The organism is Nocardia sp. NPDC004654, assembly GCF_040609595.1.
Lineage (GTDB): Bacteria > Actinomycetota > Actinomycetes > Mycobacteriales > Mycobacteriaceae > Nocardia.
This window is the reverse complement of sequence record NZ_JBEXKI010000003.1, coordinates 301,545-359,215: the sequence shown is the minus strand read 5'-3', so window position 1 is coordinate 359,215 and position 57,671 is coordinate 301,545. Positions and strand designations below refer to the sequence as shown.

The 57,671-nt window shown below is 68.8% G+C and carries 50 protein-coding genes (1 of these 50 only partly in view); 36 read left to right on the top strand and 14 right to left on the bottom strand.

Annotated elements, in window-relative coordinates:
* Both ABZV58_RS11870 and ABZV58_RS11865 read left to right on the top strand, forming a co-directional pair.
* Positions 1-4,040, top strand: partial view of a sigma factor-like helix-turn-helix DNA-binding protein gene (locus tag ABZV58_RS11870; protein ID WP_355000133.1) — the final stretch only. The gene continues 37,039 nt to the left of window position 1, outside the view; 4,040 of the gene's 41,079 nt are visible here — the last part of the coding sequence; its start codon lies off the left edge, out of view; its stop codon occupies positions 4,038-4,040.
* A complete protein-coding gene (locus tag ABZV58_RS11865) occupies positions 4,040-4,702 on the top strand; it encodes a hypothetical protein (protein ID WP_355000132.1) in 663 nt (220 codons plus the stop codon). Before ABZV58_RS11870 ends, ABZV58_RS11865 begins: the two co-directional genes overlap by 1 nt.
* A 73-nt stretch (positions 4,703-4,775) precedes the next feature.
* Here ABZV58_RS11865 and ABZV58_RS11860 read toward each other — a convergent pair whose 3' ends face one another.
* Entirely contained in the window at positions 4,776-4,946 is a 171-nt protein-coding gene (locus tag ABZV58_RS11860) for a hypothetical protein (RefSeq protein ID WP_253810640.1), read from the bottom strand.
* A 242-nt stretch (positions 4,947-5,188) separates the two neighbouring features.
* Here ABZV58_RS11860 and ABZV58_RS11855 point away from each other — a divergent pair, with 242 nt between their 5' ends.
* The 11 genes from ABZV58_RS11855 to ABZV58_RS11805 all read left to right on the top strand — a co-directional run bounded on the left by ABZV58_RS11855 (position 5,189) and on the right by ABZV58_RS11805 (position 13,328).
* The gene (locus ABZV58_RS11855) at positions 5,189-7,153 is read left to right on the top strand and encodes a hypothetical protein (protein WP_355000131.1); all 1,965 of its coding nucleotides are present in this window, start codon (positions 5,189-5,191) and stop codon (positions 7,151-7,153) included.
* On the top strand, positions 7,150-7,938 hold the full coding sequence (locus ABZV58_RS11850; RefSeq protein ID WP_355000130.1) for an ESX secretion-associated protein EspG: 789 nt from the start codon (positions 7,150-7,152) through the stop codon (positions 7,936-7,938). The genes ABZV58_RS11855 and ABZV58_RS11850 overlap by 4 nt, the downstream gene beginning before the upstream one ends.
* A gap of 50 nt (positions 7,939-7,988) precedes the next feature.
* Positions 7,989-8,303, top strand: a complete 315-nt coding sequence (locus ABZV58_RS11845) for a hypothetical protein (protein ID WP_355000129.1) — start codon at positions 7,989-7,991, stop codon at positions 8,301-8,303.
* A gap of 78 nt (positions 8,304-8,381) precedes the next feature.
* A complete protein-coding gene (locus tag ABZV58_RS11840) occupies positions 8,382-8,693 on the top strand; it encodes a YbaB/EbfC family nucleoid-associated protein (protein ID WP_355000128.1) in 312 nt (103 codons plus the stop codon).
* A gap of 124 nt (positions 8,694-8,817) precedes the next feature.
* Positions 8,818-9,159, top strand: a complete 342-nt coding sequence (locus ABZV58_RS11835; protein ID WP_355000127.1) for a type VII secretion target — start codon at positions 8,818-8,820, stop codon at positions 9,157-9,159.
* On the top strand, positions 9,159-10,520 hold the full coding sequence (locus ABZV58_RS11830; protein ID WP_355000126.1) for a hypothetical protein: 1,362 nt from the start codon (positions 9,159-9,161) through the stop codon (positions 10,518-10,520). Before ABZV58_RS11835 ends, ABZV58_RS11830 begins: the two co-directional genes overlap by 1 nt.
* A 12-nt stretch (positions 10,521-10,532) precedes the next feature.
* Positions 10,533-10,829, top strand: coding sequence for a PE domain-containing protein (locus ABZV58_RS11825; RefSeq protein WP_067785091.1), 297 nt, complete (start codon positions 10,533-10,535; stop codon positions 10,827-10,829).
* Between the two features lie 16 nt (positions 10,830-10,845).
* The gene (locus ABZV58_RS11820; RefSeq protein ID WP_355000125.1) at positions 10,846-11,823 is read left to right on the top strand and encodes a PPE domain-containing protein; all 978 of its coding nucleotides are present in this window, start codon (positions 10,846-10,848) and stop codon (positions 11,821-11,823) included.
* A 5-nt stretch (positions 11,824-11,828) separates the two neighbouring features.
* The gene (locus tag ABZV58_RS11815; protein ID WP_355000124.1) at positions 11,829-12,608 is read left to right on the top strand and encodes an ESX secretion-associated protein EspG; all 780 of its coding nucleotides are present in this window, start codon (positions 11,829-11,831) and stop codon (positions 12,606-12,608) included.
* 89 nt (positions 12,609-12,697) lie between these two features.
* Positions 12,698-12,997, top strand: a complete 300-nt coding sequence (locus ABZV58_RS11810) for a WXG100 family type VII secretion target (protein WP_355000123.1) — start codon at positions 12,698-12,700, stop codon at positions 12,995-12,997.
* Positions 12,998-13,025: 28 nt separating this feature from the next.
* Complete coding sequence (locus ABZV58_RS11805) at positions 13,026-13,328, top strand: hypothetical protein (protein WP_355000122.1); 303 nt, start codon at positions 13,026-13,028, stop codon at positions 13,326-13,328.
* Positions 13,329-13,393: 65 nt separating this feature from the next.
* Here ABZV58_RS11805 and eccE (ABZV58_RS11800) read toward each other — a convergent pair whose 3' ends face one another.
* Positions 13,394-15,169, bottom strand: a complete 1,776-nt coding sequence (eccE, locus tag ABZV58_RS11800) for a type VII secretion protein EccE (RefSeq protein WP_355000121.1) — start codon at positions 15,167-15,169, stop codon at positions 13,394-13,396.
* 179 nt (positions 15,170-15,348) lie between these two features.
* Between eccE (ABZV58_RS11800) and eccB (ABZV58_RS11795) the strand changes: the two genes are divergently transcribed.
* Positions 15,349-16,794, top strand: coding sequence for a type VII secretion protein EccB (gene eccB, locus ABZV58_RS11795; protein ID WP_355000120.1), 1,446 nt, complete (start codon positions 15,349-15,351; stop codon positions 16,792-16,794).
* A 59-nt stretch (positions 16,795-16,853) separates the two neighbouring features.
* Here the strand turns inward: eccB (ABZV58_RS11795) and eccA are convergent, their stop codons facing one another.
* Positions 16,854-18,671 (bottom strand): type VII secretion AAA-ATPase EccA, encoded by a 1,818-nt coding sequence (eccA, locus tag ABZV58_RS11790; RefSeq protein WP_355000119.1) that lies wholly within the window; start codon positions 18,669-18,671, stop codon positions 16,854-16,856.
* A 224-nt stretch (positions 18,672-18,895) separates the two neighbouring features.
* Between eccA and eccD (ABZV58_RS11785) the strand changes: the two genes are divergently transcribed.
* From eccD (ABZV58_RS11785) to eccCa, 3 genes are read left to right on the top strand one after another with little or no spacing between them, the layout of a single operon-like run.
* Positions 18,896-20,374: a type VII secretion integral membrane protein EccD gene (gene eccD, locus ABZV58_RS11785; protein WP_355000118.1), complete on the top strand. Its 1,479-nt coding sequence runs from the start codon at positions 18,896-18,898 to the stop codon at positions 20,372-20,374.
* 1 nt (position 20,375) lies between these two features.
* Entirely contained in the window at positions 20,376-21,800 is a 1,425-nt protein-coding gene (gene mycP / locus ABZV58_RS11780; protein ID WP_355000117.1) for a type VII secretion-associated serine protease mycosin, read from the top strand.
* A gap of 3 nt (positions 21,801-21,803) precedes the next feature.
* Positions 21,804-25,916, top strand: coding sequence for a type VII secretion protein EccCa (eccCa, locus tag ABZV58_RS11775; protein ID WP_355000116.1), 4,113 nt, complete (start codon positions 21,804-21,806; stop codon positions 25,914-25,916).
* Positions 25,917-25,950: 34 nt separating this feature from the next.
* Here the strand turns inward: eccCa and ABZV58_RS11770 are convergent, their stop codons facing one another.
* Together ABZV58_RS11770 and ABZV58_RS11765 are read right to left on the bottom strand one after the other, a co-directional pair.
* Complete coding sequence (locus ABZV58_RS11770) at positions 25,951-26,580, bottom strand: GNAT family N-acetyltransferase (protein WP_355000115.1); 630 nt, start codon at positions 26,578-26,580, stop codon at positions 25,951-25,953.
* Positions 26,577-27,386, bottom strand: a complete 810-nt coding sequence (locus tag ABZV58_RS11765; RefSeq protein ID WP_355000114.1) for a GntR family transcriptional regulator — start codon at positions 27,384-27,386, stop codon at positions 26,577-26,579. The genes ABZV58_RS11770 and ABZV58_RS11765 overlap by 4 nt, the downstream gene beginning before the upstream one ends.
* Positions 27,387-27,682: 296 nt before the next feature.
* On the opposite strand from ABZV58_RS11765, the gene ABZV58_RS11760 reads away from it, so the two are divergent.
* The gene (locus ABZV58_RS11760) at positions 27,683-28,060 is read left to right on the top strand and encodes a DUF4254 domain-containing protein (RefSeq protein WP_355000113.1); all 378 of its coding nucleotides are present in this window, start codon (positions 27,683-27,685) and stop codon (positions 28,058-28,060) included.
* Positions 28,061-28,181: 121 nt separating this feature from the next.
* Here ABZV58_RS11760 and ABZV58_RS11755 read toward each other — a convergent pair whose 3' ends face one another.
* The gene (locus ABZV58_RS11755) at positions 28,182-29,540 is read right to left on the bottom strand and encodes an AAA family ATPase (protein ID WP_355000541.1); all 1,359 of its coding nucleotides are present in this window, start codon (positions 29,538-29,540) and stop codon (positions 28,182-28,184) included.
* Positions 29,541-32,134: 2,594 nt separating this feature from the next.
* Between ABZV58_RS11755 and infA the strand changes: the two genes are divergently transcribed.
* The 8 genes from infA to truA all read left to right on the top strand — a co-directional run bounded on the left by infA (position 32,135) and on the right by truA (position 37,018).
* Complete coding sequence (gene infA, locus ABZV58_RS11750; protein ID WP_003418601.1) at positions 32,135-32,356, top strand: translation initiation factor IF-1; 222 nt, start codon at positions 32,135-32,137, stop codon at positions 32,354-32,356.
* A gap of 151 nt (positions 32,357-32,507) precedes the next feature.
* Positions 32,508-32,621 (top strand): 50S ribosomal protein L36, encoded by a 114-nt coding sequence (gene rpmJ / locus ABZV58_RS11745; protein WP_011207363.1) that lies wholly within the window; start codon positions 32,508-32,510, stop codon positions 32,619-32,621.
* A gap of 202 nt (positions 32,622-32,823) precedes the next feature.
* Positions 32,824-33,195: a 30S ribosomal protein S13 gene (rpsM, locus tag ABZV58_RS11740; RefSeq protein WP_043687550.1), complete on the top strand. Its 372-nt coding sequence runs from the start codon at positions 32,824-32,826 to the stop codon at positions 33,193-33,195.
* A gap of 9 nt (positions 33,196-33,204) precedes the next feature.
* A complete protein-coding gene (rpsK, locus tag ABZV58_RS11735; RefSeq protein WP_014981768.1) occupies positions 33,205-33,618 on the top strand; it encodes a 30S ribosomal protein S11 in 414 nt (137 codons plus the stop codon).
* A gap of 22 nt (positions 33,619-33,640) precedes the next feature.
* The gene (rpsD, locus tag ABZV58_RS11730; RefSeq protein ID WP_067785061.1) at positions 33,641-34,246 is read left to right on the top strand and encodes a 30S ribosomal protein S4; all 606 of its coding nucleotides are present in this window, start codon (positions 33,641-33,643) and stop codon (positions 34,244-34,246) included.
* Positions 34,247-34,346: 100 nt separating this feature from the next.
* Complete coding sequence (locus ABZV58_RS11725) at positions 34,347-35,405, top strand: DNA-directed RNA polymerase subunit alpha (protein ID WP_067785162.1); 1,059 nt, start codon at positions 34,347-34,349, stop codon at positions 35,403-35,405.
* 49 nt (positions 35,406-35,454) lie between these two features.
* A complete protein-coding gene (rplQ, locus tag ABZV58_RS11720) occupies positions 35,455-35,997 on the top strand; it encodes a 50S ribosomal protein L17 (protein WP_355000112.1) in 543 nt (180 codons plus the stop codon).
* A gap of 208 nt (positions 35,998-36,205) precedes the next feature.
* Positions 36,206-37,018: a tRNA pseudouridine(38-40) synthase TruA gene (gene truA, locus ABZV58_RS11715; RefSeq protein ID WP_355000540.1), complete on the top strand. Its 813-nt coding sequence runs from the start codon at positions 36,206-36,208 to the stop codon at positions 37,016-37,018.
* 48 nt (positions 37,019-37,066) lie between these two features.
* On the opposite strand, the gene ABZV58_RS11710 is transcribed toward truA, so the two are convergent.
* The gene (locus ABZV58_RS11710; protein WP_355000539.1) at positions 37,067-37,507 is read right to left on the bottom strand and encodes an Hsp20/alpha crystallin family protein; all 441 of its coding nucleotides are present in this window, start codon (positions 37,505-37,507) and stop codon (positions 37,067-37,069) included.
* Positions 37,508-37,792: 285 nt separating this feature from the next.
* On the opposite strand from ABZV58_RS11710, the gene ABZV58_RS11705 reads away from it, so the two are divergent.
* From ABZV58_RS11705 to ABZV58_RS11685, 5 genes are all read left to right on the top strand, one after another.
* Complete coding sequence (locus tag ABZV58_RS11705) at positions 37,793-38,620, top strand: LLM class F420-dependent oxidoreductase (RefSeq protein ID WP_355000111.1); 828 nt, start codon at positions 37,793-37,795, stop codon at positions 38,618-38,620.
* A 133-nt stretch (positions 38,621-38,753) separates the two neighbouring features.
* On the top strand, positions 38,754-40,127 hold the full coding sequence (locus ABZV58_RS11700) for an MFS transporter (RefSeq protein ID WP_355000110.1): 1,374 nt from the start codon (positions 38,754-38,756) through the stop codon (positions 40,125-40,127).
* Between the two features lie 46 nt (positions 40,128-40,173).
* Positions 40,174-40,833, top strand: a complete 660-nt coding sequence (locus tag ABZV58_RS11695) for a response regulator transcription factor (protein WP_355000538.1) — start codon at positions 40,174-40,176, stop codon at positions 40,831-40,833.
* A gap of 19 nt (positions 40,834-40,852) precedes the next feature.
* Positions 40,853-42,286: a HAMP domain-containing sensor histidine kinase gene (locus ABZV58_RS11690; RefSeq protein ID WP_355000109.1), complete on the top strand. Its 1,434-nt coding sequence runs from the start codon at positions 40,853-40,855 to the stop codon at positions 42,284-42,286.
* Positions 42,283-43,200, top strand: a complete 918-nt coding sequence (locus ABZV58_RS11685; RefSeq protein ID WP_355000108.1) for a TAXI family TRAP transporter solute-binding subunit — start codon at positions 42,283-42,285, stop codon at positions 43,198-43,200. Before ABZV58_RS11690 ends, ABZV58_RS11685 begins: the two co-directional genes overlap by 4 nt.
* 7 nt (positions 43,201-43,207) lie before the next feature.
* On the opposite strand, the gene ABZV58_RS11680 is transcribed toward ABZV58_RS11685, so the two are convergent.
* Together ABZV58_RS11680 and ABZV58_RS11675 are read right to left on the bottom strand one after the other, a co-directional pair.
* A complete protein-coding gene (locus tag ABZV58_RS11680) occupies positions 43,208-43,543 on the bottom strand; it encodes a metal-sensitive transcriptional regulator (protein ID WP_067785038.1) in 336 nt (111 codons plus the stop codon).
* 72 nt (positions 43,544-43,615) lie between these two features.
* Positions 43,616-44,557 carry a DMT family transporter gene (locus ABZV58_RS11675; protein ID WP_355000107.1) on the bottom strand — a complete coding sequence of 314 codons (942 nt, stop codon included), beginning with the start codon at positions 44,555-44,557 and terminating at the stop codon, positions 43,616-43,618.
* 118 nt (positions 44,558-44,675) lie between these two features.
* Between ABZV58_RS11675 and ABZV58_RS11670 the strand changes: the two genes are divergently transcribed.
* On the top strand, positions 44,676-45,485 hold the full coding sequence (locus tag ABZV58_RS11670) for an S-methyl-5'-thioadenosine phosphorylase (protein WP_355000106.1): 810 nt from the start codon (positions 44,676-44,678) through the stop codon (positions 45,483-45,485).
* 73 nt (positions 45,486-45,558) lie between these two features.
* Positions 45,559-46,590 (top strand): NAD-dependent epimerase/dehydratase family protein, encoded by a 1,032-nt coding sequence (locus tag ABZV58_RS11665; RefSeq protein ID WP_355000105.1) that lies wholly within the window; start codon positions 45,559-45,561, stop codon positions 46,588-46,590.
* Positions 46,591-46,796: 206 nt separating this feature from the next.
* On the opposite strand, the gene ABZV58_RS11660 is transcribed toward ABZV58_RS11665, so the two are convergent.
* Positions 46,797-47,639, bottom strand: coding sequence for an NAD(P)H-binding protein (locus tag ABZV58_RS11660; RefSeq protein WP_355000104.1), 843 nt, complete (start codon positions 47,637-47,639; stop codon positions 46,797-46,799).
* Between the two features lie 122 nt (positions 47,640-47,761).
* On the opposite strand from ABZV58_RS11660, the gene ABZV58_RS11655 reads away from it, so the two are divergent.
* The gene (locus ABZV58_RS11655; protein ID WP_355000103.1) at positions 47,762-48,364 is read left to right on the top strand and encodes an NAD(P)H-dependent oxidoreductase; all 603 of its coding nucleotides are present in this window, start codon (positions 47,762-47,764) and stop codon (positions 48,362-48,364) included.
* Positions 48,365-48,374: 10 nt separating this feature from the next.
* Here the strand turns inward: ABZV58_RS11655 and eccE (ABZV58_RS11650) are convergent, their stop codons facing one another.
* Positions 48,375-50,018, bottom strand: coding sequence for a type VII secretion protein EccE (gene eccE, locus ABZV58_RS11650; RefSeq protein ID WP_355000102.1), 1,644 nt, complete (start codon positions 50,016-50,018; stop codon positions 48,375-48,377).
* Between the two features lie 113 nt (positions 50,019-50,131).
* Between eccE (ABZV58_RS11650) and eccB (ABZV58_RS11645) the strand changes: the two genes are divergently transcribed.
* Positions 50,132-51,613, top strand: coding sequence for a type VII secretion protein EccB (eccB, locus tag ABZV58_RS11645; protein WP_355000101.1), 1,482 nt, complete (start codon positions 50,132-50,134; stop codon positions 51,611-51,613).
* 12 nt (positions 51,614-51,625) lie between these two features.
* Here the strand turns inward: eccB (ABZV58_RS11645) and ABZV58_RS11640 are convergent, their stop codons facing one another.
* A complete protein-coding gene (locus ABZV58_RS11640; RefSeq protein ID WP_355000100.1) occupies positions 51,626-52,405 on the bottom strand; it encodes an ion channel in 780 nt (259 codons plus the stop codon).
* 349 nt (positions 52,406-52,754) lie between these two features.
* Between ABZV58_RS11640 and ABZV58_RS11635 the strand changes: the two genes are divergently transcribed.
* Entirely contained in the window at positions 52,755-54,410 is a 1,656-nt protein-coding gene (locus tag ABZV58_RS11635; RefSeq protein ID WP_355000099.1) for an enoyl-CoA hydratase-related protein, read from the top strand.
* 37 nt (positions 54,411-54,447) lie between these two features.
* Here the strand turns inward: ABZV58_RS11635 and mycP (ABZV58_RS11630) are convergent, their stop codons facing one another.
* Both mycP (ABZV58_RS11630) and eccD (ABZV58_RS11625) read right to left on the bottom strand, forming a co-directional pair.
* Entirely contained in the window at positions 54,448-55,857 is a 1,410-nt protein-coding gene (mycP, locus tag ABZV58_RS11630; protein ID WP_355000098.1) for a type VII secretion-associated serine protease mycosin, read from the bottom strand.
* Positions 55,854-57,320, bottom strand: a complete 1,467-nt coding sequence (gene eccD, locus ABZV58_RS11625; RefSeq protein WP_355000097.1) for a type VII secretion integral membrane protein EccD — start codon at positions 57,318-57,320, stop codon at positions 55,854-55,856. Before eccD (ABZV58_RS11625) ends, mycP (ABZV58_RS11630) begins: the two co-directional genes overlap by 4 nt.
* Positions 57,321-57,671 lie beyond the last annotated feature (351 nt).

Genomic DNA, 57,671 nt, shown 5'->3' with positions numbered 1-57,671 from the left:
GGGTCGCGCCGCCGAATCACGCCGGTCATCCCGCGGATGTGCTGTCCAAGTGGTTCCAGGGGATGACCGGCACCAGCCCTGACCAGTTGGCCGAGCGTATCGCCCAGCTGCTGCTGGACGGGTCGGCCCGGATCGCGCCGCTCGCCCCGGCCGCGCTCGTCGAGCTGCACACCCCGAAGCCGGAGATCGACAGCACACCCACCGCGGCTGGGGAACCGCGGGCCGAGAGCGAGAGCCGCTCGGCGGAATCCGCGAGCCCGGCGGCGAAGCGGGGCTTCCTGCGGCGTTTCGCCGAGCGAATCCGCCGTCCGGGTGCCCCGACCGCCGGTCCGGAGACGAGCGGCCGGATACCCGGCCAGCGCGCGGCCTCGGACACTTCGGATGGCGGGACGGGCTTCTACCTGCCCGAAGCCGGTGCGCCGCTGCCGAATCCACGCCCTGCTGAGGACTGCGTCCGGCAAACCATGCGCACCGGCCGCGCGGTCGGGCTGGATGTCACCGTGCCCACCGAGGCGAAACTATCCGGTCGGACCGCGCTCGAGGTCGAGGAGCAGTACGCGCACGGCCGGATGCGACCCGCCGATTCCCGGGACGCGATCGCCGCGCGCCTGACCGACCGGGACGACCCGGCCACCGCGATGCTGGTGGTCGAGGAGTACTCGATCGGCGGCATGAATGTCGCGCACCTGACCCTGTGGCGGCTGGTCGACGGGCAGGTCATGGTCAGCGATCCCAATATCGACGACGGCGCGTGGCGCGAGTACGTGCCCGGCAAGGTCACGCCCGGGTCCCGCAAGGTCTCCGCAATCGCCTACGGCGCCAATGGAAAAGCGCTGCTGCCGAGCACCGAGCACGCCGCCGATACGGAGGCCCACCCCGATGCGCTGATCACCCATCGCGATCTCACCCCGCGGGAGGTCGAAGTGCTGGATCTGGTGGCGGCGGGCCTGACCAACAAGCAGATCGCGGAGCGGTTGACGCTCGCGGACTACACGGTGCACAGCCACCTGACCAGCATCGCCATCAAGCTCGGCACCGGCGACCGGGCCGCGATGGCGGCGATCGGCGTGCGCGGCGGCATCCTGCCGTTCTCGGATCCGGATGTCGACATGAAGCTCGAGGGCGGGCTGCACCCGGACGCGCTGGACGACGTCCAGCTCGAGGTCCTGGCTCTGGTCGCGGACGGCTGGTCGAACAAGGAGGCCGGGCTGGCCATGGGCACCACCGAGTCCGTGGTGAAGAACCACCTGGTCCGGATCGGCCGCGTGCTGGGCATCAGCAGCCGGGCTGGCATGGTGGCGACCGCGCTGCGGGCGGGCATCCTCCCCATGGACGCCGAGTTCGCCCTCCGGCCGCAGTCCGGCGAGGGGCGTACCGCGTTGAGCCCACGGGAGACCGAGGTGTACACGCTGCGTACCGCGGGGCGGTCGAACACCGAGATCGCCGCGGCGCTGGAGATTTCCGAGCACACCGTAGCGACCTATCTGGCCCGGATCGCGCACAAGCTCGGGGTCGGCGAGGTGGCCGGGTCGGTCGCGGGAGCCGAGACGATCACCGCGATTCCCACACCTGGCACCTCCACTCCGCCCAGGTCGGTCACGCCCGCGGTGCCGCACGAGCCGACCATGATCGACACAAGCCCCGCCGTCACGGAGCCGCTCGACCAGGCGCCGACCATGATCGGCATCGAGCAGCCGCGCGGCGCCGAGTCCGAGGTATCCACGAACCAGCAGGTGTCGGGGCCGTCCGCCGAGGCGAGCGAATCGAGTCTCGGTGGGCGGAATCCGGCGACGCCGACGCAGATCGTGCCCACCGCCGAGGGGCCGGAGTATCTCGGTGACGATCCGTCGCTGCCGGAAGCGGTCGTGCCGGGCCGGGAGGTCGAGGGGCCGGAGTATCTCGGTGACGATCCGTCGCTGCCGGAAGCGGTCGTACCGGGCCGGGAGGTCGAGGGTCCGGAGGTTTCCGAGTCCCATGACGACGGGCCGGAATACCTCCAGCCGTCGCAACCGCAGACCGTTGCCCTACCGGACGGCTTCGGCGAAACCATCGAGGGCGTAGGCAACTTCGACGGGAACGGCCGCACCGTCGACGACGGCCTGCTGACCACCACGGTGGCCCGGCAGGCGGTGCAGAACATGCTCCGGGCGATCATGCCCCCCGAGACCGGCTGGCACCGCGACGGTCACTTCATGCTGCCCGACGGCCGCACCGTCCACGTGCAGGTCGACAGCACCATCGGCGACGAGGTCGGAAGCTTCCAGCTGCGTCCCGGCGGCGCCGCGTTCGACATCATCCTGTCCGACCGGCTGCGCACCCGGGACGTGCCGCGTGCCGTCGCGTACATGCTCACCCGCATCCGGCAGCTGACCGACCCCGAATTCCAGCACCCCGGTCCGCGCTTCGCGGAACTGAAAGTGCTCGCCACCCAGCTGGATCAGTCGATCTTCGACCCCGCCCGCAGCAAGCTGACCCCCGAGATCCGGGCCGACTTCGACGACCTGATCGCGCACCTGGGCATGGACGCGGATTCGGTCGGTCCGGCGGCGCAAGCGCTTGCCGCCCACGATCCGGAGCTCGCGCGCCGGATCGGGCTGGAATACGGTGGCGCCGTCGCCTCCCGGCCCGTCTTCGGCAAGACACTGACCGACCCCGCGTTCCAGGAGGCCGCGCTCACCCACCTCGGCCAGCTGGCGCGCTTCCTGACCGGCGAGCACGCCTCCGAAGTGCTGATGGCGGAGGGGCTTTCGCTCAATGCCCGGATGCGCGAGGAGCAGTGCCGCCGCCTGTTCGAGCCGATCTTCGCCAACCGCGACGTCAGCACCATCCGCAAACAGCTCGAAGCGGCCGAACTGTTCAGCGCCGACGACCTGGTCGCCGCCCTGGCTCCGATCAAACGCGCCTTCAACGATCCGATGCCGCCGGGTTGGCGGGCGGCCGCACTGGACGCCGCGATCACCGAGGTGCAGCACACCCCGGGCCACATGCAGCAGATCAATCAGGCCATCGACTTCGACCGGATGCGCCAGGCGGCCCGCGCCTACACCCAGATGCCCGACCGGGTCGGCGGCCTGCTCGATCGGTCCACCGGTCAGGTGTACTTCCCGACCACCGCCGTTCATCCGGGCGGGCAGACCATGTCCATGCTCGACTTCTTCCACGCCATGGACCGAGCCAACCGGGGTGCCGAAATGGCAGGCTTGGACATCGAATACGTCGTGGTGATCCATGACGAGGCCAACGGCCGGTCCTCGATCGACGTGCTCTCGCGTCCGCGCGCGCAGTATCGACTGCCCGCCGAGCAGAGCCATCCAGTGCGGTTCGTGCCGCGCCCGTCGGTGCCCGCGGCGGTCGAGGGCGGCCATACCGTGGATGTGGGTGTCGGGCGCGGCGGGTTCGCCGTCGAATTGACGCCCGCGCAGGACACCTCCGGTCGCGGCCTGATCCTGCAAACCGAACTCCCCATGGATTACGCCGACGCCGGCCAGCGCCGCCGCAACCTCGGCATCCTCGACGCCGGTCCGCTGACCCGCCCGGGATCGCTCATGGTGTGGGCCGACTTCCTGCTGCACGGCGCGGTGCTCAATATCGGCGGCAACGGTGGCGTGGCGCGCTACTACATCAACAACGTCAGCGCCCACTACGGTGACACCGACTACGACACCCTGGCCCGGCAATTGCCGCACACCCTGGTGCCCGGCGCGCACATCGAGATCCAGTGGGACATGAAGTCGGAACTGGTGGAAGGTGGCGAACCCGGCGACCGCGGGCATATCCAGGGCGACAAGCTCATGCTCGCCATCAGCCGCGTGCTGCCGCCCTCGGCCGCGGCCGCCTTCGAGGTGATCGAGCACACCGAGTTCGCGGGCGACGGCAGCGACGAATACCTGTTCACCATCGACACCGGCGCCAGCAATGTGCTCAACCCGGACGCCATGGCCAAGTATTCGCCGCCGCAGCCCACCGACCGTATGGTGATCGTGTACAAGCCCGCCGGTTACCGTCCGGCAACGGCTGATCGCGAAGGTGGTGCGCGGTAATGGCGGAGATCGAGGGCGTGCGCGAGTGGCTGGACCGCTCCGCCGAGTTCCTCCGCGGCCAGATGCGCTGGTTCGGCGCCCAGCTCGTGCCCGGGTCGGCGCCGTACGTGGTCGTCCCGAAACATCCCAGCCAGGTGGACTGGGCCGATCCGCCCCGCCACCGGTTCGAGGCCCTGGCCAACCTGTCCGGCCCGCCGGATCCGTCCCGTGCCGACCGCGCCGCCCAGGTGCTGCACACCGCGGGCTGGGCCGTGCACGTCCAGCGTGATCCGCAGGCCCCGACCGTGGTCGTCGTCCGCGGCGATCGCGAGGGCTACTGTTTGCAAGCCCGCATCGAGGACGGCTACGGCGGCATCGTCCTGCTCGGCGAAACTCCCAACATCCAGCTCTACCAGCCGGATCCACCCGCCGCCCGTCCCGCCCCGGCCGTCACCCAGGACACCGTCAGCGACGGCGCCGTCCTCTGCTACGAATGCGACGGCCAGGGCCTGTGCCCCACCTGCCACGGCACCGGCTGGACCAAGGCGCCCACCGCCACCGGCCGCCACCGCTGCCGCACCTGCCAGGGATCACGCGCGTGCCCGATCTGCGGGGGAGCGGGCGAACTCCGCATCACCGAGTTGTCCGACGACGACCGCATCCACTACCCGCACATTCCCTGACCGTTTCCCCGCGCCGCGGGACCGGAGGCGATCGTCGACTACCCGGCTGTCCAACCGAGCCGTAGCCGCGGACTCAGCCGAATCGCGTGGACAACCGGTAATGCCCTGCGGCGACAAGGACTTCCAGTGCGGCACGCCGAGAAGGGCAGGAGCGCGGGCACGAACGGTGCACCTGCATGAGCCGGTGGGCGTGCGCCACATCGTCCTCGCGGATGATCGCGGTGCAGTTCGATTCGTCGGACATGCTCTCCACCTCCGAAAAGGGTCTTCCCCCTGATGGTTGCGCGTCTACCGTCCGACGGACAGGCGCGGATCGTTTCCTTACCGTTCCTTAGGACGATCGATGCGCGTAACCGTGATCGGATAGCTGTAGCGGGGAGAGAATGGCCGAAGGCGGCCGTGCGTGTCACCATGGTCATGTCGTACAGCGTCGATGAGTGATTGATCTTCCCGACTCGGTCGGCGAAGAGGTGGGAGCAGAGACCGTTGGCTGGTGGCAAAAACCCGTGGGAGGTCTATCAGCAGCAAGCTGCCGCGGGGACGATCGACATCGGTGAGTCGGCGGCGAAGCAGGCGGCCGAATTCGTCGCCGACACTTTGACGATGATGCGGATCGCGAAGACGGCCATCGATGACCGCATCCTCAATTTCAAGGGATTCGGAAACCTCCCCTCGGGAGATGGTCTGGCGCAGCGCTTCTACGCGGCGGCGCGCGACCTCGACGATCGTCTCGCGGAAGACGAGAAGATCTTGCGCGGCATGGGCGAGTTGTTCACGATCGCGGGCAAGGTCTACGAGAACACCGACGTCGACGCCGCCGCTCGGTTCGAAAGACTGCGCAACGATCGGTTCGGCAACTGGGAGAACACCGCGTGGGACTTCCCTGGTGTGCCGCTGGCGAACGAAGGAAGACTTCCCGGCTGGGCCCGCAATCTGACCGTGAACCACAGCAACCCCGACAACGTCGAGCACCCCGAGGCCGCCCCGGAGGGCGGCAGGCTCCCGACGCCGGACCTTCAGGGCGCCAAAGGGGGCGAGTCGATTCCGGTCTCCCTCATCCAGAAGCCGCAAGACGACGCGAAGAAGGGCGCACCCTGGTCCGAGTCCGCGCCCGTCGAGAACGCTTACGCGATCGAGTACAACACCTATCGCAACCTGGGCGCCGCGATCGGCGCGCACAACCAGGAGATTCTGGACGCGGCGGCGGTGTGGAACTGGATCGGTGATCGCCTGCACACCGCGTTCACCGATCTCGCGACTCGGCTTCAGACGCTGCGCACCTCCGGGGCGTGGGAAGGCGACGGGCCGAAAGCGTCGGAGAACGCGGTCAAGACCTACGAGCAGAACGTCATCGCGCTGCGGGACGTGGTGACCTCCATCGGAAACAATCTCGAATGGACTTCGGGGTGGTTGTGGACGGTGAAACTCCATATGCCGTGGGAGGCCCAGAGCTGGGGCGGCAGCATCGATGGAACTTCCAGCGTGGGCTATATCCACGCTCGTGATGTGGAGTTGCCGCTGGCGCGAAAGGGATTCAACAACTTCTACGTTCCGGGCGTGCAGACCGCCAGCACCGGAATTCCGCCCATTCCGGCGCCGGCCCAAGAACTGGTCACCACAGCGGCCGCGGGACCCGGGCCCGGCCCTGGCAACCAGAGCACGCCCGGTCCGGGCCCGCTGGCCAATCCCGGCCCCGGACCCGGCCCCGGTCGGCAGGTGCCCGGTCCCGGTCCCGGTAAGAACAACGACGCGCTCCAGCGGGAGTTGGCGCGTCGGCAGCTGGAGGCACAGCGTCGTGCGGACCAAGCCGCCGAAAGCCAGCGCAAGGCGAACGAGAAGTTCCAGCAGGAGCAACGGGAACTCGCCAGGAAGGCGGCTACGGAGCAGCTCGCGAACCAGCGTGAGCGGGAGGCCGCCGCACGCAGGCAGCAGCAACAACAAGCGATGACGCAGGCGGCGTCGGCCGGGCAGGATGCGTTGCAGAAGGCGATGTCCGCCGGGCAGGAGGCCGCGCAGCAAGCCATGTCGGCCGCCCAGCAGGCCGCTCAGCAGGCCGCCGCCGGTTTGCAGTCCGGCTTGGGCGGTCTGCCGTCGTCGCTGGAGGCCGCGCGCGCTGCCGCGGCGAAGGCCCTCGGCGCAGGCCCGGGCGGCGGAGCGGGCGGCGGACTCGGATCCCCCGGCGTCGCAAGGGCGTTGGGTGAGGCGTCGAAACTCTTCCCGCGCGCGAACATGGCCACGGGCGCCGCGTCGGGGCTCGCCGCCGCGGCGCGCGCGGGCGCGTCGCCGATGGGTATGCCGGGTTCACCCGGCGCCGCGGGCGCGGCGGGTCGCCCCGGCGGTAACGAGGGCGGGCAGAACCACAAGCGGCCGAGCTACCTCGAATCGGCCGAGCATCTGGACGAGGCGTTGGGCGACGCCCCGAGGGTGGTCAAACCGGTGGTCGAGCGGTGAGCCGCGTCTGGAAATTCACCGATCTCGAATTCTTCGTCCTCTGGAGACGGGTCGACAAAGAAGACGACCTGCCTTCTCCGTTGGTCTTCACGAGCCGGACCGCGGGCCACGACGATTTCGTTCGGGAGTGCAAACGGACCGAGGAAGAACTGGCCACGCGGCTCGACAGCCGGGCGATGACCGAGGTGCTGGACACCCTGGCGTTCCCCGACATTCGTATCGTCGTCGACGGCTGGGGCGCGCAGAATTTCGAAGATCCGAAGGGGTGCGTGCGCCTGGTCGCCGGTCGCAAAGGCGAGGTCGGCTACGTGGTCAAACAGTTGCCAGGTGAAACGATTTGGCACAGCGCTGGTTTCGTCGTATCCGAATGCGACGCGGTCGATTTGGCGAAGGCGGTCGTCGACGAGATACCGCCGCTGGAAGCCGGCAAGCTCACCGGCATCGTGCTGCCCGCCGACAAAAACCAAGAGGTGGAACACCACTACGGTGCGTCGTTGGTGGAGGACTCCTTCGACGATTCCATCGGCTACCGGTACCAGCAGTTCATCGAGGCGCCCGCGACCACGGCCGGAACCATCGCCATCGTCCAGGGGCGCTCCCGCTTCGGCCCGCGCGGCATCACTCGCCACGAAATCCAGTGGCGCGACCTCGTCGACGACGGCCGCTACGCGATCACCGACGATCTCCCGCCGCGCGCCGTCGGCGCCGACGCCGCACGTCTCACCGCGATGATCAACACTCGGATCGCCGCGGTCATCGGAGCCATCAAGGACGAGCGGCTGTAGGCGCCGGACCTTCGACTTACACTGACCACCGACGACGAGGGGTTGATGCGATGTCCACGGCGGCGAACATCAGTGGCACGATTTCGGTGCGGACCACCGAACAGGGCTTGCCGCTGGGTATTTCGGTGGAAGCGGATGAGCTGCGCCGGGATCCGGCCGAGCTGGCGAATCAGATCATGCGGTTGTGCAGGCAGGCGGCGAACCGCGCCGGGCTGGCGCGGCGCGAGGAGTTGCAGGCGGCGGGGTTGACCAATCAGCAGCTCGCGCTGACCGGGCTGCCGAAGCCGGAGGACGTAGCCGCGCAGGAGTGGGTCGAGGAAGAAGAGTACGACGAAGAGCCGCAGAGCTGGTTGAGGGAAGCGTGACATGAGCGAACGCAGAGAGCGAATCATGTGCCAGTGTGCGGTACGCATGCCGGAGCCGAGCGCCAGCGAGGCGGAGGCATGAGTACCAATCCGGTGATGGACGAGATCGAGGCGCGGGCGCAGCGGGCGCTGAATCGGTTGCGCGATCTCGGCGACGAGATGGCGAAGGTGCGCGCGCGGGAGTCGTCGGAGGACGGTGCGGTCACCGTCGAGGTCGACGGCAGTGGAGCCTTGCGGGACTTGCGATTCACCAGTGCGGTGTCGCGAATGTCACCCGGTGAATTCGAGCAGGCGGTGGTTTCCACCGCCCATCGCGCGGCGGCCGAAGCCATGGCGAGGATGGGTGAGCTCATCACCGAGTTCAATGAGGAATCCGCAGCTCAGGTCTAGTGCGGCACCAAAAATTTACTCTCCCTTAAGACGTTCCATACGAATATTTACTGCGCGACTCATACTGTCATCCGGTACATTTGGCCTGGACGTTCCAATCATATTCGCGCAGAGGGTGTTTCCGATGCCTCACGGTTTTGACATCAATCCCTGGCCTCATGTGGCCGCCGAACCTGACGCGATTCGGGCCTACGCGGACACGGCCGCGGCGATGGCCGCCAGCGTGGCGAGCGCCGGTTCGGTGAACCAGGCGGCCACCATGGCCGCGGCCATCCCGGTGTTCGGTTTGATCGGCCAGGATTTCCTCGCCTCCTTCGCGGTGGCGCAGGCCAATCACCTCACCTCGGTCGCCGAGCTGGCCTACGTGCACGGCATGACGGCGCTGACCTGCCAGCAGGCGGCCGCCGAATACCAAGTGACGGACGGGCTTTCGGGCTCCGACATCGACGCGGTCGGTAGAGCCTGATGTCGGAGCTGGTCGATCAGTCGGTATTGGACATGCTGCGCCAGAGCGCGGTGGGTCCGATGTTGGACCGGCCGGTGAACGATGTCCTGAAGGACATGGGCCTGCCGCAGCTGCCCGAAATCCCGCCGCTGCCAACGATTCCGGGCCTGCCGCCGCTGCCGGTGATCGACCTGTCCCTGCTGGCCAAGCCGCTTACCGATCTGGCCGCCACCTTCGGCACCGGCCAATTCCCCGCTCCCGCACCGGCAGCCGCGCCCGCGGCCAATGGTGATCCGGCCGCACAGCCCGCCGCGAATGCCGCGGCCGCGCCCGTCGTCGATCCGACCGAGGTGCTGTCTCAGGTCTCCAGCGTCGTCTCGACGGTGGTGCAGCTGGGCAGCACGGCGCTCACGATGGCGATGCAGCTGTGGCAGAGTCAGGCTGCGGCCGCCGCCGAGGAAAAAGGCAAAGAGGCGCAGAAGGACGGCGGTAAGATCGCCACCCAGGCCGCGCAGGAGTCGGCAGGCGTCGCCTCCGCCGCGACCTCGGTCGGCATCGGCGCCGCGATGATGGCGGCCATCATCGCCAAGTACATGGCACAGCTCGCGGCCTCCGCGGCGTTCCTCGCGACCCCGGGTGGCCAGGCCTTCCTGGTCGCCTCCACCATCGAGACGATGGCCGAGGCGACGGCGACGGTGGCGAAGACGCGCGCCGAAATGACCGTGCACAGCGCGGAGATGACGGCCACGGGTCAGAAGGTGCCGGTCACCAATGCCCCCAAGGGCATGGACCAGATGCAGATGCTGAGCATGCTGATGCAGATGATCCCCACGCTGACCACCGCGGTGAAGTCCGGCATGGATTCGGCTGTCTCGCTGCACAAGACATTGAACCCCGCCACCAACCCGGCGCTGGAAAAGGACAAGGCCGAGCAGGCGGAGTTGGACAAGGGCGCCATGTCCGGTGCGGGCGGTGGTCTCGGTGGTCTCGGCGGTTTCGGTGGTGGCGGCGGTGCGGTAGCCGCCGCGGCGCGCCAGCTCGGCCCCTGGGTCGACGGCCGCGCGGTCGGCAACCTGGGCGCGGCAGGCGCGAACGGCGTCGGCAGCCCGGCCTCGGCGATGCAGGCGGGCGCCAGCTCGGCCGCCCGCGGCAGCAGCACCACGGCGACCAGCTCGCCGGGCGGCATGATGCCGATGTCGCCGATGGCGGCCGCGGGCATGGGCCGCGGTGCGGAGGACGCCGCGAGCTTGCGCAACGAACTGGTGTCCGCCTCGCACGGCAACGAGGTGGTGGGTGATATCGAAGGCGTCTCGCTGCCGGTGGTCGGCGCGGCCAACGCCGACGGGCTCAACGAACCGCCGGACCAGGCACTCACCCTCTGATAGGAGGACGTCATGGAATTCGATCGCGCCGGGGCAATCAAGTCCGCCACCGCACTCGACGCCCTCGCGGACCGGCTGGAAGCCGATCTGAAGGCCAACACGCCCGCCTTGGCCGTGGAAGCCGCTGGGCTGGACGAAGTTTCACAGCGCGCCGCGCAGACCCTGCGCGGTGTGGCCGCCTCCTACGACGAAGCCGCGACCGCCGGCGTTCTCGAACTACGCAAACTGGCCGCCGCGCTGCGCTCGCAGTCGCAGTCGCTAGTGGTGATGGATACCGAGAACGCCGCTGGTCTCGGGGCGTCGGCCTGACGCGAGGCGGGGGACTATGGTCGAACCGCCGATCCCTGGTTTCACCGGCGTGGTCTGGGAAGCCAGGCCCACGGAGAAACTCGCCCAGGATCTGACCACCGGCCGCGGCGCGGTGCCGATGGCCGAAGCGGCCCAGGCCTGGACTCGCCTGGGCGTGAGTTTCGGTGCCGCCGTGCTCGAATACGACCAGATCGTCAAGGCCATCGGCGAATCGTGGCGTTCGGAGACGAGTCCGGAGATCCTGGACCGGATCACCAAACTGCGGGAGTGGCTGCTGGAGGCGGCCGGTTCCGCGGCTCAGAACGCCACAAAGACCGGCTCGCAAGCGGTGGCCTACGAGGTGGCGCGGCTGGCCATGCCGCACGTCGCCGAGATCGCCGCCCTGGAAGAGGCGAAGAAGTCGGTGGAGGCGATCGGCGCCGGCCTGGGTGCGCCCCTGGTGGGCGCGGCCGCCGATATCGACGCCGAACAGGATCTGGCCAAGGTCAACGCGGCCCGGGTCATGCGCGTCTACGAGGAGGCGACCAAGCCGCTGGAGACGCCGTGGACGCAGACCGCGCCACCGGTCATCGCCAATAGCGCCGCGCTGGAAGCCGAGCGGGCCGCATCCGAGGTTCGGCCCACGGCCATGCCCGCGACCGCCTTGCCTGCTGCTTCGTTCGCCGCGGCGTTCGCCAGGGCCACACCGCCGCCGCGGGCGAAGACGGCGTTCACCACGCAGGCCGTGGCCGCCGTGACCGCCGAGCCGACCCCGCTGCCCGTGGAGACGGCTCCGGTTGCGGGAGATTCGTCGTCGGCGAGCCGCATGGGCGCCCCGGCCGCGATGGCGCCCGCCGCGGCCATGCAGGACGACGACCGTGCTCCGCGGGCCGGCGCCGCCTCCGCGCAGCCGGACAAGCCGTTCGAGGTCGAAGGCGGATTCGCCGCTGCCCCAGCGGTGCTCGGCGCCGCCGCCGAACCCGCACCGAAGGCCACGGCACCGGGGGCGGCATGACGACGATGACCAACGATGGACTCCTTGCGGTGTCCGACCTGCTCGGCGTGCAGACGCTGCCGCTGGTGCTGGGGGTCGGACCGCAGCAGGATTCGGTCGATGCCTGGCAGGCCGCGCGCGACCAAGCGATCGCCGACCTGCGCGCGGCCGGGTTGGTCGACACCTACGACGATGTCGCCGCCGACCTGACCGACGCGCTGTTCGTCTTGGCCAACCCGGAGCGTGAACTCGCGGCCCGGATCTACACCGAGTCGGGCACCCGTCAGGTCTGTGTGGCACGCAAGGGAGTTCAGCACGCGCTGGCAACGCGTATCGGCGACACCTTCGACGTGGGCCCCATCTGGTGCGACGGCGGCGGGCAAGCGCTGGCCCGGCCGGTGCTCGAAGCGCTGGGCCGCGCCCCGGCCGCCGATATCCCGAGCATCAGCGCCCCGGTCGACGAACTGCGCGAAAGCCTGGACGAGGCAACCAGATCCAGCGATTACTCCGATATCTTCTACGCCCACGGCGTGGCCGAACGCGATGCCATCGAGTTCGGATTGGCCATGTCCAGCTGCCACGCGCACGCCGAGATCGTCGCCTACGCATACGACGACGGCGTCACCACCAGAACGTCCGGAGCGGTAGCGGTTTACGACACCTCGCGTGGTCGGATCGCCGCCAGCCCCGGCGCTGCGCCGGACCTACGGGTCTGGTCGACCTTCGCCCCGGGAACCGATCACCGGATCGCACAGGCGATCTCGGCACTGATCGAAACCTTGCCCGGAGGAAGGTGGATGCCCTAGTCAACGCATCGGAACTCACGAACCGACCGAATTACCGCGGCGCCTGCGCAGCGGAACACGAAATACCCACCGACATGAAGAGGTGAACGATGTCCGGACAGACCAGCTATACCGCGGATCAGGCAGCCCAGGTAGTCGACGAGTACTACCAGGCTGTCGAAGGCATCCGTAAGACCATCCAGGCGGTGCAGGAATCCTTTGACGCGGCCCGCGCGGGCTGGGAAGGTGACGCCGCGGTGGCCGGCCAGAGGGCTTCCGAGGCCTGGCAGGCCGAGGCCACCGAGATCAACGGCAAGATCGATGCGCTGAACCAGACGATCCAAGAGGGCAACACCACCCTCGCGGACGTCGACCCGACCAACGTCGACGCCCTGACCAACCTGATCTGACGCACTTTCCGGGAAAGGAGTACCCGCCATGAAGTACACCAAGGCGGTCCACGATCAGCTGATCCGCGAAATGGACCAGTACTACAAGGATCTCGACGGCTACAAGGACGCCTTCGTCGCCGCCCGCGACAAGCTGATCAACGTCGCGTGGGAGGAGAACGAGGCGCTGGAGTCGTTCAAGGCCAAGGCCGACGAACTGCTCGGCGTCGGCAGCAAGGACGGCCAGGGCCTCAGCGACACCCACCTCAAGATCCAGAAGCTGCGTGACGCCATCGACGGCGCGTTCAACAACGCGTTCGCCGCTGACAAGAAGGTCTACAACTCCTTCTGATCCGGGTTCGGGACGAAAAGCCCCGGTCACCCTCGCGCGGGTGGCCGGGGCTTTCCGGTGCTCGGCTATCTGGCGAGGGCCAAAGCCGTGTGCAGGTATTGCATTTCGTCCGGTGTCGCCACCATGTGCACGCGGGTGGTCACACCTGCCGTGCGCACGGTGACGAGGTTGGCGGTCTCCGGGTCCTCGGCGAGGGTGACGTCGGGGTCGAAGTGGTCCTCCATGGTTGCCGGGGCGTTGCGCAGCAGCACGGTGGTGGCGTCGGAGTGGTGTCCCGTCGGCGGAATGCCGTCGTAGACGACAACAGTGGCGAACCGGTGCGCGCTGGCTTGCTGCCCGGCCGCGGACCAGGCCGCGACGGTCAGGGACTGGGGCACACCCACGTCGGCTGCCATCTGCCGCCACGCGTCGTGCCGGTTGGTGTGCACCACGACGGAGGCGCCGAGCGCGATGGCGCGCAGGATCATCTGCTGGGCGACCAGCAGCGATCCGATCACCTCCACGCGCCGCACCTGATGCCCGACCAAGGGCAGGGCAACGGCCTGTCCGGAGGTGTCGGCGCCGATCAGCTGACCGCAGCCTGCGATCGGCATCGGCAGTGCGAGCAGTGAATCCGGCTTGCCCAGATAGGTTTCCGGGCTGAACCGACGGCCGCGCCGGGCGATCGGCAGCGGGTACAGCAGCGCGCGGAACTGCTTGCCCGGCAGGGGGACCAGGCCCTCGGCCTTGACCACGGCGGGCTTGTCCCGGGTATCGAAGCGCACCACCGCGGTCACTTCGATACCCGCGGCGCCGGGCGCGGCGGCCTGGTCGCGCGGTGACCGTGCCGGTGCGCGCTGAAGACGCATGGTGACGGTGGTCGCCAGCGTCGGCGTGGACCACACCGCCGCGAATCCGCGCGGCCCCAGCGCCTCCGGCGCCATCCGGTAGGTGGTGTAGTGGATGCCGTCGCGTTCCACGCTGTGCGCGGTCTCGGTGAACTCCTCCAGCGGCGTGTGCCTGGTGAGCTGGTTGACCGCCGCGGTGATCTCGGCGGCTGACAGCACCACCGTGGAGATGCCGTGGGCGGCAAGTCGATTCGCCACCCGCTGGGTCGCCACGATGGCCGTGCGCAGCGTGCCGGTGGCCCCGCCCCCGCGCCGCGCCACCGCGGGGGCATTGCCCAGCGGGTCCAGCCGCAGCACCACCCACACCGTGCGGTGCGCCACCGCGGGCAGCGGGCCCAGGATCTGCTCGTAGAGGTGCGAGACCCGGCCGGGCCCCGAGGTGCGGGCGCCGGTGCTGATCACATCGATGGAGGCCAGCTCGATGTCGAACTGGTTGAGGCAGTGCGCGAGCTCGGGCAGCGGCATCATGTCGTCGGAGATCAGCGACTGCGGGCTCAGCAGCGTCACCGTGCGCGGATGCGCCTCCACGCGCAGCATGATGAGTAATCGCGAGCCGTCCCAGCGCATTCCGTAGGCGCCGCCCTCGGGTAGCGGTACGTCGAACGGCGCCTGATCCGCGGTTGCCGAACGATTGCGGAACACGCGCCAACGGAAGGTGATTTCCTCGTCCAGCCAACCTGCCAACGACTTGCGGCGCGGCCGTGGTGTCAGCCCCAGCAGGAGCACGCCGGCACATACTCCGGCCGCGATCCACACCGAGGCATCGAAGATCACCGCGACCAGCGAGGCCGCGACAGCGACGAGCGCCACCGGAATCACCCAGCGTAGCGGCAGAATTCGAAACAACCAGAAGTACGGGGAGTGCAGGGGAGTGGGGGCAGGCTCGGCCGACGGGGCAGGTGAACTCTGCTGCGCGGTGTCGCGATTTTCGCCGTCGGCTGTGGTGGAACCCATGCGGACATAATGGACCGAAATTGTTCGGCTTCGCTACCGGGAAGGCAGGCGGCAGGGTGGGTAGGTACTGGGGGATGGCAGTCGGCGGAGCTTGCGTAGCCGACGGGGCGGGTAGGTACTGTAAGCGTGCCGGGTGAAATGCTCGGTCCGCTGTACCCGCGTCAGTTCGGAGGCGTTTCGTGCCCGCACAGTTGACTACCAAGGCGCAAGTCAACGGATACCGGTTTCTGCTGAAAAGGTACGAGCACGCGCTGATTCGGCGCGATATCCGGATGCTGCACGATCCGATGCGCTCACAGTTCCGCTCGCTGGTCGTCGGCGCGGTGCTCGGCATCCTGGTGGTCGCCGGTGCGGCGATCCTGGCGTTCCTGCGCCCGGTGGGCTCGATCGGCGATGCGACCATCGTGATGGGCAAGGAGACCGGCGCGCTCTACGTGATCATCGACGGCACGCTGCATCCGGCGCTGAACCTGGCTTCCGCCCGCCTGATCGCTGCCAGCGACGAAAAGCCCACTTCCGTCAAGGAATCCAAGCTGACGCTGCCGCGCGGACCGATGGTGGGCATTCCCGGCGTTCCGGCCACCCTGCCCGGGGCTGCCTCGCCGGACTCCGTCTGGAGCCTGTGCGATGCGGTGGAACTGTCCGCGGCAGGCAGCGCCGCCCGCTCCGCAGGCGCCAAGTCCACGGTCATCGCAGGCGCGCTCGACTCGAGCGAGCCGAACACCGCCCGCCCGCTGCGCGACAACGAGGCGCTGCTGGTGACCCGCGGCGGCAAGACCTTTCTGATGTTCGACGGCAAACGCGCCGAGGTGGATCCGAACGATTCGGTGATCTCGCGCTCGCTGGGCATGCAGGCGTACAACCCGCGTCCGGTCAGCGCGGGCATGCTAAATTCCGCCACTCAAGTCCCCGCGATCGTCCCGCCGAAGATCGATCGGCTCGGCGAACCCGGCCCCGGTCGCTTGCAGGGCGTGCCGATCGGCGGCGTGATCCGAGTGCAGCGGGTCGACTCCGAGGAGCTGTACGTGGTGCTCGCCGATGGCGTGCAGCGGCTGACGCCGTTCTCCGCCGAGGTCATCCGCAACGCGAACTCCCAGGAGATGAACGAGATCATCTCGGTGCCGCCGGACCGGGTGGTGGGAGTCCCTTTGGTGAGCCCACTGCCGGTGGACAAGTTCCCAGGGGCGGTCCCGACCATCCTCACTCCCGAGGAGAACAAGGTCAGCTGTATGCAGTGGACCAAGAAGGCCTCCGATCCGGCTGCCACGATCACGCTGCTCGCCGGACGTGAACTGCCGCTGCCGAAGTCGGCCAAGGTCGTGGACCTGGCCACCGGGGACGGCACCGGCGACCGCATCGACCATGCCTACATCCCGCCGAACTCGGGGGAGTACCTCCAGACGACCGGCATGTCGCCGGACAGTGTCCGCATGGGCAGCCTGTTCTACATCTCCGACAACGGGATTCGCTACGGCATCCCGGATCAGGAGACGGCCACCCTGCTCGGCCTTGCCGACAAGCCGCGGCCCGCACCGTGGCCGATCATCGGCCAGCTGGTACCCGGGCCGACGCTCTCGCGTGAGGAAGCGCTCGTCAGCTACGACATCCTGCCGACCACCAACTGACCTGCCCCGCACAGCAGTACGGCTCCGCGGACTCGCGGCCGTACTGCTGCTTCCGGATATCAGCGCAGCGTGGAAAGGACGTTGTCCAGCGCGTTCCGCATATCGTCCGCTTCGATCCGCATCAGCACCGATTCGTCCACGGCGCTGAGATCCAGGTTGATGTCGTTGGCCAGCCGGAACTCGCGCTCCTCCTCGGCCGCCTCGATCACATTGCGGATGAACCGGCCGTTACCGGCCATGTCGATGCCACGCCGGAGCTCTCCGCTCTGATCCGTGGCCTCCTTGCGGTAGAGCTCACCGCAGGCGGCGACCAGCAGCGCCTGTGCCTCGTCGGCCAGTTCCGAATCCCGTTTCCGCGCAATGAAACGCCCGATGTCGCCGAGCTCCTCCGGCGAGTAGGAATCGAACTTCACCCGCTTGGCGAAGCGGGACGCCAGACCGTCGTTGGAGGCCAGGAATCGGTCGATCTCGCCGTCGTATCCGGCGATGATCACCACCAGTCGATCGCGGTCGTTCTCCATTCGCGCGAGCAGCGTGTCGACGGCTTCGCGACCGAACGCGTCACCGCCGGACAGGCCGGTTTGAATCAGTGTGTAGGCCTCGTCGATGAAGAGCACACCGTCCATCGCGCTATCGATCAACTTGTTCGTCTTGATCGCGGTACTGCCCAAATGCTGCCCGACGAAATCGGAACGTTTGGCTTCGATCAACTTGTCGGTCTTGAGAATTCCTAAGCCACAGTAAATTTTTGCCACCACGCGGGCAACGGTGGTCTTACCGGTACCCGGCGGTCCGGTGAATGCCAAATGCTGGCCACGGGATCCGCTCGCCATTCCTTTTTCGGCGCGGATCCGCGCTAGCTGAGCGGTTGCCTGCAACTTCGCAACCTGCATTTTCACGCCGGCGAGACCGATCTGCTCGTCGAGTTCGGCGCGCGCCTTCTCCAGGATCAGCTTGGCCTTGTCGTCGCGCTCCTCCTGGCCCATCTGTTCCAGCGTCGGCGCCGAGGCCGGATCCCACTTGTTGGTGCGCGCGTCGATGACCTCCTTGGTGGTCACCGTGATCCGGTACTTGCGGTCGCGCATGGCCATGGTGTTGGCCTCGAAACTCGGTGCCTCGGAGAACACCTTCTCGAACAGCGCCTGCGCCTTCTCCTCCTCGCCGGTCTCGCGCAGGGCGAGTCCGCGGCAGAAGCGGGCGGTGGTCGCCGCGGCCGGAATCGGGCCCTGCTCAGCGGCTTCCATACGGCGGATCGCCTCGCCGAACAAACCCAGCTGGGCACAGGCGGTGCCGACCATGACGTGGGCGCCCGCGGCCAGGTAGGGATCCTCCCAGTCCGCCGAACCGGCCAGCACGGTCATCACATCGGGCCAGCGCTGCGTGGTGAAGTGCAGCACGCCGCGGACGTAGGCGCAGATCCGGTCGTCGATCTCGCGGTCCGACGAGGAGACCTGTGCGGCTCGGTGTTTGGCCAGTTCGTCGAGGACCTTCTCGGCTTCGTCGTAGTCGCCCTCGGTGATCAGTTGCGCGGCCTGCGCGAGCCAGATCTCGGTATAGCTGGCCAGCGGGTAGTCGATGTACTGACCGACGGTGAAGCGGCCCGCCAGCACCCGCGGTTGCAGGCCGAGCCTGCGCTGCTCCCGGAAGAGCGTCGAGGTGCTGGTCTTGAAGAGGTTGAAGATCACCTCACGGGTGTGCTCGCCGGCGGCCGCGCGTCCGAGCCAAGCGTCGCACATACCGGGATCCCATTCGGTGGCGCGCTGGAAGGCCAGCTGAGCGTATTCCAGATCGCGGGCAGATTCCTGTCCGTCGATCACAATGCCCAAGGACAAGACACCAGCGTCGAACGCGCGTTGTGCCTGGCGGTTGCCGGTCATATGGGTTTGCCCCTAAAAACGAACGGAGATGCTGTTCCTCGCTAAGCATAGCCACCGGAGGGTGGAAAGCCGACGGAGTCTGCGGGGGTGGAGAGAGCACCGGGGGTTGGAAAGCCGACGGAGTCGGCGGGGTCGGAAGGGCACTGCGAGGTAGGGACTTCTCCGTTAAGTTGAGTAGGTTGCATGGCGTTGACGTGTGTTCTAGGTAGGGAGTCATCCGAGCTGTGACCGATCCGTCTAGCAGCGCTGTGGCTGCCGTAGGTCCGGAGTTGTGCCGCGTCTCGGTGATCGGCGGCAATACGCAGTTGGACTTGGGTTTGCCTGCCACAGTTCCGATCGCGGCGTTTATCACCGATGTGGTGGAGCTGATCGAATCGCGCAATCCCGATCTCACCGAGCACGAGGACGGGGCACCGCTGCAAACGCAGCATTGGACGCTGGCCAGGATCGGCCGCGACCCCATCCCGGCGAACCAATCGCTCACCGAGGCCGAGGTTTTCGATGGTGAGTTGCTCGTTTTGCGCTCGGTGACCGCCAAGGAGCCGCCGGCGCTGTTCGACGACGTGATCGACGCCGTCGCCAAGCTGACCGCGACCTCGTTCCGGCACTGGTCGCCGCTGTCGGCGCGCTGGCTCGGTCTGTCCATGGGCCTACTCGCGGTGCTGGCCGGGAGCTACCTGCTCGCGGTGGCCAAGCTCGACGGCGCCGGTGCCGCAGTGGGTTTCATCGGCCTCGGCGCCGGACTGATCGCTGCTGGCGCGGCCGTGCTGGTCGCCCGCCGGTATCAGGCCGAGGCGACCTTGCCGGTGATCATGCTGTCGCTGTACGCGCTGCTGCTGATCTTCGCGGGCACCGCGCTGTTCGTGCCCAACGCCTTCGGCAGTCCGCACGCGATGTTCGCCTGTGTCGCGACGCTGACCGCCGCCGCCGTCCTCTACAGCCTGACCCGGGTCGGGGCGACCATGTTCACCACGGTCATCACCCTCGCCCTGTTCGGCGGCGTGGCCGCGATGGTGCGGATGGTCTGGGATCCCGCGCTGTCCAAGATCGCCGCGGGTGTGCTGGTCGGTGCGCTCGTCGTGATCACCCTGGTGCCGCGCCTTGCCGTGGCCGCCGCACGGCTGCCGGTGCCGCCGGTGCCGACCGCGGGTGCCGCCATCGACCCCGCCGACCACGAACCCCGTCCCACCGTCAAGGACATCGGCGCCATCGGCGCCACCGCCCTACCCTCGGCCGCCGGCCTCGAGCATCGAGCCCGCGCGGCCAACGAATACCAGTCCGGCATGATCATCGGCTGCACCGTCGCCGCCGCGATCGGCGTGGTGCTGGCCGCGGATCCGCTCGGCGCGGCCCGCTGGCAGGGCATCACCCTCGGCGTGGTGGTCTCGATCATCCTGTGCTTGCGCGGGCGCGCCTTCGCCGACCTGGTGCAGGCATGCACACTGATCGCCGGTGGCGCTATCGCGTTGATCGCGCTCGGCGTCGGCGCCGCGCTCGGCGAGGAGGACTGGCTGCTGCCGATCGGCGGCATGCTGCTCGTGGTGGCCGCGGCCGCGGTGGCCTTCGGTGTGATCGGGCCGCACACCGAGATGTCGCCACCCATGCGCCGCACCGGTGAGATTTTCGAATACCTCTTGATCTGCACCATCATTCCGCTGGTGCTGTGGATCATGGAGATCTACTCGGCCGCCCGGAACATCTGACATGGCACCGCTCCTACGGCGGCTGCTGCGGGCGGTGACCGTGGCGGCGGTGCTCGCGCTCGCCACCGGAACACCCACGCCCGCAGTGGCGATCGCGCCGCCGAAGATCGACGACGGCGCACTCGGCGCGGTGCTCGGCCTTGCCGCCAGCGCCAGACCGCCGGACGAGACCGAACAGGCCAAGGTTTGCGCCGAACCCATCCTCCAGGGCGAGGCGCCCCGCGATCCGCCACTGGCGCAGCGGATCCTCGGTTTGGCCGAGGCGTGGCAGTTCAGTCGCGGCGCGGGTCAGAAGGTCGCCGTCATCGATACCGGCGTGAACCGGCACTGGCGCCTGCCCGCGCTCCAGGCCGGCGGCGACTTCGTCTCCACCACCGACGGCACCGTCGACTGCGACGGACACGGCACCTTCGTGGCCGGGATCATCGCCGCTCAGCCCAGCCTGGAGGACGGATTCGCCGGTGTCGCACCGGAAGCCGAGATCCTGGCCATCCGCCAGCTCAGCTCGGCCTACGAGGCCAAGGACCGCAATCGCCGGGAGGAGCCGGGCGTCATCACGCGCGAAGGCTACGGCACGGTCAACACCCTGGCCGCCGGTATCGTCCGCGCGGTCGACATGGGCGCCACGGTGATCAACATCTCCGAGGTGGCGTGCATGGCCGCGAACGCCAGTGCCGCCGACGGCGCCTTGGGCGCCGCCGTGAAATACGCCTACGACCGCAATGTGGTCGTCGTCGCCGCAGCTGGAAACATCATGCAGGGCACTGCCTGTGAGAAGCAGAACGACCGCTCGGGCTGGTCGGCGGTGGGCACCGTGGTCACTCCGGCCTGGTTCACGCCCTATGTGCTGTCGGTCGCCTCGGTGGATCCCGAGGGCGCGGTCTCGCCGTTCTCGCTGCACGGTCCGTGGGTCGGCGTCGCCGCGCCGGGGCGCGAAATCGTCTCCCTGGACAGCAAGCCCGGTGGCGCCGGGCTGGTCAACGCCACCCAGACCAATGAGGGCTACTCCACCATCGACGGCACCAGCTTCTCCAGCGCCTACGTCTCCGGACTCGCCGCGCTGGTCCGGTCGCGCTTCCCGGAAATGAGCGCCGCCGAGGTGATCGATCGGATCAAGCTGACCGCGCAGGCGCCGGACAACGGACGCAACGACAAGGTCGGGCACGGCCTGATCGATCCACTGGCCGCACTCACCGCGCAACTGCCGCAGAAGCCGGTCACCGTGGGCTCCGATATACCGCGCAAGATCGCCGGGCCGTCCCCGCCGCCGTACGTCGACCCGGCCCCGCGCCTGGTCGCCACGATCGGCTCGATCACGCTGCTCGCCCTGCTCGGGCTCGGCTACGCCGCCTCGATCCCGTTCCGGCGGGGTAAGCAGGTGAGTGTGGATCCGGGTGCGGAGCAACGAACCCGAGAGGGGTTGTAGGACATGGCAACCGAAGGTTTCGTGCGCCGCCCGCGGATCGCGCCGCCGCGTCCGCCGGGCGGTGAGGTCGCGTTGTCCGCGCCGCCGGAACTGGATCGTCCCGTCGTCGGCAATCTGCTGATGAAGCTGATGCCGGTGGTCATGGTGGTCGCCGTGGTCGGCATGATCGCGATGATGGTCATGATGGGCCGCAACCTGCTGGCCAACCCGTTCATGATGATGTTCCCGATCATGATGCTGATGTCGATGTTCGGCATGATGGCGGGCATGCGCGGCGGCGGCGGGCCGAAGAAGGCCGCCGAGCTCAACGAGGAGCGCAAGGACTACTTCCGCTACCTCGATCAGGTCCGCAAGGATGTGCGCAAGACCGGTAACCAGCAGCTGGCGGCGCTGCGGTGGAGTCATCCCGAACCGAGCGACCTGCAATCGGTGGTCGGCAGCCGCAGGATGTGGGAACGCAGGCCCAACGACCCGGATTTCGGGCACGTGCGGGTCGGCGTGGGCAGCCACCGCCTGGCCACCAAGCTGGCCCGGCCCGAGACCGGTCCGCTGGAAGACCTGGAACCGGTGTCCACCGTCGCCTTGCGCCGGTTCGTGCGCACCCACTCGGTGGTGCACGGCCTGCCCACCGCCATCTCGCTGCGCGCGTTCCCCGCAATCAATGTCGAAGGCGACCGTGAAGCCGTGCTCACGCTGGTGCGCTCGATGCTGATGGAGTTCACCACCTTCCACGGCCCCGACCACACTGCGCTCGCCATCATCTGTGCCGACCCCGACGGCCCGGCTTGGTCCTGGGCGAAATGGCTCCCGCATCTGCAACATCCGGTTGAGCGGGACGGCATGGGCTCGGTCCGGATGATGTACCGCTCGCTGGCCGAGTTGGAGACATCCATGTCCGCCGAGCTGGTCGAGCGCGGTCGCTTCATGCGTAACGCGCAGCCGACAGCGGGCCGGATCCATCTGCTGGTGATCATCGACGACGGCTACGTCAGCGGTTCCGAACGCGTCGTCAGCGACGCGGGCCTCGACTCGGTGACCGTGCTCGACCTGACCGCACCGCAGAGCGGTCTCGCGGTGCGCCGCGGCCTGCAACTCGTCGTCACCGACGACGGCATGGTGGCCGCGAAATCCGCTGCGGGCGTCGAGAAATTCGCCACCGCCGATCAGGTGACCCGCGCCGAGGCGAACGCGCTGGCCCGGGATCTGGCACGTTATCGCATCGCGACCGCCGCCCAGATGGTGAGCCTGGGTGACGAGATCCGGGCCGATCCCGGCCTGATGGCGCTGCTGAAGATTCCCGACGCCGCCCAGATCGATCCCGCGGTGGTGTGGCGCCCGCGCAGCGACCGGGAACGGCTGCGGGTGCCGATCGGCGTCACGCCCGACGGTACGCCGGTCGAGATCGACATCAAGGAGTCCGCCGAGAACGGCATGGGTCCGCACGGATTGTGTATCGGCGCAACGGGTTCGGGTAAGTCCGAGTTCCTGCGCACGCTGGTGTTGTCCATGGTGACCACGCACTCGCCCGATCTGCTGAACCTGGTCCTTGTCGACTTCAAGGGTGGCGCGACCTTCCTCGGCCTCGACTCGCTGCCGCACGTCTCCGCGGTCATCACCAACCTCGAGGAGGAACTCGCCCTCGTCGACCGCATGAAGGACGCCCTCTCCGGCGAGATGACCCGGCGCCAGGAGCTGCTGCGCGCGGCAGGCAACTTCGCCAACGTCACCGAATACGAGAAGGCTCGCGCCGCGGGCGCCAACCTGGATCCGCTGCCCGCGCTGTTCGTCGTGGTCGACGAGTTCTCCGAACTACTCTCGCAGAAACCGGATTTCGCGGACCTGTTCGTGATGATCGGCCGCCTGGGCCGCTCGCTGCGAGTGCATCTGCTGCTGGCTTCGCAGCGCTTGGAGGAGAACAAGCTGCGCGGTCTGGACTCGCATCTGTCCTACCGGATCGGTCTGCGTACGTTCTCGGCCAATGAGTCCCGGGCGGTGCTCGGCATCACCGACGCCTACCACCTGCCCAGCGTGCCTGGCTCCGGCTACCTCAAGAGCGATGCCGACGATCCGCTGCGCTTCAACGCCAGTTACGTGTCCGGGCCGTATGTTTCGCCGCGTGTCAGCCGGAAGGTGGACGGCAAGACCGTCGGCGGTCAGTCGCCCGCGGTGTTCACCGCGGCGCCGGTGGCGCTGCCGGAGAAAGTCGAGTCCGAACGGGAGGCCGTGCCGGGGGGAAGGCCCGAGCTGCCGCCGCCCCCCGGACGGCTGGGCCTGCCCGAATTACCGCCGCCGCCAGGGCAACTCGTGGATGGCGACGAGGAGCAGGACTCGGTGCCGGTCGCCGAGGCCGTTCCCGCGACGCTGCTGACCACCGTCGTCGATCGCCTCCGCGGCCACGGCCGCCCGGCGCACGAGGTGTGGCTGCCGCCACTGGACGAGTCGCCGTCGGTCGACATGTTGCTGCCCGATCCGGACTGGCGCTCGCCGGTCAACCGGCACGGACAGCTGTGGTTGCCACTGGGTGTCATCGACAAGCCCTACGAGCAGCGCCGCGACGTGCTGATCGTGGATCTGTCCGCGGCGCAGGGCAATGTCGCGGTCGTCGGTGGTCCGCAGTCGGGTAAGTCGACCACGCTGCGCACCATCATCATGGCCGCGGCCGCCACCCACACACCCGAGCAGGTGCAGTTCTACTGTCTCGACTTCGGTGGCGGCACACTCTCCGGTTTGGTGGGGATACCGCATGTCGGTTCCGTCGCGGGTCGCATGGAAGTCGATCGGATCCGCCGCACCATCGCGGAAGTGACGGGCATCCTGCGCCACCGCGAGGAGCTGTTCCGTGAGCTGGGCATCGACTCCATCGTCGAATTCCGCAGGCGGAAAGCGCTGCTGGCGGAGAAGTCGCCTGCCGAGCGGCAAGCCGACCCGCTCGCTCAGGATCCGCACGGTGACGTCTTTCTCGTCATCGACGGCTGGCCAACCATCCGCGCCGATTACGACATGCTGGAACCGCAGCTCAATGCCATCGCCGCACAGGGTCTTTCCTACGGTGTCCACCTGATCGTCTCCACCACCCGGTGGCCGGAGATCCGCTCGCAGATCAAGGACCTCATCGGTACCCGCATCGAGCTCCGCCTCGGCGACCCGTCCGACTCCGAGATGGACCGGCGAACCGCGGTGCTGGTGCCCACCGGGCGTCCGGGCCGTGGTCTCACCGCGCAAAAGCTGCATCTGCTGATCGCGTTGCCGCGCTTGGACTCCGACTCCGATCCACACACTCTGTCCGAGGGAATCGGCATCGCCAAGCAGCAGCTCAGCGAACTCTACGCAGGCCGGAACGCGCCCGAGGTCCGGATGCTGCCGATGGAGCTCTCGCGCGAGGCCGTGCTCGCGGAGGCGGCGCGGCGGGGCATCCAGCAGAGCAAGACGCTGGCCGTCATCGGCATCGGCGAGACCGACCTGCAACCGATCGTCATGGATTTCGCGGTGCAGCCGCACTTCTACAGCTTCTGCGATGTGGAGTGCGGTAAGACCACGCTGCTGCGCAATATCGTCGCGGGCATCACCGAGAACTCCACCTCCGAGGAAGCCCGCGTCATCCTGATCGACTACCGGCGCACCATGCTCGGAGTGCTGGAAGGGGCGCAGCTGGCCGGATACTCGACCTCCGCGCAGACGTCCTTCGGGATGATCAAGGAAGTCGCGAACTATCTCCAGAAGCGGATCCCGGGCAACGACATCACGCCACAGCAGCTGCGTGAACGCAGCTGGTGGACCGGGCCCGAGATCTATGTCGTCGTCGACGATTACGAGATGGTGGTCTCCGGTGGGCGCAACCCGCTGGAGCCGCTGATCGAGTTCCTGCCGCAGGCGCGCGATATCGGTCTGCACGTGGTGCTGAGCCGCCGCGCCGGCGGCGCCAGCCGGGCCATGTTCGACAAGGTGCTCGGCTCGCTCAAGGAAATGGGTGTGGACGCGCTGCTGATGAGCGCGCCCAAGGACGAGGGCAAGATCATCGGCGACATCCGCGCCACCAAGCTGCCGCCCGGCCGTGGCACGCTGGTTACTCGCGGCGGCAACGAGATGATCCAGGTGGCGTACCTGCCGCCGCTGTAAGGCGTACCTCCGCCTTCGCTCCGGCGCTGCCTGCTCAGTTCGGCAGCGCCGGGGGAGCGAGGATGGTGTCCGTCGGCGGGTCCAGTAGGGGTGTCGCCGACGGCAGGCCCGCGGCGGGGATGGCGAGCTTCTGCTCGAAATCCCAGCTGTCGGTGCGGCGTTCGAACAGCGCGCGAGAGGGGCCGCGGGCGATCGGTCCCGCGATGCGCGCCATGTGGAAGCCCGCTCTGCGGTAGTAGTCGTGCAGGTCGGCGTTGGTCGTCCAGGCATCGAGGCGAACCCAGTCGCGGTCGCGTTCCCTGGCCAGCTGCCCGGCGTGCGCGAGCATGCGATGGCCGAGACGTTGCCCGGCGAAACGCAGGTCGACGATCATGAAGTGCACGACGACCGCGTCGGCGAGCTCCCACTGCGACCACAGGCCGGGGTCGGCGCGATCGTTGACGGTAATGGTTGCTGCCGGTTCGCCATCCACCTCGGCGATCCAGGTCTCGCCCGCGTCCAGCGAGCGGCCGACCCCGCGGGCGAAAATCTCGATGGGCAGTCCGCGACCGGCGATCGTCCACTGGTCGGAACCGCGGGCAGTGAGCCAGGCGGTGCGCTGGACGCGCAGGCGGCAGATCATGCCGAGATCACCGATGTCGGCCTGGCGGAAAACGGTAGTCATAGCAAAGAGATACCTGGCCTATACGAATCGCCCAAAGTTTGCCGGATGACGGCGGTTCCCTCGGCGTCGCCGAGTTCGTAGGCCAAGCGGTTGCGCGTGGCGATGGAGCGTTGCCTCGTCGCCCGGGTGACCCGGGTGCGATCCGCGCCGATGCGCAGATGATCCAGCAAGATCGTTCCTGTCGCGACGCCGAGCACGATCGCCTCCTCCGCACTGGCCGGCCGCGCCACGAGCGTGTCGCGGTGGGCGGTCTCGGGGTGGCCGCGGTCGGCCATCCTGCGGGTGGTGCCCTCGGGGATGTCGTGCGGCGAGTCGATTCCGGTGGCCTCGGCCAGGTCTCGGGGATAGAAGCTGACCTCCCAGGACCACGGTTCGTTGTCCAGGTACTGCACGACGGTGCGGGCGAGCACCCAAGAGTCCTCCGGCACGCCGAGCCACTGCGCGACCTGCGCCGTCGCGGGCTCCATCCGCGCGCTGAACTCCTTGGTGGGCACCCGGTCCGCGCGGCGGGCGATCTCTTCGAAGATGTCGTGCGGCGTCTTGGGGCGGTCGGGACGGATATGGTCGGTCATCACCGACTCGAGCACTTCCTGGTTTCGGACGATCGTTCCGCGGGAAGTAGCTGTATAGACGAGATTTTCGGCGACAAGAACCTGTACGGCGTTGCGGGCCGTGGTGATCGAGACCTGCATCTGCTCGGCGAGCTCGGTGTGACTCGGAAGTCGATCGCCCGGATTCCATTTGCCTGAGCGGATCTCCTCGCGGAGGAGGTCTGCGATCCGGTGATACGTCGGACCGTCCGCCATCTTGCTCCTCGGTGGTCGTGCAGGTAACGAAGTGTACTCTTCGTTACCTCCTACGGGCGGGTAACGCTTGACAGGTGCCTTCAGAGGTTTATTGTAATGAACGTCCTGATCCGGTGTTGTGCGGCGATGAACGGCGAGGCAACGTGGCAGGTTCGGATTCATCAACGGTTGTGATGGCTCTTCCCGACACACCCCGGTGTGTCGATACGGCAGTGCAGTCCGTGACTACCGGGCTACTGCCCACTTCGGATCTACTTGTTCGGGCGTGTCGAGGGCATCGGGTCGTAGGTGGCCCCTTGCTCTGGTTCGCCCGTGATTTGGCGGTGCTGCACGAGCGGCGGCTGGTCGGCCGCGGCGGCTCGGTCAGCACCGATCCGACGCATATTCTCGAAAACGAACGGCGCCGAGGCGAATTGGTGCTGGCCATCGATGACTGGGTGACGCGCAGCGTCCCCCAGCATCGGCTCGGCGCCACCTTGCACACGGAGACCGTAGGCGCGGTGATCGATCGGCTCGCGGAGTCCTCGGTGCGTGCGCACCACGCGCTGATGACTCTCGACGCGCACGACGAGCTATTGCACTGCGCCTGGCACCATCTCGCCGAATTGGCGGACGCCTACGACGACCTGATCCGCGACGTGCTCGCGGGTCGGAGGCGGCTGCCCGAGTGGTGAGGTGGTTCGTTCGGTCGGGTGCCGTACCCCCTCCTCGGCACCCGACCGGCGAACCTTCTTGGTGCGCAACGGCTGTCGCGCTGTGTTCTTCGTCGAAGGCGTTCTCGATCGAACCCGGCGCTCAGGCGTGGAAACGGCGGTGGTCGACGCCGAACTCGTCGGCGACCGTCGCGGCCAGTTCCACGTAGGCGCGCTTGGCCTGCTTGCTGAGCCGATGCAGGTCGATCTCGGCGCCCTCCGAGAGGTGCGAGTCGTACGGGATGATGTGCACCGCGCGGCACCGCGACAGGAAGTACTCGCGCAGCTGCTGCACGCCCACGTTCGGCGAACCCTCACGCGGCAGGTTGATCACCACGACGGCGTTGCGCACCAGGTGATCGTGACCGTGCAGGGACAACCAGTCCAGCGTCGCCGCGGCGCTGCGCGCGCCGTCGATCGCCGCTGACGAGATGAGCACCAGCGAGTGCGCCAGGTCGAGCACGCCCGCCATCGCCGAGTGCATCAGTCCGGTGCCGCAGTCGGTGAGGATGATGTTGTAGTAGCGCTGCAGGATTCGGGCGACCGCTCGATATTCCTCGTCGTTGAACGCCTCCGACGCCGCCGGATCGCGTTCGCTGGCAAGCACTTCCAGTCGGCTGGTGGCCTGCGAGGTATGCCTGCGCACGTCCGAGTAGCGCTCGATCGACGGATCGAGCAGCAGATCGCGCACCGTCGACCGGGTTTGCAAAGGAACTCGCTGGGAGAGAGTGCCGAAGTCCGGGTTGGCGTCGACCGCGATCACCCGGTCGCCGCGGATGGAGGCGAAGATGGACCCGAGGCCCATGGTGGTCGTCGTCTTACCGACGCCGCCCTTCAGCGAGAGCACCGCGATGCGGTAATCGCCGCGGACGGGCTGCCTGATCCGCGCCACCAGTTCCTGCAGCCGCAACTCCTCGGCCGACATGCCGGGATTGATCGCGCCACCGGACATGTGGTGCACGGCTTTACGCCACCCGCTGCCCGGCGCCTTCTTGGCGCGGCGCAACGGCACGTCGTCCAGCGAGGGCTGGCCGTGCTGGTGCGGACCGCCGTGCGGCTGGTGGCCCCAGCTCTCGGCGGCCGGTCGGTGCGGCTGCTGGCCCCAGCTCTCGGCAGCGGGACCCTGCGGGGGCGCGGGAGGTTGCGCCGCCTGGTTCCACGCCGGAGGGGAGGACGGGTGCTGTTCGGCTGCCGCGGGGATGAAGCCAGGCGCGTTGTTCGCGGGCTCGACCGTCCCCGGCCCGGACGACGCCGGATACCCCGGTTCGCCGGGCCGCCGGTCGCCGGGAATGTGGTAGGCACTGGCGTCGGGACCCGGGGTGGGTGCGAAACCGCCTTGCCGCTGGTCGGCATAGCCGGAGGGCGGGGGACCGTCCTGCGGATTCGGCGCCTGCGGGCCGTATCCCGACTGGGACCAAGGCATTTCGCCGCCCGGCGCCTGGCCGCCCTGCTGCGCGAACACGCCGGGATCGCGGCGTACCTGGCCGGGGGCGGGCTGATCGCTGACCGGAGCCCGATGTCCGCCCTGCGCCGGACCCGGTGCGCCCCACTGTCGCTCACCCGCGCTCGGTTCGGCGGGCAATCGGTGCCTGCCGCCCGCGGACTCGGCGTCCTCGGCTGTGCCCGAGCTTACGGCCGGGTCGCGCGTGATCTCGCCGCCCTGGCCTCGTCCGACCGCCTCGCGTCCGTACGCGGAATCGGCGGGGCCCTGCGGGATTTCGCCCTCGACCCGGTCGCCGGGTCGAGTGGAAGAGCGCTGACTCGCGTCGAACGCTCTATCGTCGGCGATCGGCTGAGACGCAGAGCTCGGACGCTCGGTTCCGGAAGCGGGATCGGGGGTCGCGGACGTCCCGCCCGGGACGCCCGAGTGCGCGGCCGGGACGCCCGAGTGCGCGGCCGGGGCGGCCTCGGCCGGTCGAGCGATGTCGCTCGGGAACGTCGGCTGCGCGGTCGGCGAAGACGCTTGCGCCCCAGCTTGTTCGGCGGTCGGCGGCGGCGGCAGCTCGGGGCGGGTACTCGGCTGACGCTGCTCGGCACCGCCGAGCCAAGACGGCGGGACGTCGCTCGATGGCGCCGCCCCCTCCTGCGTACGCGGCGGGAGGCCTTGCTCCGCGGATGGCGCGGCTGCGGCCGGACCCGACGCGGCGGTCGCGCTGCTCGCGCTCGGGCCCGCGAGCCACGGTGGAGCACTGTCGAATTCGCTCGAAGAACGACTCGCGTCCGACGTGGTCGAGGTGCTTCCCTCGGCGACCTGCGCTGCCGCGTTGGAGGCGTCACCCTCGCCAGCTTGCGCGGGAGTGCGATCCTCGGTCGCCGGGGCAAAGACCTGACCCGTCTGCGCGGCCGTGCGACCCTCAGCCGCCGGAGCGGATACGGGGTGCTCGGCATCCGGTGCGGGAATGCGGCCTTCGGCCTCGGTGGTCCGGGCGGCGAAGTCGTTCTGGGCCCGCCGGGCAGAGCTGTCCTCGGCCGGGGACGGCCGGACCTCGCTCGGCGGTGGCGGCAGGTCGGGGAGCTGGCGCTGGTAGCGCGTGGTCGCCTCGTTCGAAGGCGGCGGCTCGGGTGCGGGCGGCGGGGTCGTCGGCGTGGGCGTGCGCTGACCGAGGGGTTGGAAGCCCTCGGAAGGCTGGCTCGGCTGCCGGGTGGGCAGGCGAGAGCCTGTGCGCTGGGCGTCCGGATGCTGCGCGCCCGATCCGTCGATCGGCGGTTGCCCGGGGCCCGTCGGATGCTGTTGCTGTCCGGGCCCGCTCGTCGAACCGGGCGCATACGCGGACGCGCCGTGGATCTGTTCGGGTCCGCCGTGCTGCGGCGTCGGCACCTGGCCGGGGCCGCCGTGTTGCGGTGGCGCTTGACCAGGGCCGCCGATCGGCGGCTGATACGTCTGCTCTGGGCCACCGTGCTGTCGCGAATCGCGACCGGGGCCGCCGAATTGCTGCGGGGACGCCTGACCGGGCCCACCGAAGTGCCCCGGATGCGCCTGCTCCGGTCCACTACTCCACCGCCCGGCGTCGCCGACCGGCTCTTGGCCCGGCTGTCCCTGGCCGCCGAACTGCTGTGGGGGAATCAGGCCCGGCCCGCCGAATTGATCCGGCTGCGTTCGACCAGGCCCGCCCGTCGATTGGCGGCCGGAATCACCGATCGGCTGCTGGGGTACATAGCCACCGCCGCCTTGCGGCGGCACCGGCCCGCGTCCTTCCATCGGCTGCTGAGGCGCGCTGCCCGGCCCGCTGGTCCGACCGGGACCTTCCATGGGCTGCCATGAACCATTGCGGTCGCCTTGGCCGTGCGCGGTCTGCTGCGGCGATTGCCCGGGGCGACCCTCGGCGTCCGTGCCTGACGACCACGAATCACCCGACTGCGGCCGACCCCACGAATCCCCTCGCGGCTGCGGCTCGGCGGGCTGTTCCTCTACCGGCTCGTCCTTGTCGCGGCCCAGCCACCTGCGCTTCTTGTCCTTGCGGCCGGAGCCCTGACTCGCGTCGTGCCGGCCTTCCGGCGCCTGCGATTTGCGGCCCTTGCGTTTGCGGTCGGGTGCGTCGTCGATGATGTCGTCGTGCGGAAGATTCTGTACCGGTGCCTCGTAGCCGCCGTTGACCTCGCTGTCGGACAGCCACGGCGGCAGCATCGGCAGGCCGTCGTTGTTGCGACTCACCGCATCGCCTCACTGTCGCTCGGCTTCGTCGTGCCCGAGATGGCTCGCCCGCTGCGCTCGCGCTCGGCCCCGCCGTGGCCGAGGGGCGCGGCGCCTGCGGCACGCCCGGTACGCTGGCTCACGGCATCCCCCTAAGTCTGCTCGACCGTTTCCTGGACTCGGTCAGTTTACGTGACCGGCGTCGCTCGACGCGGGGCAGGGAGCGGCCACGCCGGGGACTGCACGGCGAGGTGTTTTTGCCGGATCGGATGCCTCCCGGTAAGCTGGAGCGGCGGTGCACCTATGCGCCGCCTGTTTGCATGCCGCCGGTCCGGTTACGCCGACCGGTACATACAAGCAGACACCAGGCAATCACACCAGGTTCGATCGGCAATGCCGACCAGCGAACCGGGATCGCGGAGGACATGGCGAAGAAAGACGGGGCCATCGAGGTCGAGGGTCGAGTTGTCGAGCCGCTGCCCAATGCGATGTTCCGGATCGAGCTCGAGAACGGGCACAAGGTTCTCGCGCACATCAGCGGAAAGATGCGGCAGCACTACATTCGCATCCTTCCCGAGGACCGGGTGGTCGTCGAGCTTTCGCCCTACGACCTGTCCCGCGGTCGCATCGTTTATCGATACAAGTGAATCGAGCGGGCGAGCTTGCGGGAACGCACTCGCCTGAGTCGTTTCATTTGACCACCGTCCGCGAGGACGGCACAACGAAGACTTCCCCAGTCGCCAGGCTGGGGAAAAACTGTGTTCACACCCGTGTGGACCGCAACGAGATTGGACGGACGTGAAGGTTCAGCCGAGCGTCAAGAAGATCTGCGAGAAGTGCAAGGTGATCCGCCGCCACGGCCGGGTCATGGTGATCTGCGACAACCTGCGCCACAAGCAGCGCCAGGGCTGATCGTTTCACCGCCAAGCACCGAACGCAGTTCGGATTGGCACAGAGAAGAACTCCCAGCTCCAGCCGCACGCTGTGGAAATTCGGGCTCTCGAGAGAGGGAACGGGGCGTGCGAGCCAACCACCGGTACGGAGGCCGGTGCCCCAAACAAGACGGGGGAACGGACAGGGAGCAGACCTCCGCAACGATTAAGGAAACTGCCACATGGCACGTCTCATGGGCGTCGACCTCCCGCGCGAAAAGCGCATGGAGATCGCGCTGACCTACATTTTCGGCATCGGCCGTACCCGCTCCCAGGAGATCCTCGAGGCCACCGGCGTCAGCCCGGACCTGCGTTCGAAGGACCTCAGCGACGACGACCTGACGAAGCTCCGCGACTACATCGAGGCTTCGGAGTTCAAGGTCGAGGGTGACCTGCGCCGTGAGGTGCAGGCCGACATCCGCCGCAAGATCGAGATCGGCTGCTACCAGGGCCTGCGCCACCGTCGTGGCCTGCCCGTGCGTGGCCAGCGGACCAAGACCAACGCGCGCACCCGCAAGGGCCCGAAGCGCACCGTCGCAGGCAAGAAGAAGTAAGGGATACGGATGCCTCCTAAGAGCAGGGCCTCCGGCCCCAAGAAGACCCAGAAGTCGCGTCGCAGGGAAAAGAAGAACGTCCCGCACGGCCACGCGCACATCAAGAGCACGTTCAACAACACGATCGTGTCCATCACCGACCCGAACGGCAACGTCATCTCCTGGGCGTCGTCGGGTCACGTCGGCTTCAAGGGTTCGCGTAAGTCGACCCCGTTCGCCGCGCAGCTCGCCGCCGAGAACGCTGCCCGCAAGGCGCAGGAGAACGGCGTCAAGAAGGTCGACGTGTTCGTCAAGGGCCCGGGTTCGGGCCGTGAGACCGCGATCCGTTCGCTGCAGGCCGCAGGCCTCGAGGTGGGCACGATCTCCGATGTCACCCCGCAGCCGCACAACGGCTGCCGTCCGCCCAAGCGGCGTCGCGTCTAGCGGGAAAGGAAGGTAGAGCGAAATGGCCCGTTACACCGGACCCATCACCCGCAAGTCGCGTCGTCTGCGCGTCGACCTCGTCGGCGGCGATCAGGCGTTCGAGCGTCGCCCGTACCCGCCCGGCCAGCACGGCCGTGCGCGTATCAAGGAGAGCGAGTACCTGCTCCAGCTGCAGGAGAAGCAGAAGGCTCGCTTCTCCTACGGCGTCATGGAGAAGCAGTTCCGCCGGTACTACGAAGAGGCCAACCGCCTCAAGGGCAAGACCGGTGACAACCTGCTTCGTCTGCTCGAGACCCGCCTCGACAACGTCGTGTACCGCGCCGGTCTGGCGCGCACCCGTCGCCAGGCCCGTCAGCTCGTCAGCCACGGCCACTTCCTGGTCAACGGCGTCAAGGTCGACGTGCCCAGCTACAAGGTGAGCCAGTACGACATCATCGACGTCAAGGAAAAGTCGCTGCCGACCCTGCCTTTCCAGGTCGCGCGGGAGACCCTCGGCGATCGCCCGGTTCCGGGCTGGTTGCAGGTGATCCCGGGCCGTCTGCGGATCCTGGTCCACCAGGAGCCGGAGCGCGCCCAGATCGATGTGCCGCTGCAGGAACAGCTGATCGTCGAGTACTACTCGAAGTAATCAGCGAATGCCGCTGGTGCGGCGGGGGTTTCGCCCCTGCCGCACAACCCCTTAAAACGAGGCGTCAAATAGCGGGCGCCCTAAAAGGAGGATGATCCTCATGCTGATTTCCCAGCGTCCGACCCTGACCGAAGAGGTCGTGGCCGAGAACCGCTCGAAGTTCACCATCGAACCCCTCGAGCCGGGCTTCGGCTACACCCTCGGCAACTCGCTGCGGCGTACCCTGCTGTCCTCGATCCCGGGGGCCGCGGTCACGAGCATCCGCATCGACGGCGTTCTGCACGAGTTCACCACCGTCCCCGGCGTGAAGGAAGATGTCACCGACATCATCCTGAACCTCAAGGGTCTGGTCGTGTCCTCGGAGGAGGACGAGCCGGTGACGATGTACGTGCGCAAGCAGGGTCCCGGCACCGTCACCGCCGGTGACATCGTGCCGCCCGCCGGCGTCGTCGTGCACAACCCGGACATGCACATCGCCACCCTGAACGACAAGGGCAAGCTCGAGATCGAGCTCGTCGTCGAGCGCGGTCGCGGTTACGTCCCCGCTGTGCAGAACAAGGCGTCGGGTGCGGAAATCGGCCGGATCCCGGTGGATTCGATCTACTCCCCGGTGCTCAAGGTGACCTACAAGGTCGAGGCCACCCGTGTCGAGCAGCGCACCGACTTCGACCGGCTCATCCTGGACGTGGAGACCAAGAACTCCATCAGCGCGCGGGACGCGCTCGCCTCGGCGGGCAAGACCCTGGTCGAGCTGTTCGGCCTGGCTCGCGAGCTGAACGTCGAAGCCGAAGGCATCGAGATCGGCCCCTCGCCGGCCGAGGCGGATCACATCGCCTCGTTCGGTCTGCCGATCGAGGACCTGGACCTCACCGTCCGGTCCTACAACTGCCTCAAGCGCGAGGGTGTGCACACGGTGGGCGAGCTGGTCGCCCGCACCGAGTCGGATCTGCTGGACATCCGCAACTTCGGCCAGAAGTCCATCGACGAGGTGAAGGTCAAGCTGCACGCGCTCGGCCTCTCGCTGAAGGACAGCCCGGCGTCGTTCGACCCGTCCTCCGTGGTGGGTTACGACGCGAGCACCGGCACGTGGAGCGACAGCGGCACGTTCAGTGACACCGATGGCGGCGAGCAGGACTACGCCGAGACCGAACAGCTCTAGGCCGCTGGGGTAGGCGCCCCGGCCCGGCCGCATACAAGGAGAATCAACAATGCCTAAGCCCAAGAAGGGTGCCCGCTTCGGCGGGTCGGCGTCGCACCAGAAGGCGATCTTCGCCAATCTGGCCACGGCGCTCTTCGAGCACGGCCGGATCACCACCACCGAGGCCAAGGCCAAGGCCGTGCGCCCCTACGCGGAGAAGCTCATCACCAAGGCGAAGGGCGGCACCCTCGCCGACCGTCGCGAGGTGCTGAAGGTGATCCGCAACAAGGACGTCGTGCACTCGCTCTTCGCGGAGATCGGGCCGTCGTTCGATGGACGCGAGGGTGGCTACACCCGCATCACCAAGACGCTGCCGCGTAAGGGTGACAACGCGCCGATGGCGATCATCGAGCTGGTCCGGGAGAAGACCGTGACCAACGAGGCCGATCGCGCCCGTCGCGTGGCCGCTTCGCAGAAGGCGGAAGAGGCCGCTCCGGCGGCCGCCGAGGAGAAGACGGACGAGGCTGTCGCCGAGACCGCCGAGGAATCGGCTCCCCAGACTGCCGGGGATGAGCCCGCCGACGAGTCCGCCGAGGACAAGAAGGACGCCTGACGCCTGACGTCGGGTTGTTCCCCGCGCATGCGGGGATGTGCCGGACGCTTGACCTGGGTCGGGATTTCTCGAATGAGCCCGCCGCCCTTGTGGGTGGCGGGCTCATTCGCGTCGATGAGGAGTCGTTGTGACAGTGGAGGATTCGATGGGAACGGTGAGCTCGCAGCCGGAGCCCGCAGCGGCCGCCGAGGCCCCGGCCGCCGTACGGGTGCGCCTCGACATCTCCTACGACGGAACCGATTTCATCGGCTGGGCCCGCCAGCCGGGCCTGCGCACCGTGCAGGGTGTGCTGGAGGAGTCGCTGAGCAAGGTGTTCCGTGAGCCGATCCAGCTGACCGTCGCGGGTCGCACGGACGCGGGCGTGCACGCCGAAGGACAGGTCGCGCACTTCGACACCACCGCCGAGTTCGACGGCGACAAGCTCGTGCACAGGATGGCGCGCTTCCTCCCGAAAGACGTGCGCATCAAGGCCGCCCGGCTCGCGCCGCCGCAATTCGACGCGCGCTTCTCGGCGATCCGCCGCCACTACGTGTACCGGCTCACCACCGCGCCCTACGGCGCCGAGCCGCTGACCGCCCGTAGCATCGTGCCGTGCCGCCCCGGTGTGGATCTGGCCGCCATGCGCGCGGCATCCGGAAACCTGTTGGGGCTGCACGATTTCGCCGCGTTCTGCCGCCGCAGGGAGGGCGCGACCACGGTCCGCGAATTGCAGCGCTTCGACTGGGAGCGCGAGGGGGACCTGCTCACCGCGTACGTCAGCGCGGACGCGTTCTGCTGGTCGATGGTGCGCAGCCTGGTCGGCGCGGTGCTCGCCGTCGGCGAGGGCAGGCGTACGCCGGAGTGGATCGCCGGACTACTGAACGAGACCGAGCGTTCCAGCGCGGTGACCGTCGCGCCCGCCCACGGCCTGAGCCTGGTCGCTGTCGACTACCCGGCCGACGCGGACTTGGCCGCGCGCAATGCCGAGACCAGGGAAATGCGCACCGTGCCGAACCGAGGCTGCTGCGGCGGAGAGGGATAGGGGACCGGTACCGCGGCAGGCTTCAGCGAACCGCGGTACCGGAATGGCTCAGCTGCCGCCCGCCTCGATGGTCTTCGGCTGCGAGTGGCCGGAGATCTCGATGCGGCGCGGCTTGGCCCGTTCTGCGATCGGGATGGTCACCGAGAGGACGCCGTTGTTGTAGGTCGCGCTGATCTTGTCGGCATCGACGTTGTCGCCGAGGGAGAGCTGGCGCATGTAGGTGCCCGCGAAGCGCTCGGAGGCAATCCACTGGACGCCTTCCTCGCTCGGCACGCTGCGCTGCGCGCGCAGGGTGAGGGTGCCGTTGTCCACGCTCACGTCGACCGAGCCGGGATCCACACCGGGCAGATCGGCGTTGAGGACGTAGTGGTCGCCCGCTCTGAACAGATCCATCGGCATGAAGCGCGGTGCGCGCGTCGACCCGACGTTCTCGCCGAGCAACTGGCGAGCAACTGTGTCGATGTCATGGAATGGATCGAACCGCAGCACAGCAATCACCTCCATCTCATTGACGTCGGCGCCACCACGGCGGCGGGCGCCGGAAGCTGTGCACCATCAAAGTTAGCACTCCCGGGGCGGGAGTGCTAATACTTTCGGCGGTGGTTTTCGATGCCGTGTCGCACGACCGAACCGTCGCGCCGGAACAGCTGGACGGCCGGGGTAGAAGCCGGCGTCCGAGGCAGCCGGGCGCTCTCGAAGCAGCTGACCGCTGTGTCTTCGAGTGTCGACGGCCGTGCGGAATAGGAACGGGGACAACAACTGTTCCTTCCCCACATGACAATTGATGGTCTCGGACGTTTCGGTGTGTGGCGCGGCTACCAGGGGGTGACTCCGGACGAGGCGAGCGAGCTGGAGCAGCTCGGCTACGGCACGGTGTGGCTCGGCGGTTCGCCGCCCGCGGACCTGCCCGTGGTGGAATCGCTGCTCGCCGCGACGGAGTCGCTCACGGTGGCCACCAGCATCGTGAACATCTGGTCGGCTCCGGCGAAGACGGTCGCGGAGTCGTTCCACCGCATCGAGGAGAGCTTCCCCGGCCGCTTCCTGCTCGGTGTCGGCGCCGGGCACCCGGAGTTCAACGACCCGTATCTCAAGCCTTACGAGGCGTTGGTCGCGTACCTCGACGAGCTGGACGCGGCCGGAGTGCCGAAGCAGCGGCTGGCACTCGCCGCCTTGGGTCCGCGCGTGCTGGAACTCGCACGCGACAGGACCGCGGGCGCCCTCCCGTATCTGGTTACTCCCGAGCATTCGCGCCGCGCCCGGGCGATTCTCGGCGAGGGCACCCTGTTGGCCGTCGAGCAGAAACTCGTCGTCGAGGAAGACCCGGAGCGGGCGCGCGAAGTCGGTCGCACGATCGTGCCGATGTACCTCGGGCTGGGCAACTACGTCGCGAACCTGCGCAGGCTCGGCTTCGATGACGCCGATGTCGCCACCCCGGGCAGCGATCGGCTGGTCGATCAGCTGGCGGTGCACGGCTCCGCGGAGCGGGTGGCCGAGCAGCTCGTCGCCCATGTCGACGCGGGCGCCGACCACGTCGCTCTCCAAGCGCTCGGCGACGACTACCTCGCGTCGCTGCGCGCGCTCGCCCCCTTGCTGCGCGCCTGACCTGCGCGAGCGTGCGGCGGGCGACCGTCCTAAGAGACAGTTAGAAAACCCGCCGCACGCTTCCGAACGCCTTGTGACTGCCGACACACTCTCTTCCAGCTGACGCGAAGACGCGTTGAAGGAGGAGATTCGGGTGACTACGACACAGCCCACGAGCGAGCGCCGCGTTGTCGCGAACGTGCTGCGCGGATCGATCGGCAACCTGGTCGAGTGGTACGACTGGTACGTCTACGCGGCGTTCAGTGTGTACTTCGCGAAAACGTTCTTCCCCGAAGGGGATTCGACCGCACAGCTGCTGTCCACGGCGGCGGTTTTCGCGGTCGGGTTCCTGATGCGCCCGCTCGGCGGCTGGGCGCTCGGCCGCTACGCGGACCGGTTCGGCAGGCGCGCCGCGCTGACCCTGTCGGTGACGGTGATGGCGGCCGGTTCGCTGCTCATCGCGGTCACGCCGGGCTACCAGACCATCGGCATCGCCGCGCCGGTGCTGCTGCTGCTCGCGCGACTGCTGCAGGGCCTCTCGGTCGGCGGTGAGTACGCCACCAGCGCGACCTACCTGTCCGAGGTCGCGTCGGCCGGTCGGCGCGGGTTCTACTCGAGCTTCCAGTACGTGACCCTGGTCGCCGGTCAGCTCACCGCTCTCGGCGTGCAGATCGTGCTGCTGCAGGTGCTCACCTCCGCCCAGATGCATTCCTGGGGTTGGCGAATCCCGTTCGCGATCGGCGCGTGCGGTGCGCTCGTCGTGATGGTGCTGCGGCGCGGGATGGACGAGTCCGCGTCGTTCGAGGCGGAGGCCTCGGGTTCGAAGGAGGCGAGCGGGTCCTCGCGCGGTTCGCTGAAGGTGCTGCTGCAGTACCCGCGGGAGTGCCTGCTCGTTGTCGGCCTGACCCTCGGCGGCACGGTGGCGTTCTACACCTACACCACCTACATGCAGAAGTTCATGATCAACACCTCCGGCATCTCCAAGGGCACGGTGGCCTGGATCAACTTCGTCGCGCTGCTGGTGTTCGTGGTGCTGCAGCCGCTGGCGGGCGGGTTGTCCGACAGGATCGGCCGACGGAAGCTGCTGCTGTTCTTCGGCATTTGCGGCACGCTGTGCACCGTTCCGATCATGACCGTGCTCGCCGACACCTCGAACCCGGTCGCGGCCTGGGGCCTGATGATGTTGGCTCTGATCATCATCACCGGCTACACCTCGATCAACGCCATCGTGAAGGCCGAGCTGTTCCCGACCAAGATCCGCGCGCTCGGCGTCGGCCTGCCCTACGCGCTGACCGTCGCGATCTTCGGCGGCACCGCGGAGATGATCGCCCTCGCGCTGAAGAAGGCGGGTGCGGAGTCGGTGTACTTCTACTACGTGGCGGGCTGTATCGCGATCTCGCTGGTCACCTACTGGTTCATGCGGGAGACCTCGGCCGAGTCCACGATCGACGCCGACGAGAAGGCACGCGTCGCCGCGGCGAGCGCCGATACCGATGACGACCGTCCGATGGCCACCGTGCGTGGCTGAGCGACTCGTCTCCGCGCCGATCCTGCCCATGTGGCAGGATCGGCGCGTGCGGCTTGCGGTGGTCGAAGATGACGACGGCGTGGGCGACGCGCTCGTCGAGGCGCTCAATGCCCGCGGTTACTCCGCCGACCGCAAGCGGCGCGGTAGCGAGTTACTGCTCGATCACCGCCGCTACGACGCTGTCATCCTCGATCTCGGACTGCCCGACGGCGACGGTCTGCAGGTGCTGCGGCAACTGCGCGAGGTGAGCACGGTGCCCGTGCTGATACTGACCGCCCGCAGCGACGAACGCTCCATCGTGCGCGGATTGCGCGGCGGCGCCGACGACTACCTGGTGAAGCCGCCGCGGATCGCGGAGCTGCTGGCGCGGCTGGAGACGGTGCTGCGCCGGGCCGCCGCGGTGGCGCAGTCCGAGCGCACCGAGGTGGTCACCGGTGACGTGCGAGTCGATCTCGCGGCCCGGGTCGTCGAGGTCGGCGGTGCGCCGGTCGCGTTGACGCAGAAGGAATTCGAGCTGGTCGAGGCGCTGGTGGAACGACCGGGCGCGGCGGTGAGCCGCCAGCAGCTGATGGACCGGATCTGGGGCGACGCGTTCGTCGCGGTGTCGCGTTCGCTGGACGTGCACATGACCGGTCTGCGCGCCAAGCTGAACCGGCCGGGGCTGATCACCACGATCCGCGGCTACGGATACCGGTGGGGACAGTGAGCGTGGAGGACGGAAGGCCATGCGGCGCAGACTGCTTGCCGCGCTGACGGTGTTCGCGGCGATCGCGGTCCTGGCGTTCGCGGTGCCGCTGTCGTTGACCTATGCCACCAGCCGAACCCAGGAGTTGGTGCTCGGCCGTTCCGGTGACGCGGATCGGTTCGCCACCCTCGCCGACGCCGTCGGGGTGGAAGGAAACGACGCCGCGCTCGCCGAGGAGGTCGCGCGATACCACGAGTTGTACGACGAGAACGTGCTCGTTGTCGACGCGCGCGGTGCGACCGCGGTCAACGCGGGCGTGGACATCATCGATCCGGCCGTGGTCGCGGCGGTCGCCGACGCGCGGCGCAATCAGCGACCGCATCCGATCGACCGGCTGATGCCGTGGAGCGATCCGATGATGCTCGTCGCGCGGCCGGTCGGGACCGGCGTGCAGGTCAACGGGGCCGTCGTCATCGAGGCGTCCACCGCGCAGGCGCGCCGCGACATCACCCGCGCCTGGCTGGTCATCGGTTTGGGCGGCGCCGCGGCCATGGTGCTGTTCACGATGCTCGCGCTGACGCTGAGCCGCTGGGTGCTGCGGCCGCTCGCGGCCCTGTCCCGCGCCGTCGCCGAATTGACCGCGACGCTGCCGAAGGCGCGACCCGCGCCGCAGACTTCCGACGACGCGCCGCCGCCATCCATCGCCAGGCACTACGGCGGACCGCCCGAAATGCGCGCCGTCGCGGAGTCTTTCGACGCCATGGCGCTCGCGGTCGCCGACTCCACGGAGGCGCAACGGCAACTGGTGGCCGACACCGCGCACGCGATGCGCAATCCGTTGGCCGCGCTCACCATTCGGCTGGACTCGCTCGAGTACGCCGTACCGGAGAGCGCGGCCGACACCTTCCGCGGCGCGAGCGCGGAGGTGGACCGGCTCACCACGCTGCTCGACGGACTCCTCACGCTGGCCGTCGCGGAGACGCCGGACGGCTTCGCCACCGCGGCGGGCGCCGAGGAACACCGTTGCGACGCCGGGCAAGTCGTGGCCGATCGGATCGACGCCTGGCATTCCGCGTTCGACGCGGCGGGGCAGTCGCTGCGCGCCGAGCAGTCGGGGTCGCCCGCCGAGGCCGCCGTCTCGGCGGATGTGCTGGCACAGATTCTCGATGTGCCGCTGAGCAATTCGAATCGGTACGCGGGTAGCGGCGCGAACACTGTCGTGTCCGTGGGAATCGAGCCGGACTGGATCACGGTGACGGTCCGCGACGACGGCCGCGGCGTGCCCGCCGACGAGATCCATAAGCTCACCACGCGCTTCTTCCGTGGTTCCGCCGCACAGCCAGGGGGTTCCGGCCTCGGTCTGCCGATCGCGGCGGCGCTCGCCCAGGCGCGTGGCGGTGCGCTGTCGGTCTCCGAGGTGTCGCCGCACGGACTCGCGGTCGCGGTTCGTCTGCCCGCGGTGGTGGCGTCGTGACGGGGCGGCTCGACCGGCGCAAGTTCCTGGCGCTCGCGGCACTCGGCGTCGCGGGTGTCGCGGGCTGCGGGAGCGGCGACGATCCGGTGGTCCGGTTGGCCTCCGGTGAGGTGGGCGGCTTCTATCACGCGTTCGCGCGTCTGCTGGCCGCCGCGGCCGCGCAGATCGGGACGGTGCGGATCGAGCCGGTCGCCACCTCGGGCTCCCAGGACAACCTCACGATGCTGGCCAGGGGAGACGCGCAAGCCGGTCTGGCGCTGGCGGATTCGAGCAGGGACGCGCCGGGCGGCGTGCTCGCGCTCGGGCGGGTCTACGAGAACTACTTGCAGCTGGCCGTGCGGGTCGACAGCACCGTCCGCCGGGTCGTCGAATTGCGCGGCAAGCGCGTGAATCTCGGCGCCGAGGGTTCCGGCGCGGCGCTGACGGGGGAGCGGATACTGCTCGCGGCCGGGCTGGATCCGGCGACCGACGTCATCGTGGAGCATCGCCCGCTGCGCGACGCCGCGGCGGCCCTGCGTTCCGGCGCCGTCGACGCGCTGCTGTGGGCGGGCGGCGTCCCGACCGCGGCGCTGGAGGTTCCACTGCGGATGCGTTTGGTGGATCTCGGTGATCTGGCAGTCCCGCTGCGTCAGCGCTACGGGCACATCTACGACCGCGTCGAGATCCCGCGGGACGCCTATCCGGGTGGCTCCGCGATCACCACGATCGGTGTGGCGAACCTGTTGCTCGCCGCGCCCACGTTGCCGGACGAGGCCGCCGCCGCGATCGTCGATCTGCTGGCCGGACACCCGGACGCGCTGGTCCCGGCCGAGGCCGCGGGCACTCAGTTCCTGGACGCGCGTTCATTGATCGGCACCGGCCCTATTCCGCTGCACCCTGGCGCGGCCGCGGCCTATCGGCGGCGCCACGGGTGAAGCTCGATCAGGAGCGCACCAGCCGCGCGATCGCGTCGGTGGCTTCTTTGATCTTGGCGTCGGCTTCGGGGCCGCCCGCCACCGCGGCGTCCACCACGCAGTGGCTGATGTGGTCTTCCAACAGCCCCATCGCCACCGCCTGCAGCGCCTTCGTCATCGCGGAGACCTGGGTGAGGATGTCGATGCAGTACTTCTCCTCTTCGACCATCCGCTGCAACCCGCGCGCCTGACCCTCGATGCGGCGCAGGCGCTTGAGGTAGTCGTCCTTGGCGGTGATGTAGCCGTGCGCCGAGTGGTCGTGGCCCGGCTGGTCCTTGGTGGTGCTCGCGTCCGGGGTGGTCACCGCTGTCTCCTTGCTGCCTGCCGGAAGGTCGGATGCAATACCCCCCTAGGGTACATCCGTACCGGCGTGTTGTCAGGTCCGCGCGCGGCTGGGCGCGGGTTCCTCGCGCCGCGCCGCTCGCTGATCGGCACCGTACCTGGCCAGCGCGATTCCGCCTATTACGAGCAGCGCGCCGAGCGCCTGGATCGGCGCGACCGCCTCGCCGATCAGCAGCCAGGACAGCGCGACGGCGAACAGCACCTCGCTCAGCAGGATCAGCGACATCAGCGTCGCACCGATGCGCGCCGCGCCCGCCACGCCGCAGAGGTAGGCCACCACGGTGCTGATCAGGATGAGCAGGGCGAGGGCCAGCCAGACGGGCAGGTGGCGCTCGGCCATGCTCGCGGTGGCGCCGCCGAAGTGGATCGGCAGCACGGTCAGCGCGCCGAGCGCCCAGCTGGTCAGCGCGGCCACGGTCAATCCGGTGCCGAGTAGGACGACCGGACGCAGGTTGTCCGACGTGCGTGCGGAGAGCAGGAAGAACGCCGCGTTGCACAGCATGGACAGCGCCGCCCAGCCCAAGCCGGGCAGGCTCAGCCCGCCCGCGCCGAAGACGTCGATCACCAGCGCGGCGCCGACGAGCGCGACGGCCGCGCCGAGCAGGGTGGCGTCCGACGGCCGTCGTCCGCGCACCGCCCAGTCCCAGCCGATGACCACGATCGGCGCCAGGAACTGGATCATCAGTGAGACCCCGACCTGTAGGTACTCCAGCGACAGGAAGAACGTCGCCTGCACGCCCGCCAGCGCGATCACGCCGTACGCGCCGACGGTGCGCAGATGGCGCACGCTGCCGCGCAGTCCGTCGGGTTCGGCGAGCGCGGCGATCACGAGCATGATCGCCGCCGCGCCGGTCAACCGCACGGCGAGCACCGCGCCGGGCGACCAGTCCGCGGCGAGCACGGATTTCGCGAGCGGTCCGGAACTGGCGAACGCCAGGCCGCTCGCCACGGTCAACCACACGCCCCAGCGCGACACGAACACCTCCAGCTGGACCGATGAATCGTCCTATCATTGCCCATGCGGCCGAGTGGCCTCCGTCACGCAGGCGGTACCGGTTGCGCGGGAAGCGTGGACGGACGGAAGAATCGGCCCCATGAGTTCGCTTCCCCGGCCCGCCCTCGCCGTCATCGGCGGCAGCGGTTTCTACGACTTCTTCGACAACGACGCCACCCAGGTCGAGATCGACACCCCGTACGGCAAGCCGAGCGCGCCGATCGCGGTGGGCGAGGTCGAGGGACGGCCGGTGGCGTTCGTGCCCCGGCACGGCAAGCAGCACGAATACGCGCCGCACACGCTGCCCTACCAGGCCAACATGTGGGCGCTGCGCTCGCTGGGCGTGCGGCGGATCCTGGCGCCGTGCGCGGTGGGCAGCCTGCGCGCCGACTGGGGTCCCGGCACCGTAGCGGTACCGGACCAGCTGGTGGACCGGACCTCCGGTCGCGCGCAAACCTTCTTCGACGGCGGTGGCGTGCACGTCTCGTTCGCCGACCCGTACTGCGAGGAACTGCGCGGCGCCGTGGTGAAGTCCGAGGTCGAGGCGCTGCCGCTGAAGGCGGGCGGCACCATGGTCGTGGTGCAGGGACCGCGTTTCTCCACCCGCGCCGAGAGCCGCTGGTTCGCCGGGCAGGGCTGGGATCTGGTGAACATGACCGGTCATCCGGAGGCCGTGCTCGCCCGCGAGCTGGAGATGTGCTATGCGGCAGTCGCTTTGGTGACCGACCTGGACGCGGGCCTGGAGGAGGGCGACGGCGTGCACGCCATCGACGTCTTCGCCGAGTTCAAGCGCAACCTCGCTCCCTTCAAAGACCTCATCCGCGCCTCGGTGGCGGCGGTCGACGGAACCGACACCTGCGATCGGTGCCGTGTCCATACCGGCGTGGCGTTGCCTTTCGAACTACCGTAAACCGTATGCGACGGTGCGACGTTCGTGCCGCCATCGGTCCGGTGTCGGCCGTGGGCGGCGGGGTGTGGCTGCGATGAAGGTACTGCTCACCGGGGCCGCCGGATTCCTCGGATCGCACGTGCGCGGCGCGCTCACGGCCGCCGGGCACGAGGTGATCGCGCTCGACCTGATGCTCGCCGACGTGCACGGGCCCGACGCCGAGCCGCCCGAGGGCGTCGCCGAGGTGGACGTCCGCGACGCCGACGCGCTCGCGCCGCTGTTGAGCGGCGTCGAGGTCGTCTGTCACCTCGCGGCCGTCACCGCGCCGAGCACGGAATCGGAATCCGGCATCGCCGCGTTCGCCGCGCACAACGACCATGGCACCGCCGTCCTGCTCGCGGCCATGAGTCAGGCCGGAGTTCGTCGCCTGGTGCTCGCCTCGTCCATCACCGTGTACGGCGAGGGTCGCTATCGCAGCGTGCGCGGCGGACCGTTCTTCCCCGGCCATCGCTCGCGCGCCGATCTCGACCGCGGCATGTTCGACCACCGCGCGCCGCGCACCGGCGAGGTGCTGACCTGGGAGCCGGTCGGTGAGGAGGCGCCGCTGCGGCCGCGCGGCTTCTACGCCGCGAGCAAGGCGGCACAGGAGCAGTACGCGCTGGCCTGGGCGCTGAGCACCGGGGCGTCGGTGACCGCGCTGCGCTATCACAACATCTACGGCGACGGCGCCCGATCGGGTATGGCCCCTCGGTTCCGCGAGGAACTGCTCGCGGGCCAAGCGCCACGGGTGTTCGAGGACGGCGGCCAAGTGCGGGATTTCGTACACGTCCGCGACGCCGCCGCCGCGACCCGCGCCGCGGTGGAGCGTCAGCTGCCCGGCTTCGTTCCGCTCAATATCGCCTCCGGTCATCCGATCACGCTGTGGGAGGTGGCCTCCATCATGGCCAAGGCGCGCGGGGGGCCGTCGCCGATCGTGACCGGCCAGTACCGGATCGGCGACGTGCGCCATTTCGTCGCCGACCCCGAATGTGCCCGGCGCGCACTGGATTTCACCGCACGCATCGTTCCGACCGACGGGCTGGCCGAATTCGCCAGGGGTGCAGCGGAGGTCGCGACCGCGGGCTGAATCTGCTGCCCGGCGACGCACCAGCGAGGTCGCTCCGACGCTCGCCGCGCTCTTGTCCGGCCCGACTTCGCAGGGTCGGGGGCCGAGATCTCAGCCCGCAGGTTGGTGCGTGCGAGGCGTGCTGGCCCACTCGCTAGGGAGTGCGGCCGAGGTCGCTACGGCGGTCGACGGTCGCGGGCTGATGCTTGGCCGGCGTGGGGAACAGGTCAGGCGGACTCGGTCCGGAACGCGTCGGCATGCGCTTGCGCCCATTGACGGAAGGTGCGCGGTTCGCGGCCGGTCACCTCGCGCACGGTCGAGTGGACCTCGGATTCGTCCAGGGTGCCGTCGATGAAGAAGCTCGTGAAAGCCTCGGCGTAGGCGCGGGGCATGGTCGCCGCGAGTTCGGCGCGGGTCTCGTCGTCGGTGAGTTCGCGACACACGAGCGGCCGGTCGAGGACCTCGGCGAGTATTTCGACCTGCTCTGCGGGCAGCAGCGCCGCAGGACCGGTGAGATCGAGAATCCGGCCGTCGAGATCGCCGCCGGTCAGCGCGCGCGCCGCCACCGCGGCGATATCGGCGGGGTCGACGGCCGCGACCCGCACCCCCGAGAACTGGGCGCGCACCATGTCACCCGCGGCCAGCTGCGGCAGCCAGCGCAGCGCGTTGGACATGAACGAGCGCGGCCGCAGGAAGGTCCACGCCAGACCGGATTCGCGCACGGTCTGTTCGGAGAGCGCCATGTACCTGGAGACAGCGTTGCCGAGATCCGCCAGCGCCGCCGACCCACCCGAGAGCAGCACCACGCGCGCCAGCCCGGCCTTGCCCGCCAGCGCGAGCAACTCGTCGAGGTGCTCGTAGCCCGGCATCAGGTACATGCCCTGCGCGCCGTCCAGCGCCTCGGCCAGGGTCTCGGGCCGGTTCAGATCGCCGGTGACCGCCTCGACGCCGTCCGGCAGCGACGCGCGCGCCGGATCGCGCACCACTGCGCGCACCCGCTGCCCGTCTTCGGCGAGCGCGCGCACGAGTTCCGCGCCGATGTTCCCGGTCGCTCCGGTCACCACGTACATACCGTCTCCTTCGCCTCGCCGCTCGAAACATCGTGCCCACAAACAGCTTTCGGTGCTGGCCCATTCAATGTACGTGGCATCGGAGCGGCGCACCCGGACCACGGCGTACCACCGCTGCGGCCATGCGCGAGCTGCCGACGGCCCGCGTCCATTACGCTCGCCCGGTGGACACCCCGGTACGGCTCGAGGTCATCGTGGCAAGTGTGCGCCCGGAGCGGTTCGCTCCGGTGGTCGCCGACTGGTTCCTGCGCGTCGTCCGGGCCAGACCCGAATTCGACACGGGCGTCATCGATCTCATCGATACACCGCTGCCGACGGATCTCACCGAGACCCCGGAGGCCCAGGCCTATCGGGACCGGCTGGCGGCCGCGGACGCGTTCGTCGCGATCACCTCCGAGTACAACCACGGCTACCCGGCGTCGCTCAAGACCGCGTTCGACACCGCCAAGCGCGAGTGGCGCGGCAAGCCTATCGGTTTCGTCTCCTACGGCGGACTCTCCGGCGGCCTGCGCGCGGTGGAACAGCTCCGGCAGGTTGTCGCCGAGATCCACATGGTCTCGATCCGCGAGACCGTCAGCATCCACCAAGCCAAGCGGCAGTTCGACGCCACGGGCACGCCGACCGACGGAGCGGCCATCGACGCGAGCGAACGCCTGCTCCGCCAATTGCACTGGTGGGCGCGGCATTTGCGGGCCGCGCGGGCGGCCGATCCCTACCCCGGCTGACGCCCGGTCGTCACTGGGCGGCGACGGGCCGTCGTCCGCGCGGATGTCCGATGTAGGTGGCCTCGCGCGGGATCGACACCAGGGTCAGATCCACCTGCGCGGTTCCGGTACGAAGTACCACGTGGTTGCCGATCGCGCCGGGCTGGTGGATGGACAGGTCCGGCCTGGTCGCGGGCCAGCCCATCGGGTCACCGGTCACGTAGATCGTCGTGACACCGGCGTGCGGCGCGGGCGCGAGCACCCCGTCCACCACGGTCGCGGTGAAACCCGCGTCGGACTGGTGGGTTTCGACGGCGATGGTCAGGCGCTCCGGGTTGCCGATGGTCTGCACCAGGTTCTCCCAGGCGTGCGCGCGGTCGGTGCGGATCAGGATGCGCTCGCCGACGGCCAGTGCGCGGAACACCAACTGCTGCGCCAAGTAGAGCTCGCCCGCCAGGTAGACCGTCGAGATGCCGGTGCCGATGATGCGAACGGCCACACCCTGATTGTTCTCGTCCGAACCGATGAGCTGACCGCAGCCGGACGATGGCAGGTGCAGGGCGCCGATCACATCGATCGGGTACTCGGTCATCGGCACGGTGTCGTCGAGACCGGGCACGGCGAGCGGCAGGTGCGCGAGCAGGCTGTCGCGGTGGCGTCCGTTCATCGACACCATGCCCGTGAGCTTGCCGCGCTCGGGCAGTTCGCGCGCGGTCAGGCGCCATGCCGCGCCGATGCTCACCGATTCGGCGGAGCTGCCGGGGCGCAGCCGCACGGTGACGGTGGTGCCGCGCGAGGGCGCGACCCACAGCTGCGCGAGCAGGTCCGAGCCGAGCTGCTTCGGGTCGACCGCACTGCCGATATTGACGGCGTTGCCGATCTCGGCGTAGCGCCAGCGATGGGTCAGGGTGCGCGGATCGAAGCCCGCGGTGATTTGCAGGACGGCCTTGCGGATCTCGGGCGCGGTCAGGATGCGGGCGCTGCAGTCGGCGTCCTCGAGCGCGCGCATGATGCGTTGCGTCGCAATGGTTACCGCGCGCGAGGCGCCCTCGCTGCCGCCGCCGCGCCGCGCCGCGGCGTCCGGGCAGGCGATGGCGTCGAAGCTGATCGCCAGCCACACGGCGCGGTGCGCGGTGGCGGGCAGCGGGCCGAGCAGCGTCTCGTAGATCTTGCCCGCCGGTGTGCCCGCGCGGCTGCGGTGCCCATGGCTGATGATGTCGATGCCGCTGAGCAGGATGTCGTGCTGGTTGAGGCAGGCGGCGAGTTCGGGAAGCGGCAGCAGGTGCGAGGCGTGCACGGTGCTGCTGGAGATGCGAGTCAGTCCGCCCTTGGGCGGCAGCACCTCGACGACCGTCACCACCCGGGTGCCGTCCCAGTACAGACCGAGCGAGCGGTCGTCGGGGCCGCGGAAGTCGACGGTGTCGCCGATCTCGTAGTCGCGCTGGGTGATGTAGCGCCACCAGGTCGCGATCCAGTCCAGCACGGTGCGTCTGGCGATCGGGATCAGCGGAAGCAGACCGACCGCGACGGCGACGGCGAGCGCCGGCCACCCGCCGAGACCGGCCACCAACGAGATCACTCCGGCGATCATGCCGATCACCTGTGCGATCAACAGATTCGGCAGCGAGATGCGACCAAGCAGCGGACGTGGTCCCGCCCCTGTGGCTTCGGCCATCAGCGTCCCCCAAGATACCCGGTATCGACCGTTTCCTACCGGCCGAGCTGAACAAGAGTCCCAGGGAACTGTACTGTGTTCCGCGAACGTGAGCACTGTTCGGGGGAGGAACCATGCCTTCAAAACCCACCACGCGCTGGCAGGTGAGCGGTTACCGCTTCCTGGTACGCCGGATGGAGCACGCGCTCGTGCGCCGGGACGTGCGCATGCTGCACGATCCGATGCGCTCGCAATCCCGCGCCTACGCGGCGGGTTTGGTCCTGGCCATCGTGGTGCTCGCAGGCTGCGGCATCCTCGCGCTGCTCCGCCCGCAGGACAAGATCGGCAACAACGTGCTGCTGATCGGCAAGGAGTCCGGCGGCGTCTACGTGCAGATCGACGGCGTCGTGCATCCTGCGTTGAATCTGGCCTCGGCACGGCTGGCGTCTGGCGAGTCGGGCAAGGCCACGATCGTCAAGGAGTCCGAGCTCGGCAAGAAGCCGCGCGGCCAGCTGATCGGAATCCCCGGCGCGCCAGCCGCTTTGCGCTACGACAAGGACGGCAAGGGTCGGGCATGGACGGTCTGCGACGTGATGAAGGTCGACGGCTCCAAGGATTTCACCACCACCGTGCTCGCTGGTGACCTGGAACTGGGCGACAAGGCTTCGGTGATGCCCGCCGACCGCGCGCTGCTCGTGAAGGTGAAAGAGCAGGCGTATCTGGTCTACAACAAGACGCGCGCCCGCGTGGACATGAACGACCGCAGGGTGACCGACGCGCTCGGCATCACCGGCGCGACGCCGCGGCCGGTCAGCGAGGGGTTGCTCAACGCCATTCCCGAAGTGCCGCAAATCGTTCCGCCGAAGATCAACGATCCCGGCGCGCGCGTGAGCTATCAGGTCGGCGACCGACGGGTCGGTGACGTGGTGCAGGTGTCCTCGGATCCCGACCAGAATTACGTGGTGCTGCACGAAGGTCTGCAGGCGATCTCGGAAGTGACGGCGGAAATCATCCGCGCCACATACCGATCGACCCCGGGTGCGTCCTGGATCGACCCGACCGACAAGACGAGCGCGAACATCGCCACCGCGCTGGCGGTCGACACCTATCCGACGATTGTGCCCACGATCGTCGATATCAAGGACCGGCCGATCAGCTGCTTGTCCTGGAAGCCGAACCCGGCCGCGAAGGACGGCGGTATGCAGGCCGATCTTTCGGTGGTCACCGGTGTCGCGTTGCCGATGCCCGACAAGGCCAAGGCGGTGCCGCTGGCTCAGGCCGACGGCTCGGGGCCGAACGCGGACTCGGTGTACGTGCCGCCGGGCACCGGCGCGTTCGTGCAGACGACCGGCATCGAACCCGACAGCAGGCGTAAGGATTCCCTCTTCTACGTCGCCGACACGGGTGTGCGTTTCGGCATCAAGAACGCCGACGCGCAGAAGGCGCTCGGTCTGGACGCCGAGGCCGGTGTGAAACCCGAGCCCGCGCCGTGGCCGATCGTGGGTCTGCTCGCGAACGGGCCCACGCTCGGGCGCGAAGAGGCGATGGTCGCGCACGACGGTGTCGCGCCCGATCCGTCACCGGCTTCGAAGCCCGTTGGTAATACCCAGAAGTAGACGCGAGGTGGGTCAGCGCCGTTCGGCTTCGCGCGGCGCGGTGTCCTCGTGCGGCGCGGTGCCTTCGCGCAGTACGGCGACTTCGCTTCGGAGCGCGCGCACTTCGTCGAGCAGGACCGAGATCTCCCGATCGGTGCGCTCGGCGCTGACCTCTACCGCCTTCAACTGATCGATCACCCAGCTCGTCGTGGTGCCGATCGCGAAACTGATCAGCCCGATGCCGAAGGTCATCAGGACCAGGGAGATCAAACGACCCTCGGTGGTCACCGGATAGACGTCGCCGTAGCCGACGGTGGTCACCGAGACCGCCGACCACCACAGCGCGTCACCGAAATCGGTGATCTTGCTGTCGGGCGCGCCGTACTCGGCGTCGAAGAAGGCCAGGCTGCACAGCAGCAGGATCAGCGCCGAGCTGGCGCCGACGAACACCGAGAGCCGGGCCCGCGTGACAGTGGTGCGGTTCAGCGTGTCCAACAGCAGCAGCGCCGCCCGCAACAGCCGCAGCGGCCGGAACGGCGGCAGCACCACGATCAGTAGCTCCAGTGGATGCCGCCGCACGAACCGCCACCGATCGGTAGACAGCCACAGCCGCACCGCGAAGTCCGCGGCGAACAGCGTCCAGATCAGGATGTCGACGCCGGTCAGCCAGGAATCCAGCCGCGGCGAAGCCCCGGTGTCGAGCACGTGCCACGCGTACACGCCGAGGAACGTCACCGCCAACGCCATCATCGGCACGTTGGTCGCGCGCTCCCACGCCTGCCTGCGGGTCACGATCGAGGTCTGGTCGGTCATCGGGGTACTACCTGCTGCTCTGCGGTGTGGGGCGGTGAATCGCCCGTCGATTGCGGCTGAGGCTACAGGTCGACCGAGCTCGGGTGGCACGGCTATAGAGCACACGTCGAGCCGAAGTACGCCCGGACCGCGGCGGCCGCGAACTACACTTGGTCGCCTGATGGTGCTTGCGCCAGGTCGCCGCTAGCCAGGTTGTCGCAGGTCAGGCGGATAAAGGGCGTGAGCGCAGCGTTGCCGCCGCACTGGCGCTGCCCGCGGGACCCGGCCCGGCCCGGCCGGAGCGAAGGGCGCGCCCGAACCGCTCTCGCCAGCCGAAGGGCCGACCAGGATGCGCCGACAGATTCTGTTGATGTGCAGCGCCGAGAACGGATTGACGGTGCGCGCTGCCCTCGCGCTGCGACGGTGCGGATATCTCGTGCACACCGCGGTCGTGGAGACGGAATCCGACATGGATCGCGCCGCGGCCTCCGGCGTCGACATGATCGTCTGCACCTACCTGACCCGACGCATCCCGCGCCGGATCTGCCACGGCGCCGTCCCGGTGGTGATCGTCCATCCTGGCCCCATCGGCGACCGGGGGCCGTCGTCGCTGGACTGGGCCATTACCGATCGCGAGCCCTACTGGGGTGTCACCGTGCTCTCCGCCGTCGAGGATCTGGACGCGGGCCCGGTGTGGGCTTGGCGCACCTTCCCGTTCGACGCGCGCCGCCGCAAGAGCACGCTCTACGGCACCGTCGTCGCCGACGCCGCGATCGAGTGCGTCCTCGCGGCCGTGAGCCGCGCGCTCGACACCGATTTCGTTCCGTTCGATCAGGCGGAGGTGCCGCGAGCGATTCCGCACGCGCGAAGCCGTTCGGCCATGCGTCAGGCCGACCGCGCATTCGACTGGTCCGACGACGCCGAGACGATCGCGCACCGAGTTCGTGCCGCGGACGGCGCACCCGGCGTGCTGTCCGTTCTCGCGGACCGCTCCGTCTACCTCTACGACGCCCAGCCGGGGCGGTGCGGCCCGATAGCCGCCGAGCCGGGCACGTTGGTCGGACGCCGCCACCACGCGATCGAAATCGCCTGCGGCTCGGGCACTATCTGGGTCGGGCACCTGCGCGCCGCGGGCGAGGCCGAGTCGAGGTGCAAGGGGCCCGCACTCGGCGTGCTCACCCGAACCGGAATCCGGGCCGCGACCATACCGGCCACGATGGATCCGGCGTGCCCCGGCGACATCCACTACCGCGCCGACGGCCCTGTCGGTGTCATCACCATCGACCCGTACAACGGCGCGCTCACCACCGGGCAGTGCCACCGCCTGGCCGCCGCGATCGAGTTCGCCGCCACTCAGGACACCAAGGTCCTGGTACTTCGCGGCGGCGCGGGACCGTTCTTCTCGACCGGGATACACCTCGGCGCCATCGAATTCGCCGCCGACCCCGCCGCGGAGGGCTGGGCGAACATCCGCGCGATGAACTCCGTCTGCCGTGCGCTACTGCTGTGCGCGGACCAACTCACCATCGCGGCGATCACCGGCGACGCCGGCGCGGGCGGCGTGATGCTCGCCCTCGCGGCCGACATCGTCGTCGCGCGGGAAAGCGCCACGGTGAACGCGCATTACAAGTCGCTCGGCCTGAGCGGCTCGGAATTCCACACCCTCACCCTCCCTCGGCGCGTCGGGCCCGCCGTCGCCGAGCGACTGCTGAACGACGCACAACCCATCGACACCGCCACCGCGCTGAGCCTGGGTCTGCTGAACGAAATCGGCCCTATCGGACGCGGTTTCGACGACTGGCTCGACGACCTCGCTCGTTCTTACACCGAACCGACGGCGTGGACGCGAATCATGGCGGCGAAACGAACCCGCCTCGTGGACGACGGCGAGTGCGCGCTGATCGATGCCCACGAGCACCAGGAACTGGCCCGTATGCGCACCGACCTCTACGGCGCGGACTTCGACACGCGACGACGGGCCTTCCTCGCCAAGCGAATTCGTACCGCCCCGACCGCATCGCGCTGACCGCCTCGGGCATTCGCGCGCCCGAGGCGGTCGGCGGTCACATGTCGTCCGAGGTGACGCCGAAGCGGCGGCGGATCGGGAACGACGCGAGGTAGCCCAGGATCAACGCGGTCGCGATGATGCCGGTGCCGATCAGCGCGACGTCGCGCGCGGTGTTGTCCGGTGGCGGTGGCGGTGCGGGCACGGCGAGCTGCTCGCTGCGCGGCGGTGTCGGTCGCTTCGGCGGCAGTTTGTCGGGCACCGCGTTGGTCAGCGCGGCGATCGGGTCGACCGCGCCGTAGCCGAGGTACTGGTTCCAGCCCTCGGCGGGCGCGTGCGCGGTGGCCTGGATGCGCCGAATGACCTCGCGCGCACTCATTTCCGGGAACCGGGATCGCACCAGCGCGACGACGCCGGAAACCAGCGGCGTGGCGAAGCTGGTACCGCTGATCGGGTTCTGCTGCCCGCGCTGATCGACCGCGCCGATCGCGGTGCCGTCGCCGCGCGGGTTGAGCGAGATCATGTTCTCGCCGGTCGCGGCCACGCTCAGCCACGGGCCGGGCACGGTGAACTTGGACGGCGCGCCGTTCTGGTCGATCGAGCCGACCGAGAGGGCGTAGTCGTCCCAGCGCGCCGGGCTGACGTTGACCGTGACATTGCTCCACGGATCGGACGTCGGGTCGAGCGGGTCGATCACCTTGTTCACCGGTTTGCACTGCTCGGTGTCGTTGTTGCCCGCCGCGGCGACCACCACGACGTTGCTGTCCAGCGCGTACTGCAACGCCGCGCCGATCGCGCCGTCGACGTCGTTGGACGAGCCACACCAGACCTCGGAGATGTTGATGACCGTCGCGCCCATCTCCACCGCGCGCACGATCGCCGACGCCATCGTGGCGAGGGTGCCGTAGCCGTCGGGCAGGTCGTCGGGTCCCTTGTTCCGAGAAGCGCCCTCGCGCTGATACATCTTGCTGGTCTGGCGGATGGCGATGATGCGCGCCTCGGGCGCCACACCGGCGAAGCCTTGGCCCTCGACCTGCGAGGCGGCGATCAGTCCGGCGACGAAAGTGCCGTGCCCGTCGCAGTCTTCGGTGCCGTCACCGCCCGCGGCGACGTAATCGCCGCCCGCCTCCAGGCCGGGCAACCGCGGATGCCGCGCGACTCCGGTGTCGATCACCGCGACGACCTGGCCCTCGCCCTTGGAGAACTGCCAGGCGCGCTCCAGATCGAGCGCGCGCTGCGCCGCGGGGATGGTCGGCCCGTCGCCGCCGGTCACGATGTCGGCGCAGTTCGAGTTGGGCGGGCGTTCGGTCTTCTCCGGCGGCGCGGCGGGATCGCCCGCGGGCCGCAGCGCCGGATTCACCGCGGGCGGCCGATCGGCCTGCGCGACGCCGTGTCCGGAGCCGACGCCGAACGATGCCGAAAGCCCGAGCGTCACCGCGACGGCGGCAACGCGCAAGTGCGCGTTCACAGCCCGCGGACGAGGGAGTAGAGCGAGGCCACCCAGAACACCAGCGGCAGCACCGCGGCGACGAACGCGTACTCCAGCAGCTCCACGCCGCGGCGCATCGGCGGCGTGGCCGACTGGTTCGGGACGATGATGCCCAGGATCAGCGCGGCCACCAGGATCAGCATCGCCGCGCCGAAGACGGCGAGCGGCATGTCCATCGCGAAACCGGCCCCTACCAACATGATCAGCACGATCGACGCGCCACCGGCGATCAGCACGACCGCCTGCTCGGCGCCCGCGTAGGTGCGACTGCGGAACATCAGCACCGCCGCGCAGACCAACGCGAGCGCGATGCCCTGCCAGTAGGCGTCACCGGACTCCGGATCCGTCGCGGCGAGCGCGCCCGCGACGGTGACCAGCGTGGTCGCCGAGACCAGACCGGCGAGGTACATGCGGGCCCGTTCCGACTTCACCCGCAGCGCCTCCATGGTGGGCAGCGCGCGGTGATCGTCGGGGTCGTCCTCGGTCGGGTCGATCGGCGTGCCCGGCGAAGGCACCGGCGGCAGCGGAAGTTTGGCGAGCAGCATCGAAATCCGCGGCGACAGCGAGAGTCCCGCGAGACCCAGCGCCGCGGCCACCGCGCCGATCGCCTTCAGCGGCTGATCGGTGAGCAGCCCGACCAGAGCGGCGGGCACCGCGTACACCGCGAGCGCGGCCGCGCCGATGAACAGCGCCAGACCGACGCCGGTGACGCGCCACGCCAGAATCGCGGTGGCCCCCAGCAACACCGATCCGAGCAGGATGTGGGCCCAGCCGTAATGATCCGGTACATACAGCATTCCGGCCGTGAGCGCGGCGGGCAGCGCGCAGCCGCCCAACACGAGCGCGGTCGCGGTGTCGCCGTACATCCGGCTCAGCACCATGCCCGCGACGACGAGCAGAATGGCCACCGCCAACGCGATCGAACCGCTGACCCACTCCGGTAGCTCCTCCGGCGCGAGCAACAGGCCGAGGCAACCGACGATCATCGTGAGCGCGGCGAGAATCGAGCCGGTGATCCGCGCGGTTTTCGGCGTCCAGCTGCGGTAGTGGTCGGTGTCCGCGATCGCGACGTTGTACATGATGTCGTCGAAAAGCGGTGTCGGCGCGGTGTGCGAGGCGCTCTCCAGCATGAGGAGCTCGCCGTCGCGCACGCCGTGCTCGCCGAGGCTGAGCGAGTTCGAGAACGGCGGGTGGCCGATCCTGGCCAGCACCCACTCGGCGGGCTCGAAGCGCTCGCCTTCGTTGTCGAAATCGTTGGTGCGGCTGTGCTGAGCGACCATGTCGACGACGCTCGGGATCACCAGCGCGACCGGCACGTCGACCGGGATCGCCATGTCCACCTGGGTGTGCTTCGCCAGGATCGTCACCCGAGCCAGATCCGGCGCACGGACGATACCGCGCGAGGAGTCTTCGTCGATGTGGTCAAGTCGCGCGTGCGTCAAACTTCCCCCAACCTGGTGTTCTACCTCGATTTTCCGCTGACCCGTCGCGCTGGGGGGCGAGCTTGCGACCCTGGCGTCGGGGCAGCAGAATGCAGGTCGAACTGTACGACATGTCGGCGGTGGCCTCTACACTGAGCCCGAAGTCGCAGCATGTGAAGAGGGGGAATTCTCGTCCGATGAGCGAACGCAGTGAGCGAATCCTGTGCCAGCGCGCCTCGCGCATGCCGAAGCCGAGCGCTAGCGAGGCGCAGGCATGAGCGAACGCAGTGAGCGAATCCTGTGCCAGCGCGCCTCGCGCATGCCGAAGCCGAGCGCTAGCGAGGCGCAGGCATGAGCGAACGCAGTGAGCGA

Bases quoted from the DNA above. Each gene is read 5' to 3' on its own strand.
- ABZV58_RS11670 (WP_355000106.1), top strand. From the start codon at position 44,676: ATGAGTTCGCTTCCCCGGCCCGCCCTCGCCGTCATCGGCGGCAGCGGT.
- ABZV58_RS11820 (WP_355000125.1), top strand. From the start codon at position 10,846: ATGGTCGAACCGCCGATCCCTGGTTTCACCGGCGTGGTCTGGGAAGCC.
- infA (WP_003418601.1), top strand. From the start codon at position 32,135: ATGGCGAAGAAAGACGGGGCCATCGAGGTCGAGGGTCGAGTTGTCGAG.
- eccCa (WP_355000116.1), top strand. From the start codon at position 21,804: ATGGCAACCGAAGGTTTCGTGCGCCGCCCGCGGATCGCGCCGCCGCGT.
- ABZV58_RS11825 (WP_067785091.1), top strand. From the start codon at position 10,533: ATGGAATTCGATCGCGCCGGGGCAATCAAGTCCGCCACCGCACTCGAC.
- rpsK (WP_014981768.1), top strand. From the start codon at position 33,205: ATGCCTCCTAAGAGCAGGGCCTCCGGCCCCAAGAAGACCCAGAAGTCG.
- eccE (WP_355000102.1), bottom strand. From the start codon at position 50,018: ATGGCCGAAGCCACAGGGGCGGGACCACGTCCGCTGCTTGGTCGCATC.
- ABZV58_RS11835 (WP_355000127.1), top strand. From the start codon at position 8,818: ATGCCTCACGGTTTTGACATCAATCCCTGGCCTCATGTGGCCGCCGAA.
- ABZV58_RS11810 (WP_355000123.1), top strand. From the start codon at position 12,698: ATGTCCGGACAGACCAGCTATACCGCGGATCAGGCAGCCCAGGTAGTC.
- eccE (WP_355000121.1), bottom strand. From the start codon at position 15,169: ATGGGTTCCACCACAGCCGACGGCGAAAATCGCGACACCGCGCAGCAG.
- ABZV58_RS11690 (WP_355000109.1), top strand. From the start codon at position 40,853: ATGCGGCGCAGACTGCTTGCCGCGCTGACGGTGTTCGCGGCGATCGCG.
- ABZV58_RS11640 (WP_355000100.1), bottom strand. From the start codon at position 52,405: ATGACCGACCAGACCTCGATCGTGACCCGCAGGCAGGCGTGGGAGCGC.
- ABZV58_RS11840 (WP_355000128.1), top strand. From the start codon at position 8,382: ATGAGTACCAATCCGGTGATGGACGAGATCGAGGCGCGGGCGCAGCGG.
- ABZV58_RS11665 (WP_355000105.1), top strand. From the start codon at position 45,559: ATGAAGGTACTGCTCACCGGGGCCGCCGGATTCCTCGGATCGCACGTG.
- eccB (WP_355000101.1), top strand. From the start codon at position 50,132: ATGCCTTCAAAACCCACCACGCGCTGGCAGGTGAGCGGTTACCGCTTC.
- ABZV58_RS11860 (WP_253810640.1), bottom strand. From the start codon at position 4,946: ATGTCCGACGAATCGAACTGCACCGCGATCATCCGCGAGGACGATGTG.
- rpsM (WP_043687550.1), top strand. From the start codon at position 32,824: ATGGCACGTCTCATGGGCGTCGACCTCCCGCGCGAAAAGCGCATGGAG.
- eccA (WP_355000119.1), bottom strand. From the start codon at position 18,671: ATGACCGGCAACCGCCAGGCACAACGCGCGTTCGACGCTGGTGTCTTG.
- ABZV58_RS11865 (WP_355000132.1), top strand. From the start codon at position 4,040: ATGGCGGAGATCGAGGGCGTGCGCGAGTGGCTGGACCGCTCCGCCGAG.
- ABZV58_RS11830 (WP_355000126.1), top strand. From the start codon at position 9,159: ATGTCGGAGCTGGTCGATCAGTCGGTATTGGACATGCTGCGCCAGAGC.
- ABZV58_RS11815 (WP_355000124.1), top strand. From the start codon at position 11,829: ATGACCAACGATGGACTCCTTGCGGTGTCCGACCTGCTCGGCGTGCAG.
- ABZV58_RS11635 (WP_355000099.1), top strand. From the start codon at position 52,755: ATGTGCAGCGCCGAGAACGGATTGACGGTGCGCGCTGCCCTCGCGCTG.
- ABZV58_RS11705 (WP_355000111.1), top strand. From the start codon at position 37,793: ATGACAATTGATGGTCTCGGACGTTTCGGTGTGTGGCGCGGCTACCAG.
- rpsD (WP_067785061.1), top strand. From the start codon at position 33,641: ATGGCCCGTTACACCGGACCCATCACCCGCAAGTCGCGTCGTCTGCGC.
- ABZV58_RS11765 (WP_355000114.1), bottom strand. From the start codon at position 27,386: ATGGCGGACGGTCCGACGTATCACCGGATCGCAGACCTCCTCCGCGAG.
- ABZV58_RS11770 (WP_355000115.1), bottom strand. From the start codon at position 26,580: ATGACTACCGTTTTCCGCCAGGCCGACATCGGTGATCTCGGCATGATC.
- mycP (WP_355000117.1), top strand. From the start codon at position 20,376: ATGGCACCGCTCCTACGGCGGCTGCTGCGGGCGGTGACCGTGGCGGCG.
- ABZV58_RS11655 (WP_355000103.1), top strand. From the start codon at position 47,762: ATGCGCGAGCTGCCGACGGCCCGCGTCCATTACGCTCGCCCGGTGGAC.
- ABZV58_RS11725 (WP_067785162.1), top strand. From the start codon at position 34,347: ATGCTGATTTCCCAGCGTCCGACCCTGACCGAAGAGGTCGTGGCCGAG.
- ABZV58_RS11660 (WP_355000104.1), bottom strand. From the start codon at position 47,639: ATGTACGTGGTGACCGGAGCGACCGGGAACATCGGCGCGGAACTCGTG.
- ABZV58_RS11805 (WP_355000122.1), top strand. From the start codon at position 13,026: ATGAAGTACACCAAGGCGGTCCACGATCAGCTGATCCGCGAAATGGAC.
- rplQ (WP_355000112.1), top strand. From the start codon at position 35,455: ATGCCTAAGCCCAAGAAGGGTGCCCGCTTCGGCGGGTCGGCGTCGCAC.
- ABZV58_RS11845 (WP_355000129.1), top strand. From the start codon at position 7,989: ATGTCCACGGCGGCGAACATCAGTGGCACGATTTCGGTGCGGACCACC.